This window comes from Pseudothioclava nitratireducens, assembly GCF_029210495.1.
Classification (GTDB): domain Bacteria; phylum Pseudomonadota; class Alphaproteobacteria; order Rhodobacterales; family Rhodobacteraceae; genus Pseudothioclava; species Pseudothioclava nitratireducens.
The window spans coordinates 225306-281807 of sequence record NZ_JARGDK010000005.1; the positions used below are offsets into that span (position 1 = coordinate 225306).

Here is a 56502-nt window from a genome sequence, read left to right on the forward strand (position 1 = left end):
TCGCACCGCCCTTCATTCTCGAAGATGCGCAGATCGGGGAACTCGTGGACAAGCTGTCCATGGCCTTCGCACAGGTGATCGGTTGATGTCGCTGCCCAAGCTGATGGTGGCGCCAAACGGGGCCACCAAAACGAAATCCGATCATCCACGCCTGCCGATCACGCTTGACGAAATCACAGAAACAGCGCGCGCCTGTTTCGCGGCCGGGGCGGATGGGTTGCACCTGCACCTGCGGGATGCGCAGGGGCGGCATTTGCTGGATGCCGGTGCCTATGCCGAGGCGTTAACCCATCTACGTGCGGCAGTGCCCGGTATGGTGCTGCAAATCACCACCGAAGCCGCGGGCATCTACGAACCACCACATCAGCGGCGGGTGGCGCTCGACTCCGGCGCCGCGCTGGTATCGATCGCGCTGCGGGAAATGCTGCGCGACGATGAAACCGTGACGCGCCGCTTCTACGAGGATTGCGCCGCCAAAGGGATCGCGGTGCAGCATATCCTCTATGATCGCACGGATGCAGAGGCTTTGGCGCGAGTGCTTCCCACCTCGATGCTTCGGGGCCCGACCTTGCAACTCTTGTTCGTTCTGGGGCGCTACACGGAGGGGCAAAGCTCTGATCCGTCGATGCTCGATCCGTTTACGGGTTGGCTCGGAACCGCTGGAATAGAGCCTGACTGGATGGTCTGCGCCTTTGGACCCGGCGAGAGCGACGCACTGCTTGCCGCCCACGCGATCGGGGGCAAAATGCGGGTGGGTTTCGAGAACTCCCTCTGGCATGCCGACGGGAGCATCGCGCGCGATAATGCCGAGCAGGTTGCGCGGCTTATCGCGCGTCTCGCCGGGCGGGAATAGGTATCAACACGCATCAAGGCACGTGCTAAGAGCAAGCGAAGCCAACATGCGAGCGCGTTAACGATGTCGGAAACCACCGCCCCGCCCTACCCTACGCTCGGACAAGCCGCGCGCGTCTGGGCGAAGATCGGGCTTCTGAGCTTTGGCGGTCCGGCAGGGCAAATCGCCATGATGCATCGTGTCCTCGTGGAGGAGGAGAGATGGCTCGATGAGACCCGGTTTCTGCATGCGCTGAACTACTGCATGGTCCTTCCCGGCCCGGAGGCCCAGCAGCTTACCGTCTATGTCGGCTGGCTGATGCATCGGACGGCGGGCGGGCTGATCGCAGGCCTTCTGTTCATCGCGCCGGGCGTTGCTGCAATCATGGCCCTGAGTTGGCTCTATGCCATTTGGGGCGATGTTTCACTGGTGCAGGGTTTGTTTTTTGGGTTGAAGGCCGCCGTTCTAGCAATTGTTTTGCAGGCCGTTGGGCGGATCGGCGCGCGTGCCTTGGGCAACCGGGCTATGCGCGGCATCGCGGGGCTCGCGTTTATTGGCATCTTCGTGTTCGACGTTCCTTTTCCGCTGATCGTGGCGACTGCCGGAGCGATAGGTCTGGCCGGTGCCGCGCTGGGCGTGCACGCCCTTGGCGCACGCGCGGTGCCAGCCTCCGTTCAACTCGAGCCGGAGCAGAGACCGACGGTTTTGGGGCATCGCGCCCCGCCTCATACGCAGGTCGATGTCAGTTGGGCCTTACGGATATCAGCAGTTTTTCTTTTCCTTTGGCTGCTCCCCGTCATCGGGCTGTCGACCGTCTTCGGTTCCTCTAATGTGTTCTCGGAAATCGCTCGGTTTTTCAGCGTTATGGCTGTCGTCACGTTTGGCGGGGCCTATGCGGTGCTCGCCTATGTCGCGCAGGAAGCGGTAACGCAGTTCGGCTGGCTTGCACCCGGCGAGATGCTGGACGGTTTGGGTATGGCGGAGACAACACCCGGGCCACTTATCATGGTGACACAGTTCGTCGGTTTTATGGCTGCGCTACGCGAACCCGGCTCCCTACCGCCCGTGCTTGCGGGAACTTTGGGCGGATTGCTGACCACATGGGTGACGTTCGTGCCGTGCTTTCTGTGGATATTCCTCGGCGCGCCTTTCATCGAAAGCTTGCGAAACAACAGATGGCTCAGCGCGGCTCTGAAGTCGATAACTGCTGCCATCGTCGGTGTCATCTCAAATCTTGCGGTCTGGTTCGGGTTGCATGTCCTCTTCGGCACGGTGCGCATGGTCGAACGATCGGGCATCCGGATTGCCCTACCCGAGCTGAATACATTCGACCCTTTGGCTGGCGTACTGGCCCTTGGCTGCGCAGTTGGCCTTGTGTTGCTGAAGTGGCCAGTCCACCGCATGCTTCTCGCCGCTGCGATTGCAGGGGCGACCCTTGCAGGGCTTGGTCTGCGCTGATCTCCTAAATTGAGATTGAGGTCGAGCGATGGTCTTGTTTTCCTCATCATCAACTCCGGCTCGAAGCGGTGCGGGATTTTGCATCGCGACCCCGTCAGCACCACCTCCTCAAAGTCTCAGTGAAAAGGATTGACCGGCTGTCGAGGTCAAAAGTTGCAGAGCTACGGAACCCGCCGTCGTCGCCGATACAGCCGATATCTGAGAACGCAAAAGAAACGTCTTCAGAAGTTTTTCCAAGTTCTCTGGCTCGGCATACGCCGCCGGGTCGGCGAAACCGAAGAGTTGTTCACTCTTGTCCTGATATATTCTCAATTGCTGGTCGATATCCAAGGCGCTCACGCTCGCGGGGAGGCCGAATGCCGTTCGAAATACCGAGTTCAGCGGTTCAGAGCCGATAATCGAGAACCACTTTGTGTTTTCACTCGTATCTTTTTGTACGAGTGCGGGAAGCTCTCGCTCCAGATTCATCGCAAGGCGTAGCGAGCTATCAACCTCACCCACCGCGACCTCGAACTGCCTGCTTTCAAACCGCTCCAGCATCTTGTCGGCGAAATCCGACATCACCGTGCGCGGCGTTTCGTAATCCCCGAAACCGAACGCGATCGTCAACTCCAGATACCTCTTATCCGAGAGCTTATTGGCCAGCGCATCCGTATCCAGCGAACCCTCTTCAAGGACTTTCCGAATAAAGAACTTGTTATTTATGTCATCCTCAAGTCCGAAGGCGCCGAGCGCGACTGAGAGAAGCCGACGGTCCGACACGAGGTCGGCGGCGGACTTAACACCAGGTATCTTCTCCCTGAAATACGCTTCCACGGATTGGATCTCCGCAGAGGCGGTGAATGCCGCCTTCTGCTTTTCCATCGTTCTGGTCAAAAAAGACCAACCGCTATACCCAGAGAAAGGAATGATCGGGGTGAAGCTCATTGAGTTTTGGCGGCGAGCAGCCGTTCCTCCCGTGGCAGAAGCGCGCGTAGCGCCTTAAGGACTTGATAATACTGCTCGTCCAGAACGGCCGTCGTTGCCTGTGTCAGCTGCGCGCGACTATCATGATCGGTGAGCACCTGGCTAAGCTGTTCGATGCCCCGCAAAAGCTGCATTCGCGCATCATTTGCATCCGCATCACCCGAGAGAACAAGTTGTGCGATGTAGCAAACGCGCCGTACCGGCGTGTTGACCTCTTCAGGGTGGATTGCGTCACGCAAGCGGAGAATATTGGCGTTCGGCGTCATGATGGCCAACCGTGATCGCCTGTCGCCATTCTCGATGACCGCGCCGTTAATCAGCACCCGCTCTTTCGGGGCCAGCTTGAGAACGAGGCCCGTCATTTTTGTACCGTCCCCGTCCGCAGGCCCCGCATAATGGAGGTGTTGATATCTATAAGTGCGTCAGCCGTCGCATCGCCATTCAGGACTTTCCGGCTATGCGCTTGGGTGAATTCATTTAAATAGAATATCCGGGCACGAAGTTGCTCCGGAAGTTGGTTCTCAGGCGAGGCGACATCGCTCGCCAATGTCGTCCACAGACGGCGGTTCTCATAGATTGCGGCGGCCAAACTCGCAAAAGTGTGTTTTTCATGTGTGTTGGACATTTGCAGCCGACGCGTGATGCGCGCGAAAAGCTCATATTCCATACCGCGCTGCGTGCGCGTGGGTTGTCCGGGATTAGCATAGGCCGTTTTGGCCAAAGTCGAAGCGTTCACGGGAAATCCTTCCTGTGGCTGAATGCGTCAAGCCGCGGCTTTGCCGCGAATGAAGGGGCGCTGTTGCCAGCGCCCCATTTTGTTAGCGGAACAGCGACAAGATGTTCTGCGGCTGCTGGTTCGCAATCGACAGCGCCTGAATACCGAGCTGTTGCTGAGTCTGGAGCGCCTGGAGGCGCGCCGATGCTTCTTCCATGTCGGCATCGACAAGGGAGCCGATCCCGGCACGCATCGAGTCAGTCAGATTAGAGATAAAATCCGATTGGGTCTGGATACGGCTTTCAGCCGAACCGAACGCAGCGGCGGCATTCGATGCTGTCTGGATCAGTGTCTCGATATTGGTGAGCGCAAGAGCCGAGTCGCCGCCAGCCCCATCATCGACATTGATCGAGCTGAGCAAACCGAGACCACCAGAGCCCGCATTCTCATACTGACCCGAGATCGAGATCGAATCGGTCCCGTTATTGGTGATGCTCAACGTACCGGCGGTACCGGAATTGTAGTCGACAGTAACATTTGCACCCGAGTTCTCGATCGCGGACTTGATCCCAACGGCCACGACATCAGCGGTCGTGGTCGAGGCTACATCTTCTGCGGTCACCGTGTAGGAAATCGAGGTGTCGCCAATCCGCATGTTGATCTTGTCACCGGCAGAGAGGTTGGTATCGACGACCACAACGGTTCCGGCATCATCCGTGCCGCCGTTCGCATCGAGCGAAAACGAGAATGCATCCGCCGTATCGGTTGTCACGCCATCGGTGCCGGTGAATACTGTTTGCGCCGCATAACCACCGATCGAGAGGTTTTGTGCCGCCACGCCGATATGCTCGGCGGTCACCGTGCCATCTGCCGAGCGGTTCAGCGAGGACAGAACGTCAACGGTTGCCGCCGAACTGCCGTCGACAAGGTTGAGGCCGTTGAACTGCGCGGCACCAACCACTGCTTCGATCTGATCGCGCAGCGCCGAAATATCAGTTTGAATCTTCGCCTTGTCGACGTTCGATTCCTGAGCCGCGACAATCTTGCCCTTCATCTCGGTCAGCAGGTTGGTGACCGTTTCCGACGCCTGACGCGCCACTGCGACGGTCGATTCCCCCAGCGCAAGGCTGTCCGAAATCCCCTGGAAGCCTTTGACGTCGGATTCCATGACCTTCGAGATCGCCCAGACCGCGGCATTATCCTTGGCCGAAGCGATCGATTTCCCGGTCGAAATCTGCGCCTGGGTCGAGGCCAGGCCAGAGTTGATGCCTTTGAGCGTTTGCAGAGCGACCATTGCGCTCGTATTGGTGAGAATACTCGACATGTCAGATCCTTGTTTGTGTCGGCGCTTTGCGCCGGGTTTCAGGAGCCACCGTTACGGCGGCGCTTTTGGCGTTCTGACCGATGCGGGTTCCGAGTCCGCGCCATCCTGCTGGATGCGCTCACACCCTTGCATTGAAAGAGCTAATAGAACGCTAAGGCCGGCGTTGAAGCCGGCCAATTTTCGCTACAATTTTCGAGACTTGGTTACGCACGCTTCTCCACAGTGCTCGAACCGGGACCGATCCCACGCGATCGTCCGCGCGTATCGTAGCTGTTGAATCCCGATTGCGCCTTTAGGATGAGGTTCAGCCTTTGTTGGGCTGATCGGACACCTTTCAGCGCCGCGTCCAGAAGCTGCAAATTCTCGCTCGCGGCGCGTTTGGCGTAGCGCAGGCGCTCCGGCTTGGCCCCGGCGATACTTTCGAGCAAGGCCGATTTCCGGGTCGCAAACCCTTCGATCTCCGAAAAATCCCCGGCAAGAATCGCCTCACGCTCCAGCCGCATCAAGTCAATCAGCGCACTCACCGCCACATCCGGATTAGTCATCGCCGCGCCCCTTGACCATGGCCTGGAAAATCGTCTCCGCCAGACCGATTCCGCCAGACCGCGCCAATTCACCCGCGTGTTCCTGACGAAGGAAAGAGGCGAATTGCTCCTCACCGACACCGCCCCCGAATGCGCTGCGCGCCTCTCCGAAACCAGCATGTTTGAGCATCTCTGCCAGAAATGTCGCTTCAAGCTCGACCGCGGTTTCCCGCATCGCATCCTCCGGCCCGCGTCTGGATGCGACGATCGATGTCTGGGGCGGCGCAATGCCATGAGACGTCATTGTCATCTTGATCTCTCGAATTGGCGCGATTTTTTCGACTATGGGCAGAAACCGGTAAAGAAGCGGTAACCTCCATCTGAGATTTTGAGCGAGTCTCGGACAGAAAGTCGTGAATCATGTCGTTGCCCCCGTTGCTCGATCTCAATCGCTCTGCACATCCCGGCCCCGTCGCTGCGGAGGCGTCTCTGGTGCCCTCGTCAAGCGCGTTTGAGAGCGATGTCTTCAAGCTTGCGTTCGAAGGTGCGGACCCGATCTCCAGCATCCCGCGAAAGACCCCGGGTCTGGGGTGCGGCGGATCACAAGCAGGCTTGTCATGGTCCATCGCTTTGCCGATGCTGGCTGAGTCCGATGTATCGCAGACGGCGCCCAACCACGGTCTGGCAACGCTCAAGGAGTTGAACGCGGAAACAGCTGTTGTGCAATCCCAGCGCCCGGTCCCGGAAGAATCGGACCCGATAGCGGGTCACGCCGCCGCCATCGAAGCCGTCGAGACCGGCACTGTCCCCCCGACGCCACAGCTCCTTCCCTTTGCGGCGCCGTCGCTGCCCGTCCCGGTTCCGCCAGCGCTTTCTAACGGCGCAGATCCAATCAATGCGGCAGCGCCTCCGGCGGCGGAAGGTCCAATTCCTCCCGTCGACCCCCTGCAAGATACCCTGCCGTTAACTGCGTCAACTGACATCCTGCCGGAGCCCCGCGCGGAGCGCGTTTCCACCGCTCTTGGAGCCCGCGTCGCGACAACGGATAGCGCCGTGTCCCCCGCTGCGGCCACTCCACCTCTTGGGCGGAGCGAGGCTACGGCGCCACTTGAGGCATCGACACCAAACACCACACCTGATCCTCCAAGGATGTATCCCATCACTGAGGGAGACAAAGGCATGGCGAGCACCGACATGGTCGCGCCACGCCAACACAACGGCCCCGATCTTCGACCAATTCCGGTCCAGCACGAGGGGTCCAAAACAGTCGGCGCCGCTCTTGGTGTCGCGCAGAATGCTCAGCCGGTGGGCCCACCGACGCCGCCAGCAGGCAGCCGCGAACAACCCGCCGACGCCAAGCCCCCGCAGGAGCCGAGCTTTGTGCAGGCAACGCCATCATTCAAGACACTCTCCGAAGGCTCTGCTGCGGCCTATGACGCCTCAATTCGCCCACCGGCAATGGCGCCCGGTTCCGATATCCATGAAAGCGACGTCGCGACGGCTGCGGCGGCGACGCAATCACACGAAGCACACCGGACCCAAAAAGATGGGCGGGGGGAGGCGCCGACCGATGCTTTGGCCCCCGGCACACCAATGCAGACCACCAAAGAGTCAGGTCCGGCAATGAGCGTCACATATGCCGCCGGGGCTCCGCAGTCTGCGCTAACGGCAAGCCAGGTGTCAGCCTCGGATCATGTTACTGAAACAGCGAAGGCCGTCGGCCCCGATCCAGAGCGTTTTGACCGCAGCGATATAAACTTCAACACTGCTCGATCGCCGCATGAGACGCGCACTATCGCCCCCGAAGGTGGCCAGAGCAGCGCCACTGTCTTGCAACTCGAGCCCGAGGCCGCAAGCCTTCGGGCCGATGCGCCGGACCCTGTTGCAACAGACCCGCTGATCCCAGAGATTCGCACCGTGCGCGAGAGCGCTGGGCCGACGGCAACGGGATCGGCCAACGGCCTGTCTACTGCGGCAGCCGCAAGCGCGATTTCGAGTCAGATCGCCCAAGCGGTCACGCAAACCCGCGACGGCTTTGTTGAAGTGGCCCTATCCCCCGAAGAACTCGGCAAGGTGCGGATGACACTGCAAAGCCACGAGGCCGGAATCGCGGTGGCGGTGCAGGCGGAACGGCCCGAGACGCTCGATCTGATGCGGCGACATATCGAGTTGCTGGAGCGAGACTTCCGGGATCTGGGTTATGCGACCATCTCGTTCAGCTTCTCGAGCGACCAGCGGAACGGGGCCGATCGCACACCCACCACGCCCGAGCAAGGTGGTGCGGAACCGGCCCCTCGGACCGACACCCTTGATACGGTGCCCCTGAGCACCCCGGCGCCGCGCGATCTGATTCCCGGCGGCCTTGATCTCAGATTGTGAGGAGACCCTCGAATGACAACCGTCACTTCCGCGACGACCCCGACCCAAAACACCGCGACCTCTTCGGCTGCAAGCAATAACGGGATGCTCAGTTCCGATTTTCAAACCTTCCTGACGATGCTCACCGTGCAAATGCAGAATCAGGACCCTTTGAACCCGATTGAAAGCTCGGATTATGCCGTTCAGCTTGCGACCTTTTCGGGGGTGGAACAGCAGGTGCAAACCAATACCCTTCTGCAATCGCTTGCCTCGCAAATGGGGGTGATGGGCATGTCGCAACTCGCAGGGTGGGTCGGGATGGAGGCGCGCGCCGCGGCACCCGCCTACTTTGATGGCGATCCGGTGACCTTGGCCCCCAACCCCATTCTCGGTGCCGATCAGGTCATTCTTGTCGCACATGACGAAGCCGGAAACGAAGTCCTGCGCCAACCGATTGAGGTGAGTTCCGAGCAAATTCAATGGGATGGAACCAATCAGAACGGCACGCTGCTTCCCCATGGCCTCTACACGTTCGAGCTGGAAAACTACAATAGCGGGTCCTTGCTCGAAACCGTGGATGTCGAGGTATACGGCCATATCGTCGAGGCGCAGGGCACCTCTGCGGGCACCGTGCTTGTGCTGGGCGGCGGCGTCACGATCGGCACCGGCGATGTGACTGCGCTGCGCGAAGGGGATTGATCAGAGCAGCAGACCGACAACCAAACCACTTGCCCCGATGACGAGCGCGCCGAGGATCATCGGGAACGTCACCGCACGCCGCTGCTCCTCTGTTTCCTCGTCGTTTTGCGCCTGCCCCTCGAGTGCGGATTTCACGAGCTGTGGAAGGCGTGGGCCGAAATGGCTCAGCACCATAAGCGTGCGCCCCAGATCACGGATCGCGGCCTTCGGGCCGAGGTTCTCACGGATGTATTTCTCGACGACGGGCTTGGCGACATCCCAAATATTCATCGACGGGTTGAGCGACCGCGCCACCCCTTCGACCACGACCATGGTCCGTTGCAGCAAGATCAGCTCGGTCCGGGTTTCCATCCCGAAGCGTTCCGTCACTTCGAATAGATAGGACAGCAGCCGCGCCATAGAGATCTGGCTCGCATCCATGCCAAAAATCGGCTCACCCACCGCACGCAAGGCGAGTGCGAATTCGTTCACATCCCGGTCTGCCGGAACGTAGCCCGCCTCGAAATGGACCTCGGCGACGCGGCGATAATCGCGGCGGATAAAGCCCATCAGAATCTCGGCATAGACACGACGGGTATATTCGTCGATCTGCCCCATGATCCCAAAGTCATAAGCGATGATGTCGCCATTCTCGGCAACCTTGAGATTGCCCTGATGCATATCGGCATGGAAGTAACCGTCGCGCAGAGCATGGTTCAGGAAGAGTTGCAGAACGCGTTCCGACAAGGCGACGAGATCATGCCCGGCAGCCCGAAGCGTTTCCGGCTCACCAAGCGGGAGACCCTCCGCCCAGCCAAGCGTCATCACCCGGCGACCGGAATACTGCCAGATGGGCAGCGGCACGGTGAACCCAGCGTCATCCTTGGTATTTGCGTCGAATTGCGAAGCGGCGGAGGCTTCAAGCCGAAGGTCGAGCTCTCCCATCACAACGCCTTCGAAATGCCGGACCACATCGCTGGGGCGCAAGCGGCGCGATGCAGGCGAAAGCGTCTCGATCATGCTGGCCGCGAAGTGAAACGCGTCGAGGTCCTTGCGGAACGCTTTCTCGATGCCCGGTCGCAGCACTTTCACCGCGACACGCTCCCCAGTCGAGACCAACCGCGCCGAGTGCACCTGCGCGATCGACGCGGCGGCAACCGGTTCGGAGAAGCTGCTGTAGATCGAGTCCAGCGGCGCGCCAAGTTCGGTTTCGACGCTCTGCCTGGCAAGCGCCATCGAGAACGGCGGCAACTTGTCCTGAAGCACGCGCAGCTGATCGGCCAGCTCGACCCCCACCACATCGGGTCGGGTCGAGAGCACTTGGCCAAACTTGATATAGGCCGGGCCGAGCGCGGTGATCGCGCGGGTCACCGGCGGCAGGTTCGGGTCACCCTTGTAGCCGAGCCATTTGAACGGCCAGCCCATGATGCGCGCGACCGCGCGCAACCGCGGCGGCACATCCATCGCCTCAAGCGCGACCTTCATCGCGCCGGTCCGCTCAAAGGTTGCCCCGGTGCGGATCAGCCGCCAGATATTGTGAGGTCCGCGCATCTCAGATTTTCCAGCCCGAATGCAGCGCCGCAATCCCCATCGAGAGGTTGCGATATTTAACGTTCTCGAAGCCCGCCTCGCGGATCATCGAGGCAAAGATTTCCTGATTGGGGAACTTGCGGATCGACTCGACCAGATACTGATAGCTGTCGCGGTCATTTGCGACGATCTGGCCCATCACCGGAATCACGTTGAACGAATAGGCGTCATAGACCGCCTGCATCATATCGTTCGGGATCTGGCTGAATTCGAGCACCATCAGGCGACCGCCCGGACGCAGCACGCGATAAGCCTCGGAGAGCGCGTCGGGGATGCGCGTCACGTTCCGGATACCGAACGAGATCGTATAGACGTCGAAGGTGTTGTCCGCGAAGGGCAGGGCCATCGCATCGCCCACCACCCAGTCGAGGCGATCGGCCATATCCTCGGCCTCGGCGCGCTTGCGTCCCTCGACCAACATCGATTCCGTCATATCGCAGACGGTCGCATGCGCACCGGGCGCACGACCCAGGAAGCGGAAGGACACATCCCCCGTGCCGCCCGCCACGTCGAGCAGTTTCTGACCCGGGCGCGGCGCGAGCCAATCCATCATCGCATCCTTCCAGACGCGGTGAATGCCCATGCTCATCAGGTCGTTCATGATGTCGTATTTCGACGCCACCCGCGAGAAGACGCCATGCACCATGCCCGCCTTTTCATCCTCGGCGACCGTCTTGAAGCCGAAATGGGTCGTCTTGTTGTGATCTGCACTCATCTGTGTCACGGGGCCTTGCCGATCCGGAAATGTCACCCTTCTTATAGGGGGCTGAGCCGCCAAGACAATGCGACAGGAGAGATGATGCCCGAATTGCCCGAGGTCGAGACCGTGCGCCGGGGGCTATTGCCCGCGATGGAGGGTGCGCGGATCGAGCAGGCGGTGCTGAATCGTCCCGATCTGCGGTGGCCGCTGCCCGAACGGATGGCCGAACGGCTGGAGGGGGCGACGGTCGAGCGGCTGCGGCGGCGCTCGAAATATATCCTCGCCGATCTCGACACGGGCGAAAGCCTCTTGATCCATCTGGGCATGTCTGGGCGGATGCTGGTTTCCGGGGTTATGCTTGGGGGGTTTCACCTCGATCACCCCGCCCCGCAAAAGCACGATCATGTGGTCCTGCATATGAGTGGCGGGGGGCGTGTGACCTTCAATGACGCGCGGCGTTTTGGGGCGATGGATCTGGTGCGCACGGACCGAGAAGCCGCGCATTGGCTTCTCGCGGGGCTTGGCCCAGAGCCCTTGGGCAACATGTTCGACGAATCCTATCTCATCGAGAAGCTGCGCGGGCGCGCCACACCGATCAAGGCAGCGCTTCTGGATCAGCGGATCATCGCGGGGCTGGGCAATATCTACGTCTCCGAGGTGCTGTTTCGCGCCGGGATCGACCCGCGCCGTCAAGCAGGCCGCATCTCCGCCAAGCGGGTCGCGGCGCTGGTGCCCGTCATCCGCACCGTTCTTCTCGAGGCGATCGAGGCCGGTGGTTCAAGCCTGCGCGACCACCGTCAAGCGGATGGCGAGCTTGGCTATTTTCAGCACGCTTTCCGGGTTTACGACCGCGAAGACGAGCCTTGCGTGACCTGCGGCACAGCGATCCGCCGGATCGTCCAATCGGGCCGCTCAAGCTTTTTCTGTCCATCTTGCCAGAAGTAGACGCGGCGTTTCGCTCCGACAGATGACTTGATAATCGCGTCCGTCCTGTTAGGAGTCGCCTTCGACAAAAGGAAAGGCAAAGCCACATGGCCTACCAGACCCTGATCGTAGAGATCGAAGACTACGTTGCCCTGATCCGCCTCAACCGCCCCGACGCCCTGAACGCGCTGAATTCGCAGCTACTCGGCGAGTTGGGCGACGCGCTGAAAGCGGCGGATGAAAACGAAAAGGTTCGCTGCATCGTCATCACCGGCTCCGAAAAAGCCTTCGCCGCAGGTGCCGATATCAAGGAAATGTCGGAGAAAACCTTCGTCGAGATGTTCTGGTCCGATTTCTTCGGCCAAGAGCAGGACGCGATCACCCGCACCCGCAAGCCGGTCATCGCGGCCGTAGCGGGCTATGCGCTGGGCGGCGGCTGCGAACTGGCGATGATGTGCGACTTCATCATCTGCGCCGACAACGCGAAATTCGGTCAGCCCGAGATCAACCTCGGCGTGGTTGCCGGGATCGGCGGCACGCAGCGCCTCACCCGGTTCGTCGGCAAGTCGAAGTCGATGGATATGCACCTGACCGGCCGTTTCATGGACGCTGCCGAAGCCGAACGTTCGGGCCTGGTGAGCCGCGTCGTTCCGGTCGCCAAGCTGATCCCCGAGGCGACTGCCGCCGCGCGTAAGATCGCCGAAAAATCCTCGTTGACCGCGATGGTCGTCAAAGAGGCGGTAAACCGCTCTTACGAGACGACGCTGCGCGAGGGCATCCTGTTCGAGCGCCGCATCTTCCACGCGCTGTTCTCGACCGAGGATCAGAAAGAGGGCATGTCGGCCTTCCTCGAAAAGCGCGAGCCGCAGTTCCGCGACAAATAACCCGCAAAAGCACGGGGCACAGGGCGAAAGGGCCTTTTCAAACAGGCGCTTTTGCCCTAAGGACCCCCGATACATGCGCGTGGAGCCCGCTCAGGCTAGAATCATCCGGTTCTTTGGGACGTCCGGGTTCTGTTGCGCTTTCGAATTTTGACAGACCCGGAAAGTGGGAAACAGACCATGGCCAACACGCCCCAATCCAAGAAACGCGCCCGTCAGAACGAGCGTCGCTTCGACATCAACAAAGCCCGCCGTTCGCGCATCCGTACCTTCATCCGCAAAGTCGAAGAAGCAATCGCTTCGGGCGACTCGGCTTCGGCTGTTGCTGCTCTGCGCGCAGCTCAACCCGAAATCGCACGGGGTGTGACCAAAGGTGTCATCCACAAGAATACCGCTTCGCGGAAGATCTCGCGCCTCGCCGCGCGCGTGAAGGCGCTCTCGGCCTGATAAGGTCTTGATCGTTCAGAATTTTAAAGGGCGCCGATTTTGGCGCCCTTTTGTTTTTCTATATATTTCAAATGCTTAATTGGATGTGTTGCGGGATTACCCAGCCATTTGAGATTCGGAAAAGAGAATCCTTCGTCAAGAGTGAAGTTCAGTTGCGCAAGGCTGGGCCGCCTTGCTAGCGTCCCCTTGCGATTCACGTCGCCTAGGGGGACATGACGCAACTTTCTGCGGTCGGAACGGGCGTAAAGTCTGCCACGACAAGCAAAAATAGCCGGCACTCTCGCCGCAGGAAGTGCGAATCCGATTCGAGGGGGGGAACCTCCAGCTTCGGCAGGTGATGCCATATCCGGTTTTTTCCGGTCGGTTCGTCATGTCCTATCGCGATGCTTTTCACGCGGGCTGCCCGCGCGATGCGTCCCCTTGGCCGGGATTGTGACTGAAGGTGTGTGTTTGGGACTGCGAAAATGACTGAAGAGACCTGGGGGCGGGCGCGAAATGAATTACTCAAGACTGTTGGCAAGAATAACTTCACGACCTGGATTGAACCGCTCCGCATAGTCGATCTGTGTGACGGCATTGCCGCATTCGAAGCGCCCACGAAATTCACGCGTGACTGGGTGTCCCGGAACTTTTCCGAGCCGATGCTGCATGAGCTGCGCAAAGCCGGTGCGCTTGTCGAACGTATCGAAATCCGAGTGGCAGAGCTTCGCGCCATTCCGGCGGCAGAACTCGGCAAGCCCAAAGTGCGCAAGCCGGTCCGTACCCATGACGAGGCCGATCTTCCCGGCGCGCCGCTCGATGCGCGCTTCACCTTCGACAGTTTCGTGGTCGGCAAGCCCAACGAGTTGGCCCATGCCGCGGCCCGCCGTGTCGCGGAAGGCGGGCCCGTCACCTTCAACCCGTTGTTCCTTTACGGTGGTGTGGGGCTCGGCAAAACGCACCTGATGCACGCCATCGCCCATGAGCTTCAGACCCGCAGACCTGATCTGCGCGTGCTTTACCTCTCGGCGGAGCAATTCATGTATCGCTTCGTGCAAGCCCTGCGCGAACGCCAGATCATGGACTTCAAAGAGCTGTTCCGCTCGGTGGACGTTCTCATGGTTGACGATGTGCAATTCATCGCCGGCAAGGACAGCACGCAAGAAGAGTTCTTCCACACGTTCAATGCCTTGGTCGACCAGGGCAAACAGATCGTGATTTCGGCGGATCGCGCGCCGGGCGAGATCAAAGACCTCGAAGAACGGATCAAGTCGCGCCTGCAATGCGGCCTCGTCGTGGACCTGCATCCGACCGATTACGAGCTTCGCCTCGGCATCCTTCAGACCAAGACCGAAGCGTATCGCGTGCAGTATCCGGGCCTGCAATTGGCCGATGGGGTGCTTGAATTCCTCGCGCATCGCATCTCGACCAACGTGCGCGTTCTCGAAGGTGCCCTGACCCGGCTCTTTGCCTTTGCCTCTCTGGTCGGGCGGGAAATCACGCTGGACCTCGCGCAGGAATGTCTGGTCGATATCCTGCGGGCCTCGGATCGCAAGGTCACGATCGAAGAAATCCAACGCAAGGTCGCCGAGCATTACAACATCCGCCTGTCGGATCTGGTCGGCCCGAAACGCGTGCGCACGATCGCGCGGCCGCGACAAATCGCCATGTATCTCGCCAAGCACCTCACCACCCGGAGCCTGCCCGAGATCGGGCGGCGTTTTGGCGGACGCGATCACACGACGATCATGCACGGCATTCGCAAAGTCGAGGAACTGCGTGGCGCGGATGTGCAACTTGCCGAGGATATCGACCTGTTGCGGCGGCTTCTTGAGGCCTGAGCCTTGACGACCCGGCCAAAGCGGCCGAATGTCCGAAAAAACTTGAGCCTGAGCGGGGGCGTGTTACGTTCCCGCTCCGGTCTGCCGTGAGGGATGGAAATGAAGATCAGCATCGAACGCGCCGCACTTCTCAAAGCCGTTGCGCAAGCTCAATCGGTCGTGGAGCGTCGCAACACGATCCCGATCCTCGCCAATGTGCTGATCGAGGCCGAGGGGGACACGGTTCAGTTCCGCGCAACCGACCTTGATATCGAGGTTGTCGACAAAGCGCCGGCGCAGGTCGAACGCGCGGGTGCCACGACCGTTTCGGCAGTGATGCTCCACGAGATCGTGCGCAAACTGCCCGATGGTTCTCTGGTGCAGCTTTCGGACGATCCGGCAGCGGGGCGTCTCTCGGTTCAGGCCGGGCGCTCGAGCTTCAATCTCGCGACGCTGCCGAAAGAAGATTTCCCGATCATGGCCACGTCGGAATATACGGCGAATTTCGCGGCGAAGGCGGGCGTGCTCAAGCGGCTGTTCGACAAGTCGAAATTTGCGATCTCGACGGAAGAAACACGCTACTATCTGAACGGTGTCTACATGCATGTGGCCACCGGCGAAGATGGCCCCGCGCTGCGCTGCGTGGCGACCGACGGTCATCGTCTGGCCCGCATCGACGCGCCCCTTCCCGAGGGCGCTCAAGGCATGCCTGGCGTGATCGTCCCCCGCAAAACGGTGAACGAGCTGCGCAAGCTGCTGGACGACGATGACGCAGAGATCGCGGTGTCCGTCTCGGAAACCAAGGTGCGCTTTGCAACCCCGGTCATCACGCTGACCTCGAAGGTGATCGACGGCACTTTCCCCGATTACACGCGCGTCATTCCGATGGGCAACACCCGTCGGCTTGAGGTCGATGCGAGCGAGTTCGCCAAGGCTGTTGACCGTGTGGCGACCGTCTCGTCCGAGCGCTCGCGCGCGGTCAAGCTGTCGCTCGATACCGACAAGCTGGTGCTCTCGGTCAATGCCCCCGATGCCGGTGCCGCAGAGGAAGAACTCGTCGTGGCATATGGCGATGAGCGTCTGGAAATTGGTTTTAACGCCAAGTATTTGCTGGAAATCGCCAGCCAGGTGGATCGCGAAAACGCGGTGTTCATGTTCAACTCCTCGGGTGATCCGACTTTGATGCGCGAGGGGAACGATACCTCGGCGGTCTATGTCGTGATGCCGATGCGGGTGTGACCCGATCCCTGATGTCGCAATGAGGTCGAGATGCTGACGGAACTGACCCTGTTGCAGTTCCGCTCGCATCGTCGTGCCGAACTGCATCTCGACGGGCGTCCCGTTGCTATTTTCGGGCCGAACGGCGCAGGTAAAACCAACATCCTCGAAGCGGTTTCGATGCTCTCGCCCGGTCGCGGCTTGCGCCGGGCCAGCGCCGAAGAGCTGATGCGCCGGGACGAGGCGGTCGGTTGGAAGATCACCGCGCAGCTTGGCAATGGTCAGGAGGTGGAAACATCGGCCCGGCCCGGTCAGGGGCGCGAGGTTCTGATCGACGGAAAAACGGTCGCGCAGGTTGCGCTTGGCCGCCTGCTCCGCGTTGTCTGGCTGGTGCCCGCGATGGACCGGTTGTGGATCGAGGGGGCCGAGGGGCGGCGGCGCTTTCTCGACCGGCTGACGCTGTCCTTCGTGCCAACCCATGCAGACGCGGTCCTCACCTATGAAAAGGCGATGCGCGAGCGAAACCGGCTGCTCAAGGACATGGTCCGGGATGCGGCATGGTATCACGCGCTCGAACAGCGGATGGCCGAGGCTGGCGCGGAAATCCGTGCGAACCGTGGGCTGGCTCTCTCACGGCTCAGGGCAGCGCAAACCGATAGCGAAACCGCCTTCCCAGCGGCCGAGTTGACGATCGTTTCCGAAGGGCCGGACAGTTTGGCAGAGGCTCTGGCCGAAGGACGCTCGCGTGACATGGCCGCTGGCCGCACGCTTCAGGGCCCGCATCGCGCCGATCTCGAAGCGATTTATGCGGTCAAGACCCAGCCCGCCGCGCAATGCTCGACCGGGGAACAGAAAGCGCTGTTGATTTCCCTCATCCTCGCCAATGCCCGCGCGTTGAAACAGGAAACCGGCGCGGCGCCTATCGTATTGCTGGACGAGGTCGCAGCCCATCTCGATGCGGACCGGCGCGCCGCACTCTATGACGAGATCTGCGCCTTGGGTGTTCAGGCCTTCATGACCGGGACCGATGGCAATCTGTTCGACAGTCTGGGGTCGCGCGCGCAATACTGGACAGTGTCTGAGAAAGCGGGCACCTCCGTTTTGCATCAGGAGAGTTAGATGACCTATCCGGTTCAACGCGTGACGCTCATTACGCTGGGTGTGGACGACCTTGCATTGGCGCGAGACTTCTACGAGGCGCTTGGCTGGGTGGCTGCCCACGCTCAGGAGGGCGTCGTGTTCTATCAGATGAATGGCACGGTCCTTGGCCTCTTTGGCCGCGATGATCTGGCCATGGATCAAGGACGACCCGGCGCCGCTCTTGGCACCGGCGCGATGACCCTCGCGCAGAATTTCGATACCGAAGCCGATGTGGATGCAGCCTATGCCGCTGCCTTGGCTGCCGGCGCAAAGCCACTCAAGGCCCCGGAAAAGGTGTTCTGGGGCGGATATTCGGGCTATTTCGCAGACCCCGACGGGCATATCTGGGAGCTTGCGATGAACCCGTTCTGGCCGCTTTCAGAGGATGGTTCTTTGACCCTGCCCACTCCGGCGTAAAACCACCAAATCTTGTGTCCAAGGCGTGACATTCCTGCGCCAAACCCCTATAAATTCGCAACGAATTGAAGGACGGGCAGGCATGACCGAAGAAACCAAGAAAAACGGCGGCTACGGCGCAGAATCTATCAAGGTTCTCAAGGGTTTGGAAGCTGTTCGCAAGCGCCCGGGGATGTATATCGGCGACACCGATGACGGCTCGGGCCTGCACCATATGGTCTATGAGGTCGTCGACAACGGCATCGACGAGGCTTTGGCGGGCCATGCGGACTATGTGCATGTGAAAATTCACACCGATAGCTCGGTTTCGGTGCGTGACAACGGGCGCGGGATTCCGGTCGATATGCACCCCGAAGAAGGGGTCTCGGCAGCCGAGGTCATCATGACCCAGCTCCACGCGGGCGGGAAGTTCAACAACACTGACGAAGGCGGCAACGCCTACAAGGTCTCGGGCGGTCTACACGGGGTGGGCGTTTCGGTGGTGAATGCGCTCTCCGACTGGCTTGAGCTGCGGGTCTGGCGGGACGACAAGGAATACTACGCCAAGTTCGAACATGGCGAATGTGTCGAGCATGTGCGCGTGGTCGGTGATGCACCTGGTCAGAAGGGCACCGAGGTCCGCTTCATGGCCTCGTCCAAGACCAATGACCCCGAGGGTACGTTCTCGAACCTCGAATACAGCTTCAAGACACTTGAAACCCGGCTCCGTGAACTTGCATTTCTCAACTCCGGCGTCCGTATCCTCATCGAAGACGCCCGCCCGGCGGAACCGCTCAAGACTGAACTGTTCTATGAAGGCGGCGTGAAGGAGTTCGTGAAATATCTCGATCGCTCCAAGACCCCTGTCATGGAACAGCCGATTTACATGCTGGGCGAAGTGCGCGGCATCGGCGTCGAGATCGCGATGTGGTGGAACGACAGCTACCATGAAACGGTGCTGCCTTTCACCAACAACATTCCTCAGCGCGATGGTGGCACGCATTTGGCCGGCCTGCGCGGGGCACTGACCCGGACGATCACGAAATACGCCCAGGACAGCGGCATTGCAAAACGCGAAAAGGTGGATTTCACCGGTGACGATGCGCGTGAGGGCTTGACCTGCGTGCTGTCCGTGAAGGTGCCGGACCCGAAATTCTCGTCGCAAACCAAAGACAAGTTGGTCTCGTCCGAGGTCCGGCCTGCGGTCGAAAACCTGGTGAACGAGAAGCTCGGCGAATGGTTTGAGGAACATCCCGCCGAAGCGAAACAGATCGTCGGAAAGATCGTCGAGGCGGCACTGGCCCGCGAGGCCGCACGCAAGGCGCGCGAGTTGACCCGGCGCAAGACCGCGATGGATGTGGCCTCGCTGCCCGGCAAGCTGGCGGATTGCCAAGAGAAAGATCCGTCTCTCTCCGAACTGTTCCTGGTCGAGGGTGACTCGGCGGGCGGCTCGGCCAAGCAGGGCCGAGAGCGGAAGTATCAGGCCGTTCTGCCGCTGCGCGGCAAGATCCTCAACGTTGAACGCGCACGTTTCGACCGGATGCTGAGCTCCGATCAGATTGGAACGCTGATTACTGCGCTTGGCACCGGGATCGGCCGCGACGAGTTCAACATCGGCAAGGCGCGCTATCACAAGATCATCATCATGACCGATGCGGACGTCGACGGCGCGCATATCCGAACGCTTTTGCTGACCTTCTTCTTCCGTCAGATGCCGGAACTGATTGAGGCCGGGTTCCTCTACATTGCCGAACCACCGCTCTACAAAGTGGCGCGGGGCAAGTCTGAGGTTTACCTGAAGGATCAGGCGGCGCTCGAGGATTATCTGATCCAGCAAGGTGTCGAGGGCGCTTCCATGCGGCTCTCGAACGGCGAAGAAGTCTTCGGGCAAGATCTCGCGCGGCTTGTCGAAGAAGCGCGCGTCGTGCGTCGTATCTTGCAAGCCTTCCCGACGCATTATCCGCAACGCATCATCGAGCAAGCGACAATTGCCGGCGCTCTTGTCCCCGGTCGCGTCGATGCAGATGCGCAAGGGGTTGCAGATGCCGTGGCCAAGCGGCTCGATCTCGTTGCGCTTGAATATGAGCGCGGCTGGAGCGGTCGCCCGACGCAGGACCATGGCTTGCGGTTCACGCGTAACCTGCGGGGTGTCGAAGAGGCGCGTACGCTTGATGGACAAGTGTTGCGGTCCGGCGAAGCGCGGCGTTTGGCCCAGCATACCGAAAGTCTTCAGGACGCCTATGGCCAGCCGGCCCGGCTTATCCGCAAGGACCGCGAAGTTCTTATTCACGGCCCGATCGAGCTGTTGAATGCCATTCTGAGTGAGGGCGAGAAGGGGCTTTCCCTACAGCGCTACAAGGGCCTCGGAGAGATGAACCCCGAGCAGCTTTGGGAAACGACACTCGACCCATCCGCACGCACATTGTTGCAGGTCCGCATTGAGGATGTCGCGGAAGCCGACGATATCTTTACCAAGCTGATGGGCGATGTCGTCGAGCCCCGTCGAGAGTTCATTCAGCAAAACGCGCTGAGCGTCGAGAACCTCGACTTTTGATGTGAGGGTCGGACAAAAATCGGAGGGCACCGTCATCAGCGGTGCCCTTTTTCATGGTCACATATAGCTGCGCACCAAGGCGTCCGAAATCAACACCCAGCCATCCGCCACCACAAAGAAGGCGAGCTTGAATGGCAATGCAACGATGGCCGGCGGTACCATCATCATCCCCATCGACATCAGCACTGCCGACACCACCAGGTCGATGATCAGAAAGGGCAGAAAGACCAGAAATCCGATCTCGAACGCGCGTGTAATCTCGGAGAGCAGGAAGGAGGGCACGAGCGTCGACAAGGGCGCCTGCGCCATCTCACCGGTAAAAGCTGGTTCCGGTCGCATATCCAGCAAGGAAACGAATGTCTCGGGCGATGTCCGCCCCGCCATGAAAACGCGGAACGGCTCAATCCCCCGCTCGAATGCCTCCATGAGGGCCATCTGACCATTCATCAGTGGCTCAATCGCAGTCCGCCAGCTTTCTGTGAACACTGGCTCCATCACGAACCATGTCAGGAACAACGCGAGGCTGACGATAAGCATATTGGGCGGCGATTGCTGAAGCCCCATCCCCTGCCGCAGGATCGAGAGAACAGTCACGATGAAGGGAAAGCAGGTCACCATGATGGCCAGACCCGGCGCAAGGCTGATCAGCGTGATCCCCGCAATCAAGAGCAGCGAGCGGCCGGCAAGGCTTTCGCCTTCGCCAAAATTCAGGGTGATTTCCTGCGCCGCAGCCGGGGCCGCAAAAAAAATAAGTGCAAGGATCAGAAGACCGCGCATGGTCATAGCCCATCCCGCAGGTCGGCAACCTCGGTCAATCGAACCGCAAGCTGCCCGGTCGCATCCCCCTCCAACTCCGTAAGTTCGCCCCGAGCGATCAACTTGTCCCCGACATAAAGTTCCACAGGGTCGTCCACGCGCCGGTCGAGAGGCAGCACGGCGTCCCGCTTGAGGCGCAACAGCTCCCGGACAAGCGGACGTGCGCGTCCAACGGAAATCGTGATCTCGATCGGGACTTGGGTGAACGGGTTACCTGCATGGCCGTCGTTCGGCTCATTGGTTTCCATCTTGGGCTCCGATGCTGTTTGAGAAATAGGTATTCACGGCTGCTTCGATCCGCGCGATGACGCCATCAAGATCAATCTGCACCTCTTGATGTTCCAGCCGGAGGTAAACCTGGCCTTCCGGCAGTGTCGGCTCACCGCTGAACACGAAGGGCAGGGACGTCTGGGCCGACAAAATCTCTTTGACCTGACCGAGAACTGCGGGGTTCGCAACGATACAAATCGGCGCTGAGACACGGTCTTCGGCGACCTCCTGAAGCTGTTCCAGAACGATCCTCGGCAAACTGTCGCGGGCAATCGCGGGCAGGACCTTCGTGGTCATTTCAACAAGCAGTGGTCGCAGCGATTCAAGCAGATGCGTGCGCGCCTCCTCATAAGTGACGGAAAGCGCCAAGAGGTTTTTACCCAGATCAAGGTGCAGGCGTGTGGTTTCGGAATTCTGCGCGGCGATGGCATCGTCCCAACCCGCCGTGTAGCCTTTTTCAAAAGCAACGAGCTTGGTTTCCTCAAGCGCCTCCGGGTCGAGAACGACCTGGTCGAGCGTGTCGCCCTCTGTCTCGAACGACTCGAGTTTCAGTCGGCCACTCATGACAGCGTCTCCTCTTTCTCGTCCATCCAGCTGCGCAGAATCTCAACCGTCTCGGACTGACGTTCCTCGATGAGTCGCTTGATACGGGCCACCGGATCGTCGGAGATCGCGTCATCGAAAGCATTCCCCATGGCCATAGGCATCTGGAGATCGTCGAGCGCAAAATCCGACACAAGCTGCATGTCCTTATCGGGGTAGTCTGAATCTGCGATTTCTCCGGTAAGAGCCTGCGTATCCGGCTCTGGTGGAGGCAGTTCGGCCATGTTGCGGATGTTCCGCTGCATCAGGATCGGACGCATGACGAACAACCCCAGCACAAGCGCAACGATCGCCAGCACCGCGAGCTGGACAAGCTGCATCACATCAAGCCCTGACGGGCTGAACAGACCCGCCTCGACCATGTCGCCCGGGGCGGTGATCGGCTCGAACTCCATGGACCGGAGCGTGATCGTATCGCCACGCGCTTCGTCGAAGCCGACAGCAGATGCCACGAGCGCCCGCAATGCCTCCAATTCATCGTCCGAACGCGGGGTCCAGACGGCATTTCCTTCAGCGTCCACACTGTGCTCACCATCGACGAGCACCGCGACCGAGAGACGCTTGATCGCACCGGGGGTCCGCAGCACCTCTCGCGTGGTTTCAGAAACCTCGTAATTGGTCCGCTCCCGCACTTCGCTCGAACGGCTCTGCGATTTGCCTGAGTTGCCCGCATCACCTTCGGGAAGATTTGAGGCTACGCTCACACCGCCCGGCTTGGTGTCATCGGCGCTCTTGCTGCGTTCCTCGGTGTCGGTCGAGATCGCCACACGCCCCTCCGGGTCGATCAGCCGCTCGGTGATGGCCTCTCGTTCGGTGACGGTTTCAAGCGCGACCTCAACGACCGCATTTCCGTAGCCAACGCGCGCTTCGAGCAGGCGCTCCACGCTCTGCTTGAGCACCGCGGCGCGATCCTGCCCATCCAGAGCCGTCTGCGCCTCATCTCCGATCGCGACGAGGCCACTTTGGCTGTCGATAATCGAAACATCCTCGGGCCGCATCCCGGCCACCGCCGAGGCAACCATGAATTTCAAAGCCTTCGCTTGTGGCGGGGTCAGTCCCCCGTTCACGGTCGAGACCGTAACCGACGCTGTCGGTGCCATCCCACGCCGGAAGGATTGATGCGTCGGGTTGGAAATATGGACACGTGCCGAGCGAATCGCTGGATTAGAGACGATGGTGCGAGCCAGCTCCCCCTCTTTGGCACGCCAATAGGCTGCGTCGAACATTTGCGCGGTTGTCCCAAAACCCGACATGCTGTCGAGCAGTTCGTAACCGCTGCCACCGGTAGCCGGCAGACCCTCCGCCGCAAGCGTCATGCGCAACTCGTCGCGACGCGCCGCATCGACATAGATCGAGTCGCCCCGCACCTCATACATGAGGCCGCGCTGCTCCAACGCCGCGATCACCTCTCCCGACTCAGGACCGTCAAGGCCGGCATAGAGCAGGGCCATGGAAGGTTTCGATGCGATGGCAGACATCGCCAGAACCATGGCAAACATGGCGATTGTCGCCCCGATGACGATCACGCGGCGGCGATTGTCCAAGGTCTGCCAGAGATCAGAGAGTTGTTTCAACCTGCACCTCCATTCGACGGACGTTCTGTCCGCCAGTGAGGCCATCTTTCTCAGATTGCCCTTAACAATCGGTTAGTGGGTTTGGGGCTATTGAGGGATGAACGAAGAAATCGGTAGCCACATGTCTGACAAGAACGAACCCGAGGGCGAAGCCCCCAAAAAGCGCTCCAAACTGCCGCTTATCATCGGTCTAGTGCTGATGATTGCGCTTGGGGGCGGCGGCTTTTACGCGGTCTATTCCGGTCTCATTCTAGGCGGCGAACCGACCCCGGAGCACGTTGCAGATGATACGCCCGTGCCAGAGGCTCTACCTGACATCGCATTCGTGCCGCTGGACCCGATGGTGATTTCACTCGGCGGTGCCGTGACGCGCCATTTGCGCTTCTCGGCGCAGCTAGAGGTTGCCGAAGCCTACAAGGCGGAGGTGGAGCTGTTGAAACCGCGCGTCATGGATGTCTTGAACGGCTACCTGCGCGCAGTCGAGGTCACGGATCTCGAAAATCCCAGCGCTCTCTTCAAGCTGCGTGCGCAGATGCTGCGGCGCGTTCAGATCGTGACCGGCGAAGGCCGCGTGCGCGACCTGCTGATTATCGAATTCGTCCTGAACTAGGAGCATCCGATGCAAATGATCTCCGACATCCTGCTCGTGACCGCTGCACTCTCGGCGGCAGTCTACTGCTTTGTCCTCTCCCGGAGACTGAAACGTTTCAACCAGCTCGAATCGGGAATGGGCGGCGCCATCGCCGTCCTCTCCGCGCAGGTTGATGACATGACCAAGGCCTTGACCCGTGCTCAGGCGACGGCATCAGCATCGGCGGATCAATTGAGGGAAATGACCGAGCGCGCGGAAAAAGGAGCGCAGCGTCTTGAGGTGATGCTGGCATCTCTGCACGATCTGCCCGATGGCGAGACGGAGTCTCGCCGGCATCGTGTCGTGCGTCGGCGGGATCGCTATCGTGACATGGAGGCCGCGGAATGAAACGGTCACCCAAGCCCCCCGCGCCCCCGCCCAAGCCGCCCAGGCCGTTGCGATTCCGGCGCAAAGCGCTCCCGCTGATCGCGCTGCTTTTCGTGGTCTCCGCAGGCCTGCGCCTTGGTGAGACCGACTGGCTTGCCTTTGCGACCACGGCTACAGAATCGGTAGGTCAGAAGCCCGCTGAATGTCCCGACGATGCGGGTCTCACGGCTCTGCTTCAAGAGCTTGATGCACGTGAGAAACGGATCGCACAGCGTGAATTGACTCAGGCGGAGCGCGCAAAAGCCCTCGAAGTAGCTCAGAAAAAGATAGAAGAGCGAATTGCAGCGCTCAAGGCTGCCGAAGAGAAGCTGTCGCAAACCCTTACGATCGCCGATACCGGAGCCGAAGAAGATGTGGCCCGGCTGGTCACCCTTTATGAAAACATGAAGCCCAAAGAGGCTGCGCCACTTTTCGAGGAAATGGCACCGGAATTCTCGGCTGGATTCATCGCCCGTATGCGGCCCGACACCGCAGCCGCGCTGATGGCCGCGCTTGATCCGAAAACCGCCTACAGCATCAGTGTGCTTCTGGCCGGACGCAATGCCGGGACACCGAAGCCGTGACGACATCAGCGTTTGTTAAGTGATTTCTGCCACGCTCGTGCCCGTTAAGGAGAGAACCTCATGATTGGTATCATCGGCATCGTCATCATCTTCGTGATGGTTTTTGGCGGATATGTCGCTGCGGGCGGCAAGATGGGAATCATTCTCAAATCGCTCCCATTCGAAATGATCATGATTGGTGGGGCCGCTGTCGGGGCCTTTGTGCTCTCGAACGATATGGCGTCGATCAAGCACACGCTGAAAGACGTCGGGAAGGTGTTCAAAGGGCCGAAGTGGAAGCCGGACGATTACCGCGATCTCTTGTGCATGCTGTTCGAATTGATCCGCCTCGCGAGGCAGAACCCCGTCGCAATCGAGGAACATATCGAAGACCCGGAGAATTCTTCGATCTTTGGAAAATATCCAAAGATTCTTCATGATCACGAAGCGGTCGAGATGATCTGCGACACAATGCGCTCGGCATCAATGAACTATGACGATCCGCATCAGGTCGAAGAGGTGCTCGAAAAACAGCTCGAGGCGAACTACCACCACGCAATGCATTCGAGCCATGCGATGCAGTCGGTCGCAGATGCCATGCCGGCGCTAGGGATTGTCGCGGCGGTTCTTGGGGTGATCAAGACCATGGGCTCGATCGACCAACCCCCGGAAATTCTTGGCAAGATGATCGGCGGTGCGCTCGTTGGAACGTTCCTCGGGGTGTTTCTGGCCTATGGCTTCATCGCCCCCTTCGCGGCCCGGATGAAGTCCGTAATCGATGAGGACAGTCATTTTTATAAACTCATCCGCGAGGTACTCGTCGCAAACCTGCACAATCACGCCACGAATATCTGCATTGAGGTTGGTCGCCAGAATACCCCCCATCATATTCGTCCAAGCTTCTCTGACCTTGAAGATGCGCTGAAATCCGTAAAGTCGGAGGCGGCATGAAATCCCCGCTTCTCGCGATTTTCGTCTGTTTCTTATTCGCGTCTAAGGTTTGGGCGCAGGAGATCGTAGTCCGATCGGGCGAGCACGCAGATTTTTCGCGACTGGTGGTCGATTTTCCGTCAAGCATCGGCTGGAGCATTGAGGTCGAAGACCGTAATGTTCTGATTACACCATCAAAAAGCTCGGTTCGATACGGGCTGGAAAGCGTTTTTCATTACATACCCCGCGATCGCATTGTCCGGCTCCAAGGCTCCGACACAACCGGTGCGCTCAGCATCGAAATGGCGTCTGACGTCAAAGCGGAGTGGTTCGCGCTTTCCAGCGGGGCCGCTGTAATTGATTTTCGTTTTATACCCGCGGATGCGGTTGAATCGGCCCATCCGACGCGCATCCCCTCGACCGTATTCCCCTCCATCCAGACGGATTACTTTCCACTGTTTTGGGAAAATGCCCTTGAGACCCAAGAGACCGTGAATGCCCCCGCGCCGGATACACTGCCAGTGGGCAATACCTATGAGGGTGGTTTCGAAATGCCCGATCCTCGGATCCAACAGATGGAAGCGGAACTGCTCGCGCAATTGAGCCGTGCTGCGGCCCAAGGACTCGTGGAGGTCGATGCCAGCCCTCGACAAAACAAGATCTCTGAATCGAACACCCCGAAACAGACTGGATCAGCGGTGCCAGACGAGGGCGCATCGGCGACCGATGCAGCGCTTGCCGTCACCAGCCAGACTTCTATCGATCGTGCTACGGGAACCCGCGGAGCGCAGGATACCGCACATTCGGTCGGGTTACGATGCCCGCCGGCGGAAGCATTCGATGTGACGTCATGGGCAGACAGTGCGCCACCAGCGACACTCATCGGGCAGGCCCGCCGCGCCCTCATGCAGGAATTTGACCGCCTTGACCGGGAGCAGACACTCACTCTTGCCCGAATTTATGCCGCGCTCGGCTTTGGTGCTGAGGCGCGCAACCTCCTGCGTGCTTCTGATTTCGATGACGCCGATACGTGGTCGATCATGCTCGTCTCGGCGGTCACGGATGGTTTTGCGCCAGATGGTGCCCTTTCAATCGATTTTCTCGTCGGCTGCGACGGTCCCGTGGCCCTTTGGGCATTTTTGGCCGGCAATGTGGAGAGGCAGACACCAATCAAATGGGGCGCAATTCAGCGTGCCTACTCCGCACTACCCGCGCACTTGCGCGGTCTGCTTGGGCCGAGCCTGGTGGAAAAACTCATGCAACATGAGCGTTTCGATATCGCACATTCCATCAGGGACTCGCTTGCAAGGATTGGATCGGGGGTCGAGGCAAGTCTGTCTCTGGTAGATGCTCATGTTGGGGAAATACGTTCCAGCGATGGTCAGATCGTTGAGGGTCTTGAAGCCGCGATCGCCGAGGATGGTGCGGCATCCATTCCCGCCCTGCTCATACTTATCGAAGATCGGCTGACAAATGGAGAGGCCGTCCCGGCGCGGCTCACTGAGAATGCTGGCGCAATCAGTTTCGAACTTGGCACAACGACAGAGGGGTTGCGGCTCTTGCGGGGGCATGTGCTCGGGCTCGGTTCTGTCGGGAGCTTTGATCAGGGGTTCGAGGCGCTGGACCGATGGCCGCACACCGCCGAACCAGAGCTGCGCAACACAACCCTGGAACACATATTCGAATTCATCCTGCGAATTCCCTACGACACGTTATTCTTACAAGCGTATTTCCGGCATCGTGACCACCTTGAGAACGGGGATATTTCGGATGAAACACGGCTTGCCCTGGGTCAAAGGCTGATCACCCAGGGGCTTTCAGAGGCGGCCCGCAATATCATCAACCCCGAATCCTATCAGACCGACGAAGCGCGCGCTCTTTTGGCTCGGGCCGCGCTAGCCGAGGGCGACGCCTCCTCGGCGCTTTCTCATCTGCGCGGGTTAGAGGATGAGTCGTCACTCGCGATGAAGGCCGAGGCCTATCAGATGCTTGGTCTCTTCGGTGATGCCACCGATATTCACCTACAACGCAATGAAGTCAGCCTCGCCGGGAGCGCCGCATGGCTTAACGGGGATTGGGGCACAGTCGGGGAAGTCGGCTCGGATACCGCCAAGAACTTCGTTCGCGCCTTCGATCTGATTGGCCCGGACGAACGATTGCAGGATGCAGAGCCGATCACAGCCGCCAATCTGATCCCGAAATCCTATGATCTTGTGCAACAGAGCAGAGCAGAGCGCGAAGCGCTTGATGCGCTTCTCTTGGACCTCGATGCGGAGCCTCAGGAGAGCTTTACAAGTGCCGAAAGATAGCGACCGTAGTCGTTCTTTCCGAACATCTCGGAACGCTTCAACAACTCGGAAGATGATATCCAGCCCTGCGCAAAAGCGATCTCATCCGGGCTTCCGGTCTGCATCCCTTGACGGCGCTCCAACGTGCGGACGAAGTTCCCGGCATCCAGCAAGCTTCCATGGGTGCCGGTATCGAGCCACGCATATCCACGGCCCATTTGCTGCACACGCAGCGCCCCTTCTTTGAGGTAATCCTCAAGAAGCGATGTGATCTCAAGCTCGTTTCTGGCCGAGGGCTTCACGCGGCGCGCACGTGCCGGCGCAGAACCGTCGAGAAAATACAGGCCCGTTACGGCATAGTTCGAGGGGGGATGCTCCGGCTTTTCGATGATGGCGCGGACATTGCCCGAAGCATCGAAATCGACAACGCCGTAACGCTCGGGATCGGCGACGCGATAGCCGAACACGGTTCCACCCGCGTTGCTTTTGCTCGTCTCAACCAACAGTTCAGACAGGCCGTGCCCGAAGAAAATATTGTCACCAAGAACCATCGCGCTGGGGGCGCCATCGAGAAACGCCTCGGCGAGGATATATGCCTGCGCCAAACCATCGGGGCTTGGCTGTTCAATATATGTCAGCGAGATGCCCCATTGGCTGCCATCACCGAGCGTACGCTTGAACTGTTCTTGATCCTGCGGCGTGGTGATGATCGCAATCTCTCTGATCCCCGCGAGCATCAGAACGCTCAGCGGATAATAGATCATCGGCTTGTCATAAATCGGCAAGAGCTGTTTCGAGACGCCCAAGGTAATCGGATAGAGACGCGTCCCCGACCCGCCTGCCAAGACAATGCCTTTACGCTCACTCATACTGACGGCTCCGACTCGCTGCTTGAGCGCTGGATACATTCTGAGGCCGGAATGCTCAATCCTTGTGATGGAAAAGCGCGCGGGCGCGACAGATTGGCCAATGTCATGAAGAATGGGAATATCGGGAAAATTGGTCGGAGCGAGAGGATTCGAACCTCCGACCCCCTGCTCCCGAAGCAGGTGCGCTACCAGGCTGCGCTACGCTCCGACCGTGTGGGCGGGGATTATCCAACCCGCGCCGCATTTGCAAGGGGGATTCGCCGTTTTCTAACGGTTTCCCCGCACGGTCCGATCAAGGGTCCGTTGCAGCAAGGACGATCGCGGCGTGGTCACCGTTTCCGTCCGCCCGCGGGTCTCGAGAACGGGCTGGTTTGAGGAGACATTCGGGCGCGCCTCGCGGAATACGATGTAAAGGCCGGACAGGATGACGATCGTCGCTCCGACCATCGTCGGTGCATCAACGGCCTCGTCAAAAAACATGTAGCCGAAGAATACCGCCCAGACGATCTGTGAGTATTGCATCGGGGCCACGATAACCGCCTCCGCCTTGCGATAAGCCAGAATGCTGAGAAACGCGCCGACCAACCCAAAAATCGCGACCACGAGAAGCAGACCCAGATCAGCGAGTTGCAACGGAACCCAGACCAGCGGGACGACAGCGCCCATCGCGATGAAATTGCCCAGAAGCGGCGAGAGCAGCAACACGACAGAGCGTTCTTCCTGCCCGATCTTGCGCACGATGATCGAGGCAAGCGAGCCACAGAAGGCCGCAGTGAGCGCCGCAAGATGGCCCATCTGAAGGGTCGCCACACCGGGGCGCACCACGATCAAAACGCCGCACAGGCCGATGATGACCGCCGCCCAGCGGTGAAACCCCACCCTCTCGCCCAGAACCGGGATCGCGAGAACCGTGATCAAAAGCGGCATTGCGAACAAGATCGGATAGACCTGTGCCAAGGGCAGGCTGGAAAAAGCATAGAAGGCACAGACCCCGGTGATCACCGTGCAGATGGCGCGCAGCACGACCCACCACGGATGGATCGGGCGCAAGCTACCTTCGCGTTTGTCATTCAGCAGAATGACGGAGATCACCGGAAAGCTGAGCAGGGCTGCGAAAAACACGATCTGGACGGCGGAATAGGTCTCGCCCAGCACTTTGACGACCGCGTCATGGGTCGCGTAGATCGCGAATGCCAAGAGCGCGAGAACCGCGCCCTGCCCGTTCGATTTCGTCGCGTGATCGCTCATGGCGGCGCCTCCTGTTACCGCTCACATAGACGCGACAGGGCGAGCGAGGCAAGGCTGCAATGAAAAACGGCGCGAGGAAATCCCGCGCCGCTAGAAAGATTTTCAGACCGGATCAGAGGCTGGCGTCGAGCGCGGCGATGATTGCGTCGCCCATACCAGAGGTCGAAACCGGGGTGCCGCCTTCGGGGCCCATCAGGTCCGCGGTGCGCACGCCATCAGCCAGAACCTTCTCGATCGCCTGCTCGAGACGGGTTGCCTCATCGCCCTGATCGAAGCTGTAGCGCAGCGCCATGGCGAAGCTGAGGATGCAGGCGATCGGGTTGGCTTTGCCCTGACCCGCGATGTCGGGCGCCGAACCGTGAACGGGCTCGTAGAGAGCCTTCGGGCGACCGTTCTCCATCGGCGCGCCGAGCGAGGCCGAGGGCAGCATGCCAAGCGAGCCGGTCAGCATCGCCGCGCAATCCGAAAGGATGTCGCCAAACAGGTTGTCGGTCACGATCACGTCGAACTGCTTCGGCCAACGCACAAGCTGCATCGCGCCGTTGTCGGCATACATGTGCGACAGCTCGACATCGGGGTATTCCTCGTCGTGCACGCGCTGGACGACTTCGCGCCACAGGATGCCCGATTCCATCACGTTGGCCTTCTCCATCGAGCAGACCTTGTTGCGGCGGCGCTTGGCCAGCTCAAACGCAGAACGCGCCACACGCTCCACTTCGCTTTCAGTGTAGCGCTGCGTATTGATGCCCACGCGCTCGCCGTTTTCCTCGAAGATGCCGCGCGGCTCTCCGAAATAGACGCCCGAGGTCAGTTCGCGCACGATCATGATGTCGAGACCGGCGACCACATCTTTTTTCAGCGACGAGAAATCGGCCAGCGCATCAAAGCATTGCGCCGGGCGCAGGTTCGAGAACAGGTCCATTTCCTTTCGCAGGCGCAGCAGGCCGCGCTCGGGCTTTACCGAGAAGTCGAGCACGTCGTATTTCGGGCCACCCACGGCGCCGAGAAGAACCGCATCGGCCGCCTGCGCCTTGGCCATGGTTTCATCCGCGAGCGGGACGCCGTGCACGTCATAGGCCGCGCCACCCACCAGATCCTCGGACACGTCAAAGGTCAGCCCGCGCTTATCCCCGAACCACGAGATGATCTTTTTCACCTCGCCCATAACTTCGGGGCCGATACCGTCGCCGGGCAGGATGAGGATGGAAGGGTTCGACATGGCGTATCTCCAACGGAAAAAGGGTTGAAAGGGGCCTATCCAATGCCGCTGATCGGGTCAAGCACCGCCTTTTGACGCTGCGCAAGCCAAGCGTATCGGCAAGGGCTCGCCGACGGGTCGGCAGGGTTTTGCGACTCTGACGGTTGCGCTGCGATGGAGGACTCGCGCTTTGCGGGAATCCGTTTCTAATGGGGCAAAAGAAACGGAGGCAGTATGTCAAACAGGGTCCTTATCCTCGGGATGGGCGGCACATTCGGCACAGCGGCGGCGCGGGCATTCCGCGCGGCGGGCTGGCATGTGGATCGCTATCACCGCGGCACAGACATGGCGATCGCGGCGCGCGGCACGCGCTGGATCGTTAACGCCATGAGTCCGCCCAACTATCACGATTGGGCCGGCCAGATTCCCGAAATCACCACGCAGGTGCTGGCCGCCGCCAAGACGAGCGGCGCCTCTGTGATGGTGCCGGGAAACGTTTATGTCTACGGGCGCGAGCCGGGGCCTTGGGGGGCGGATACGCCGCACCACCCCTGCACGCGCAAGGGTCGCATCCGGGCAGAGATGGAGGGCCGCTACCGCGACGCTGCCGAAAGCGACGAGCGCTCCATCGTTTTCCTACGGGCGGGCGATTTCATTCAACCCGACGCGCCGCAGACCCTGTTGAATCGGGTCGTGTTGAGGGATCTCAAAAAGGGCCGGATCACCGCGATGGGCAAGCCCGATGCCGCGCATGTCTGGGCCGACCTCGAGGATCTGACCCAGATCGCGGTATCGCTGGCCAGCTCGGCGGATCAGGTGCCCGGCTTCCTCGATATCGGGTTTCCGGGAACGAATTTCTCGCCGCGGGACCTGGCCGAAGAAATCGGGCGGCAGTTGGTCCGGGAGATCCAGATCAAGCCCTTCCCGTGGTGGATGCTGCGCCTAGCCTCCCCGGTGTGGGAGCTTGGGCGCGAACTGACGGAGATGCGCTATCTCTATGATATGTCACACAGCATCGACGGCGCGCGTTTCGCAGAGCTATTCCCCGATTTCACCCCCAAGACGCTTGATCGTGTGGTGTTCGAGCACCTTTACTTGCGCGGGATGCGCGTCCCCGATGGCAATTCGACATCGACCCAGACGAGGCGATGGGCCGAGGCGCGCTCGACTGTCTCTGCCATGGGGTCGTCCGGCGTGGGCCAGAATACACCCGAGGCCATCACCGCCAGATCGCGCGAGGGAAGCACGTAATCGACCCGCAGATTGCCCGGCCCGTCATCGCTCCAATCCGCCGTGTCGAGCGTTGGATCGCCGCGATGGGCTGCATTTATGCCCTCTTGCGCGGCGGTCAGCGCACCTTCGCTGCGCGGTTGAGGATCAAGGAACACCGGATGATCGAGCAGGGTCAAAAGTGCATCGGGGCGACCCTCGCTGTCGATCGGGTCCAGATTGGCGTCGCCCAGAATGACGATCGGCGCCTCGGGCGGATGCTGACCGAGCCGCCCTTCGAGATAGTGGAGCCAAAGGGCCGCTTCGTCGTGATTGCGCCGTCCGTTCCGATCCTCTGGCCCGTCGAAAACCGGCGGCGTCGCGGTCCATGCCCAAAGATGCAGCGGCGACTCCTCGGGCAGGACCAGGCGGATATCCCAATGCGCGGTCGTGGAAAGCCGCTGCACCGCGCGCACATCTGGCGAGAGGCCCGCGCCGTCAATCAGTGAACCGGGGAGGTCGGCCCAAAGCATCGGTGTGAAGTCGACGATATAGTCGGCGCGGATAGGCAGACGCGACAAGAGCGCCATGCCGCCCTGCCCCATAAAGCGCCCATAGCCCTGCGCGTCCCGCGCCTCGCCGCTGCGCCCGTTCCCGTCCAGATCCAGACCAGTCGCCAACCCGGTATTCGGTTGCCCCGCGAAGCGATGCGGATAGTCCGCCCCGGCCTCATTCAGTCGCGCGATGAAGGCGTCGAGCGCGCGGCCTTCATAGTCCCAATCGAAACTGGTGAGCAGCAGGATATCGGGATTGATCGTCGCGATCACATCCACCGCCGCCGCAATCTGTGGGTCTTTGCCGCGCTGGATGTCCTGGAGGAGCAGGCCCGGGCCCTTGCGGCTCAGGTCGGGGTTCCATGTCGCGATACGCAGGGTCTCGGCCGTTGCTGGCCCAGCAAGGGTCAGCGCCGCTACGATCAGGCCGGAATATAGTCCGACACGTGGCTGTGACGCCGCTTCGCCTCGATCATGCTGGCGATGCGTCCCATCGCGATCCCGCGCATGAAGAGGCTCGCCGGAAGGAATGCCCATGCCGTCACCGTCCAGATCATCGTATGCGGGCTCTCAAGCGTCACCGGCGTGAAGGCCGAGGAGATCGCCTTGATGACCGCCGGTATAAGGAACGGCAAAAGGAAGCCGAGCACAATATTGAACCGCGCATCGCGGCGCAGACGATCAACCACGTCGCCGCCCGCTGTCGGGTCGAAGGTCGGAAGATTGACCCAGACGTTGAACCCGCCCTGCGCATTCGGCCAGCCGAGCGTGCGCAGGATGATCACGAAGTAGCCCAGCGTGATCAGCGAGATCAGATAAGAGATACCGGCCGCCGTGCGCACCGTCGCAATATGTGCGGCGCTCGCATCGGCTGGCAGCATCAACACCAGCAGGCGCACCGGCGAGTAAGGCAGGTCGATCGACTCGGCGACCGCACCGCCCAATACCTGCACGAACCGCGTCAGCGTCGTCGCCTCATACCGTGCGAGGATCAGAACCGAGAGCAGCGTGATCGTCGCCAACAGCGACACATAGCGGATACGGTTGAATGGCGGGGCGTCGCGGAACTCGACGAGACCGGGATAGATGGAGGCGTATTCGAAAAACGTCAGTGCCGCCGCAAAGATGGCAACCAGCGCAACGATCTGTGTCGTATCGGCGCTCACGCCGGGCAGCATGATCGACGGTATGGCGATCACCAATACCATCAGAATAGCGCGCACCAACGCTCCTGCGAGACGTGAAACCACTGAACTGCCCTTCGATGCGGTCGGGCGCGATGCGTTGCCGCGCCCTTGTCCCAATTTGTTCCCACCAAGTGTGGCGGGTCGCCTCATCCTTTCAACAATCCTGCCCATCTGTCCCACCCGTGGCAATGTCTTGCCTTCATTAACAATCCGTTTCCGTCGTTTTCGGGGTCGAACTGGTGCGCTGGTGCATCAATTTTGCAGCAAAAATGTGGCCGCCCCGAAGGGCGGCCTATATCTGGTGGCTCAGTAAACTAACGCCACAATTGACCCAAGGTCAGGTTTTCGCCCCAATCACACCCAGGGGCGTGCTTGGGCGGCCTGCTGCTCGAAACTGTCGATTGCGGCCTCTTTCGCAAGGGTCAGACCGATATCGTCGAGCCCTTCGAGCAGGCAGTGTTTCTTGAACGGATCGACCTCGAAAGTGATGGTCGCGCCCTCCGACGTGGTGATCTGCTGATTTTCCAGATCAACGGTCATCCGCGCGTTCGCACCCTTCTCGGCATCCTTCATCAGAATGTCTACCTGCTCCTGCGGGAGCACGATCGGCAGCATCCCGTTCTTGAAACAGTTGTTGAAGAAGATGTCCGCGAACGAGGTCGAGACGACAACCTTGATCCCGAAATCGGCCAGCGCCCAAGGCGCGTGCTCACGCGAGGAGCCGCAGCCGAAGTTGTCGCCCGCGATCAGGATCTGGGCGTCACGGTATTGCGGCTTGTTGAGCACGAAATCCGGGATCTCGTTGCCCTGACGGTCGTAGCGCATCTCGTCGAAGAGGTTCACACCGAGGCCCGAACGCTTGATCGTCTTGAGGAAGACCTTCGGAATGATCATGTCGGTGTCGATATTGACGAGCGGCATGGGCGCGGCAATGCCGGTGAGTTTTTCGAACTTTTCCATTGTCGCGGCTCCTCAGGCAGTCTCGGTTTCGGTCATCAGCTCACGCACATCGGTCAGGTGACCGGTGAGTGCGGCAGCGGCGGCCATCGCGGGCGACACGAGGTGCGTGCGGCCCTTGTAGCCCTGACGGCCTTCGAAGTTACGGTTCGAGGTCGAGGCGCAACGCTCACCCTCGGACAGCTGGTCGGGGTTCATCGCAAGACACATCGAGCAGCCCGCGAGGCGCCATTCGAAACCGGCCTCTTTGAAGATATCGGCCAGACCTTCTTCCTCGGCCTGCGCACGGACGAGGCCCGAGCCGGGAACGACCATGGCGCGCATACCGTCCTTGATCTTCTTGCCTTTGAGGATCGCGGCCGCGGCGCGCAGGTCCTCGATCCGACCGTTCGTGCACGACCCGATAAAGACGGTGTCGATCTGAATGTCGGTCAGTTTCTGGCCGGGCTTGAGGCCCATATATTCGATCGACCGGCGCGCGGCCTCGATCTTGCCGCCCTTGAAGTCCTCGGGAGCCGGTACAACGCCCGAAATCGGCAGCACGTCCTCGGGCGAGGTGCCCCAGGTCACGACCGGCTCGATCTCTTCGCCTTTCAGGGTGACAACCTTGTCGAAATGCGCGCCCTCATCGGTGTAGAGGGTTTTCCACCACGCCAGAGCGGCCTCGAACTGTGCGCCTTTGGGGGCGTGCGGACGGCCTTTGACATATTCGAAGGTCTTCTCGTCCGGCGCGATGAGACCGGCGCGTGCGCCGCCTTCGATCGCCATGTTGCAGACGGTCATGCGGCCTTCCATCGACAGATCGCGGATCGCTTCACCGCAATATTCGATGACGTAGCCGGTGCCGCCGGCAGTGCCGGTTGCGCCGATCACGGCCAGCGTAATGTCCTTGGCGGTGACGCCCGCACGCAGCTTGCCGGTGATCTCCACCTTCATGTTCTTCGACTTCTTCTGGATCAGCGTCTGGGTCGCCAGAACGTGCTCCACCTCAGAGGTGCCGATGCCGTGGGCCAGCGCACCAAAGGCGCCGTGGGTCGCGGTGTGGCTATCACCGCAAACGACGGTCATGCCCGGCAGGGTCCAGCCCTGTTCGGGGCCGACGATATGCACGATGCCCTGACGGATGTCGGAAACCGGGTAGTAGTTGATGCCGAAATCCTTGGCGTTCTTGTCGAGGGCCTCGACCTGAATGCGGGATTCCTCGTTCGCGATCACGCCCGAGACGCGGTCGAGCGTGGTGGGCACGTTATGGTCCGGCACGGCGATGGTTTTTTCCGGCGCGCGCACCTTGCGACCCGCCATGCGCAGACCTTCAAAGGCTTGGGGCGAGGTCACTTCGTGCACGAGGTGACGGTCGATATACAGCAGGCAGGTGCCGTCTTCGTCCTGGGAAACGACATGGGCGTCCCAGATCTTGTCATAGAGGGTCTTCGGAGCAGACATGGCTCTCACTTTCATGGATAGCTAAGCGAATTTCGGGTGACATGGGTCGGCGCGCGCAAAGGCGCCGCTCGGCGCAACGTCAAAGTCGTGCGAGAACGGAGCGGCTTTCGCCGTAGAAGCGCTCGCGCAGGCGGGCGCGGTCATCCATGTCGATAACGCGTGTCATGCCGCGCTAAATAAGGCCGAAAACTGAGTCTTGCAATCGAAGAAACCGATTTTGCGCTTGGGATAGAGTTGTGCAAAGCTGGTCCAAGGAGGCCCGATGGAGCAGTTAGACCCCGGCATCGTCCAGACGCTGAACGAAATCTGGACGCAGATCATGATCCATATGCGCTCGATGGCCCTGCCCTCGCGGCTTTGGCAGTTCGGGATCATAGCGGTGTGTTTCGCGCTGGCGCATCTCGGGCGGCTCTGGATCGCGCCAAAAATCGACGCCTGGGCGCGCGGGCGCGATTTAAGCACTGCGCAGATGAGGCGGGTGATCCTGGTCCGCAAGCGGGTGCGCGGGATCATCTTCGTGATCCTTGCATGGGCCTCTGTCTTCGCGCTCGCACAGATCAAGACCTTCTATTCGTGGCGCTTTCTCGTCGTCCTGGCGGCGACGCTGGTGACGGCGTGGCTTGTGGTCGGGCTGATCACGCGGCTGATCCGCAACGCCCTGCTCCGCAAGATCGTGACATGGGGCGCATGGATCTATGTGACACTCTATTATCTCGGCGTCACCGAACAGGCCGCCGCGGTTTTGGACAATGCCGCGATAGAGTTGGGCGGCTTCCGGCTCAGCCTCCTCGCCATCCTCAAGGCGCTGGTGCTCACGGCGCTTCTGTTCACGCTGGCGCGGATGATCTCGGGCCGTGCGGCGGGCAAAATCCGCACGAATGACGAAATCTCCCCCTCGATGCGGGTGCTCGTCATCAAGGTCATGCAGATCACGCTCTACGGGACGGCCTTCTTCATCGGCCTGAAATCGGTGGGCTTCGACCTGACCGGACTCGCGGTCCTGTCTGGTGCGATTGGCGTGGGGCTTGGCTTTGGTCTGCAAAAGGTGGTGTCCAACCTTGTCTCGGGCGTCATCATCCTGCTCGACAAGTCGATCAAGCCCGGCGACGTGATTTCGCTGGGCGATACGTTCGGCTGGATCAACTCGCTGGGCGCACGCTATGTGAGTGTCGTCACCCGCGACGGCAAGGAATACCTGATCCCGAACGAGGACCTGATCACCGGACAGGTGGTCAACTGGTCCCATTCCGATGAGTTCGTGCGGATCGACCTGTTCTTTGGCACCTCTTATGGCGACGACCCGCATGTGGTGCGCAAGCTTGCCGTTGAGGCCGCGCTGAGCGTGGGCCGCGTGCTCAAGAACCGACCCGCCGTCTGCCATATCGTGGGCTTCGGGGATAGCTCGGTCGATTACATCCTGCGCTTCTGGATCACCGACCCGGTCGAAGGGCTCACCAATGTCCGCGGCGCGGTCTATCTGGCGCTTTGGGATGCGTTTCACGAGCACGGTATCTCGATTCCCTTCCCACAACGCGAGATGCGGGTCTTGCCGGGGTCGGAACTGGCAGTTAAGGAGCCCGAGACAAAATCCGCGCCCGATCGTTGAGATTCAGCCGATCGGGTGTTACTTTCGTATTATGCCCAGCGCCGGGGTGCAGTCGGCGCGCAACCCTTGGAGGACTATGTCCTGTCTCGTAATCCTGCCGCAAAGCCGGCAACCTCGGAGGCTCCCATGAGCGGCACCGCCCTGGAGCCCACCAGCGACCAGATTCTGGCGCAAGTGATTTCCTCGCTCGAAGATGACAAGGCCGAAGACATCGTCACGATCGACCTGCGCGGTCGCTCGTCGATTGCCGATTACATGGTGATTTGCTCGGGCCGGTCCTCGCGTCAGGTCGGCGCCATCGCCGAAAAGCTGACTGAGCGCCTCAAGGAAAAATACGGGCGTCTGTGCAAGATCGAAGGCAAGGATCAGGGCGACTGGGTTCTGATCGACAGTGCCGATGTGATCGTCCACGTCTTCCGCCCCGAAGTGCGCGAGTTCTATCAGCTCGAAAAGATGTGGATGCCCTCGGGCGGCACGATCTGAGGCATGAAGGTCACGATCGCGGCTGTCGGGCGCCTGCGCAAGAGCCCCGAATTAAGCCTGATCTCCGATTATCTCGACCGTTTCAACAAGGCCGGGCGGTCCATGGGGCTGGGCCCGGCGCAAATCGTTGAGGTCGAGGACAAGAAGAACCTCGGCATGGCCGCAGAGGCCGAGCTTCTGGCCCGTGCGATCCCCGACGGCGCGGTGCTGATCACGCTCGACGAACGCGGCGAAGTGATCTCGAGCCCCGACTTCGCCAAGCGGATCGAACGCTGGCGCGACGAGGCCCGCGACATCTGTTTCGTGATCGGCGGCGCGGACGGAATCGACCCGGCGCTGCGCGCGCGCGCCGATGCCTCGATCAGCTTTGGCAAGATGGTCTGGCCGCATATGCTGGTCCGCGTGATGCTGGCCGAACAGATCTACCGCGCGGGGCAAATCCTTGCGGGCACGCCCTATCACCGGGTCTGACCCCCGAACCCCATCAATCGCGCAAGATTGCGTGCGAAGCGCGGTGCCGCAGTTGCCGTAAGCGGCCCGGGCGCGTAAGACGTGGGCGAGATTTCTCTGGAGGCCGCGATGACCCATCCGAAACCCGTTGTTCTGTGCATTCTCGATGGCTGGGGCGAGCGTGAGGAGCGCGAGGGCAATGCGCCCCTGCTGGCCAACACGCCGAATATCGACCGGGTATGGGCCGAGTGCCCGAAGGCGCGGCTGATCACGCACGGGCCGGATGTCGGGCTGCCCTCCGGGCAGATGGGCAACTCCGAGGTCGGGCATACAAATATCGGCGCAGGTCGTGTGGTAGCGATGGACCTTGGGGCGATCGACCTCTCGATCGAGGACGGGTCGTTCTTCACCAATGAAGCCATTCAGGGCTTTATCGCGACGATGAAAGCCTCGGGCGGGACCGCGCATCTGATGGGTGTGGTTTCGGATGGCGGGGTGCATGGGCATATCGAACATGTGCTCGCCGCCTGCAAGGCGATGGCGGATGCGGGTGTGCCGACCGTTCTCCATGCAATTACCGACGGGCGCGACGTGCCCCCCGACAGTGCCAAGGGCTTTGTGGCCGATCTCGTCGCGCGGCTGCCCGAAGGCGTGCGCGTCGGCACGGTGATCGGGCGCTATTGGGCCATGGATCGCGACAACCGCTGGGAGCGCGTGGGCCGTGCCTATGCGGCAATGGTCCGGGCCGAGGGCGAACATGCGGCCGATCCGGTGGCTGCTGTCGCGGCGTCGTATGACAAGGGCGAGATGGATGAGTTCATCGCGCCGACCGTGATCGACGGCTACACGGGCGCCAGCGATGGCGACGGGTTCTTCTGCCTCAACTTCCGCGCCGACCGCGCGCGGGAAATCCTGCGTGCGCTGGCCGAGCCGGGCTTCGCGGATTTTGAAACGGGCCGCCGCCCCGATTGGTCGGCGCTTCTGGGCATGGTCGAGTATTCCACGGGGCACAACGCCTATATGCAGACCGCCTTCCCCAAGCGCGACATCAGGAACACGCTGGGCGAATGGGTGGCCAAGCACGGCCTCTCGCAGTTCCGCCTTGCCGAGACCGAGAAATATCCGCACGTCACCTTCTTCCTGAATGGCGGCAAAGAGCAGCCCGAAGAGCGCGAGGATCGGTTCATGCCGAAATCCCCGAAAGTGGCGACCTATGACCTTCAGCCCGAGATGAGCGCGCCCGAGGTGACCGATCAGTTCGTGGCCGCAATCGAGCATGGCTACGACCTGATCGTGGTGAACTATGCCAACCCCGACATGGTCGGCCATACCGGCAGCCTGCCCGCCGCGATTGCCGCCTGCGAAGAGATCGACCGCGATCTGGGCCGCGTGCTTGAGGCGCTGAAAAAGGTCGGTGGCGCGATGATTCTCACCGCCGATCACGGCAACTGCGAGACCATGATCGACCCGGAAACCGGGGGACCGCACACGGCACATACGACGAACCTCGTGCCGGTCGGGCTGATCGGCGGACCGGAGGGCGTGCGCCTGCGCGAAGGGCGTCTGGCCGATATCGCGCCGACGCTTCTGGACCTGATGAATCTTGAGAAACCGCCGGAAATGACCGGCGAAACGCTGATCGTTCGCTGAGGCACGATGGTGCTGCGCAGCGCGTTTCTTGCTTGGATGATCTCTGCCGGGGTGGCGCTGGCCAGCCCCGCCGCCGAGACCGCGCTACAGGCGGCCGACGATCTGCGCGCGGCAATCGGGGCACTCGATGCGGCCCGGACCAAGGCCGACCGCGTTGCCGCTCTGACCGAGACGATTACGGCCTATGAGGCTGGGCTTGGCGCGCTGCGCGATGGGCTGCGTCGTGCGGCGATCCGCGAGCGCGAAATCCGGGCGGGCTTTGACGCAAAACGCGAGGAAATCGGGCGGCTCTTGGGCGTTATGAGCACCATGGAGCGCTCAGAAGGGCCGCTGCTCCTGTTGCATCCGGCGGGGCCCGAAGGGTCGGCGCGGTCGGGGATGATCCTCTCTTCGGTCACGCCCGCACTTCAGGCCGAGGCCGAGAAGATGCGCGCCGATCTCGAAGAGATCGAAACGCTGCGCGACTTGCAGGGCGCAGCTGCCCAGACGCTGGCCGAGGGGCTGGCCTCGGTACAGGCCGCACGCACGGCGCTCAGCCAAGCGGTTGCCGAGCGCGCCGCGCTTCCGGGGCGCTATCTGGAAGAACCTGAGGACCTGCGCCGTCTCGTCGAAAGTGCCGACACGCTGGAGGGCTTTGCAACGGGCCTAGCCGATCTCGACACCGATATCGGCGCGCCGATGGAGGATTTCGAAGGCGCCAAAGGCACGTTACCGCTTCCGGTTCTGGGATCGATGCTGCGCCGCGCGGGCGAGGCCGATGCCGCCGGTATCCGTCGCCCCGGCATGATCCTCGCCACCGCGCCCGCCGCGCTGGTCACAACGCCCTGGCCTGCGACGGTGCGTTATCGTGGCCCGCTGCTCGACTACGGAAATGTGATGATCCTTGAGCCCTCTGACGGCTATCTTCTGGTGTTGGCGGGGCTCGGCGCGGTCTATGGTGAAACCGGAGACGTTCTGGCGGCAGGCGATGCGGTCGGCCTCATGGGAGGGGTCGAGCCCGGCGCAAATGAATTCGGGGCGGAATTCGTCCAAGAGGCGCAGATTGGCGGTGGCGCCCGCCGAACGGAGACGCTTTACTTGGAACTGAGACAGGATGGTAAGCCGGTGGACCCGGCTGCGTGGTTCGCGCAGACACGGTAACAGCGCCAGACAAGAGGCTAAGGTTAGCGAATGAAAAAGTTCATGATGGCCGCGATGGGTGGCACGATTGCAGGGGCACTGATCTCGGCGCAGGTCGCGGCACCCCTTCTGGCGCAAGAGGCGATGCAGTCCCCGCCGGTCTATGAGCAACTCGATCTGTTTGGCGATATTTTCGAGCGCATCCGCGCCGAATATGTCGAAGAGGTCAACGAGAAGGAGCTGATCGAAGCCGCGATCAACGGCATGCTCAGCTCGCTCGACCCCCATTCGAGCTACCTGCCCCCCGACGATTATGACGATATGCGCGTGCAGACCCGTGGCTCTTTCGGCGGGCTTGGGATCGAAGTGACGCAGGAAGACGGCTTCGTCAAAGTGGTCTCGCCGATGGATGACACGCCCGCAGCGGCGGCGGGCATCGAGGCGGGCGACTTCATCACCCATGTGGATGGCGAGTCGGTCATGGGCCTCACGCTGAACGAGGCGGTCGACCTGATGCGCGGGCCGGTGGGTTCTGAAATCATCATCACGGTGGTCCGCGAGGGTGAGGCAGAGCCCTTCGACGTTTCGATCATCCGCGACACGATCAAGCTCACGGCTGTGCGTGGCCGGACCGAAGGGAATACGGTCGTGCTGCGCATCACGACCTTCAACGACCAAACCTATCCGAACCTTGAATCGAGCCTGAAGAAACAGGTTGAGGAATTGGGTGGGATCGACAAGGTGAACGGCTTCATCCTCGATCTGCGCAACAACCCCGGCGGTCTTCTGGATCAGGCGATCAAGGTCTCCGACGCGTTCCTCGACAAAGGCGAGATCGTCTCGACCCGCGGGCGCCGCCCCGAGGAAAGCGAACGCTTCAACGCAACGCTGGGCGATCTGGCAGATGGCAAGCCGATCGTGATCCTGATCAACGGCGGCTCGGCATCGGCATCGGAAATCGTGACCGGTGCGTTGCAAGACCACCGCCGCGCAATCGTCGTCGGCACCCAGAGCTTCGGCAAAGGCTCCGTGCAGACGGTCATGCCGATCCGGGGCGAGGGCGCGATGCGCCTCACCACGGCGCGCTATTACACGCCGTCGGGCCGTTCGATCCAGGCGCTGGGCATTGCCCCCGACATTATCGTCGAGCAGCCGGCCCGCGCCCCCGAGACCGAAGAGGGCGAGGACGAGCCGGCACACCGCACGACCGAGGCTGATCTGCGTGGCTCGCTCAACAACGACTCGATGACCGAGGACGAGTTGCGTCAGGCCGAGGAAGAGCGCGCCCGCGCCGAGGCAACCGCCAAGCTTCGCCTTGAGGACTACCAACTCGCCTATGCGATCGACATCCTCAAAGGCCTCTCGGCGATCTCCGCCGATCACATCGAAGAGCTGCAAAAAGCGGCGGCCCAATAAGATGACTGGGGGGCCGCGGCCCCCCTTTTCACATGAGGCAAGAATGACCCGCGACGAAATCGAAGCCCTGCCCTACCGCCCCTGTGTGGGCGTCGTGCTGATGAATCAAGATGGCCGCGTCTTTGCAGCCCAGCGCATCGACAACCCCACCCCCGCCTGGCAAATGCCGCAAGGCGGGATCGACTCCGACGAAAAGCCCCGCAAGGCGGCTCTGCGTGAATTGTGGGAAGAGACCGGGATCACCGAAGACCTCGTCGAGTTCGTCGCAAAGACCAAAGACTGGGTGACCTACGACCTGCCCGACGAGATGGTCGGCCAAATCTGGGGTGGGCGCTATCGCGGACAGAAACAGAAGTGGTTCCTCTACCGCTATCTGGGCAGCGATGCGCAGGTGAATATCGAGACCGAGCACCCGGAATTCTCGGTCTGGGCATGGATGGACCATGCCGAGGTAATCGAGAAAATCGTGCCCTTCAAACGCTCCGTCTACGAGGCGGTTTTCGACGCCTTCGCAGAGCATTTGCGGTGAAATAGGGTCTGTTTTGGCGGTCAGGCCGCTGCCTGACCCACCCGAACCATGGTCTTTCCATACCAGTAACTGCCCCGCCGCTTGGCCTTGGCCTGATACTTTCTCAGGAACGGGATATTGGTCAGCTCCGGCGCCGCCATGGCCAGCAGGTCATCATTCGCCCGATCCGATATCCGATATTGCAGCGGGAAAGAGATCGCCCGCTCGATCAGATAGCGGTCGTTGAAGGGCGAGATATAGAAATGGTGGGTCAGCCCATACATCTTGCCGCCCTGCGACGACGCCAGATAAAGCTCGTTGAAGATCATGTCATAGGGCTGCGACTTGAGCGGGCCGAGCGACTCATACCACGCCATGTATTCGGGCATCCATTTATCGGCGAGCTCTTCGGAATAGCCATCACCCCCGGTAATCAGCATCCGCTTGATACCATGACGGGGATCATGCGTGGCCGGATTGCGCGCGCCGTTCTTCCAGTGGCTCGCCTGCATAAGATCCATGACATTCCCGCGAATGTGCCACATATGCGCGGGCTGCTTGAGGTAAAGCCCGGTGATCACCTCATTCACGGGCGCGCCGGTAAAGCCGTTCGCAATCATGTAGTCGCGTGTGATCTGACGGCGGCGATAGCGGCTGAAAAGCTCGGATTTATCGTAATCTTCGGCGTCATAGACACGGTACTCGATGCCCATGCGTTCGGCGACCAGCGAACCGACCGCACAGTCGAGACGGCTGTTATAGCTGTGTCCGAAGGCGAAGAACTCTCCAACTTTGTCGAGATGATCGCGCGCGCAGGCCACGAGGTTGCGAGAGTCGCGCCCGGCTGAGATCGGCATCACGGTCGGGCGCACCGACGCGATGTCACCGATCGTGCGCGCCAGACGATCGCGGATTTCCTCAAGCGCGCCGGAGGCGTCTGCCTCGGGAATGTCAAAGACCTGATCGGCCTTCGGCCAGTGCCGCACATGGCTGAAATCCGACAGGTCGAGATAGTGGTTCGGCAGCAGCCGTTTGACTGCCGCATCCGAGGTGTGCTGAAGCGAGTAGTTGCCCTTGCCCTCAAGGATCAGGTCGTTGTCGAACATCGGGTTCGGTTCGCGCTCGCGGTCCAGCGCAAGCAGCACGCTCGATGCCACCGCACGCGTCTTGGGGTCATAAACCACGCCCAGCGCCGACACCGGATCGATATAGATCCGCGAGCCGGCCTTGCCCGAGAGAATGACAACGTAGCGCCCTGCGAGCGCCTCGATAAGCGGCTCCACATCGCCAAAGAAGCCCTTAGTGTCGGAGCTCGCCCCGAGTTCCAGCGCGGTGTCGATGAGCCCGCCCTCGGGATGGATCGCGCCGCCCAGAACATAGCCGCAATTCTGCCGCTTGGAATCGAGCACGGGCGTTACCGGCAGTGCCGCCCCATGCAACAGCGTCCAGGCATCATCGAGGTGTTTGGCCTGAAAGCCGGGCGCGGTCAGGGCCGGGTTCTCGGTCAGGATGAACTGGTAACGGAAAAGCGTCTCAAAATCGCGATCCTCTGCTGCGCAGAGTTTCTCGGCGGCGGTCTGCCCGACAATCATTATGAATATCCTGCTCTGGATCGTTGCGATGATTATGAAGTAAGGGCGGATTTTCTCAACCGCCAAATACGGTTGCCGCCCAAGGCGCGGGGTGCAATGTTGGGCGCATCCCCTGCCGCGAACGAGGCCGTGATGAGTAAAGATCGTAAGTCGGACAACCCCTATCGTCACATTGCCCCGCGCGGCTTCTGGCGAAGCGCGGTGTCAGAGCCGGGCCTGTTCGGCCTTTCGGAGCTTTGGACATCCTGCTGGCAGCTACCGGCCGACGCGATGTTCGCGACCTTTGGCTCCTGCTTCGCACAGCATATCAGCCGCGCTCTGATCTCGCGCAAGATGAACTGGCTCAACGCCGAGCCTGCCCCCGGTCGCACCCCGCCCGAACTGGCGCAGAAGTATAATTACGGGGTGTTTTCGGCCCGCACCGGCAATATCTACACCGCCGCGCAGCTTCTGATCTGGGCGCGGCTGGCGAGCGGACAGATCGGCCCCGAGAGCGTCGAATACTGGACCGATGACGAAGGGCTGGTGCACGACCTGCTGCGCCCCAAGATCGAGCCGACCGGCTTTGCCTCGGACAAGGAGGCGATGGCCTCCGTTGCCTCGACCGCGCGGGCCTTTGCGCGCTGCATCACCGAGACGGATGTGTTCGTCTTTACGCTTGGCCTGACCGAAGGCTGGATCAATCGCAAGACCGGGCAGAGTTATTCGATCTGTCCGGGCACCGGGGTCGGCACGTTCGACCCCGAAGCGCATGTGTTCCACAATTACACCTACCCCGAGATCATGCGCGATCTGCAAGCCGCGCTCGATATCATGTGGGACATGAACCCTGATCTGCGCATTCTGCTGACGGTTTCGCCCGTGCCTCTGGTGGCGACGGCGAGTGGCGATCATGTGCTGGTCGCCACGCAATACTCCAAATCCGTGCTCCGCGCGGTCGCGGGCGATATGGCGCGGCAGCACGGCGCGGTCGACTATTTCCCCTCCTACGAGATCATTGCGGCGCCGCCCACCCGCGCGGCCTTCTTCGAGCCAAATATGCGCGGCATTGCCCGAGACGGGGTGGACCTTGTGATGCGACACTTCTTTGCTGGGCTGGATTTGTCCGGGGCCGCGCGCGGACGTGACAATAGCACCGAAGCCCGCCAGCAAGCCGAGGAGGAGATGGCCCGAGAGGACCTCGTCTGCGAAGAGATGATTCTGGAGAAGTTCAATGCCAGCTAAGCCCGAGCTTCTGATCCTTGGGGACAGCCACTCAATCGCGCTCAAGGCGGGCGCCGACATGCTGGGTATCCGCGCCGAGGCGCTGCATTTCTCCGGTTCACGCTGGCATGAGGTGAAGTTCACCTATGGCGCGAACGGGTTTGAGCCCCGCGGGACCAAGGCGGGCGTCAACCAGATGCGGGCGCTGCGCGAGCGCTTGGGCGTCGAGGATGTGTTTGGGATGGGCGTGCCGGTGATCTCGACCATGGCCTTCCACTTGGGACGCCTTGTGCCCCCGTTCGGCTGGGAAGGTCACCAGATTCAAGACGAAGACGCGCCGTTTATCGACACCGGCCTCGTCGCAAGCCGCGCCTTTGCTCTCGACTATGTCCAGCATTACCGCCTGCGTCATATCCGGGTCGCCAAGCGCCTTGCGCGGAGCACCGATCTGACCATCGTCGCGCCACCGCCCGCCTTCGATCGGCCGAACTATGACAGCATGCGCGCGATCATCTCGGGGCTGCTGACGCAGGCCGGGGTGACTGTCTATGACCCGCGCGAGGATTTGGCGGACACGGATGGGATGTTCACGCCCGACATGCTTGAGGCGGATGGCGTGCATGCCACCGCCGAGACCGGGGCCAAGATCATCGAAGCGATGCGCAAGCGCGGGTTGCTCAGGCTCTGATCAGAAGTCGAGGCCAAGATCGAGCGTGCGCGCCGAATGGGTGAGCGCGCCCGACGAAATGTAGTCCACCCCGGTCGCGGCCACTTCCGCGATCCGCTCAAGCGTCATGTTCCCCGAGGCTTCCAGCACGACGCGCCCCGCATTCAGCGCGACCGCCGCCCGAAGCGTCCCGGTGTCCATATTATCGAGCAAGATCACATCGGCCCCGCCGACCTTCAGCGCCTCTTCCATCTGGCGCAGGGTGTCGACCTCCAGCTCGATCCGCATCATATGGCTGCGCGCGGCTTTGGCCGCTTCGAGCACCTGACGCACGCCACCCGCCGCCGCGATATGGTTGTCCTTGATGAGGATCGCGTCCGAAAGACCGTAGCGGTGGTTCGATCCGCCACCGTGCTGCACCGCCAGTTTCTCGACCGCTCGCAGACCCGGCGTGGTCTTGCGGGTGCAGGTGATCTTGCATTTCGTGCCCTTGGTTTTCGACACGAATCCTGCGGTTTTCGTCGCAATTCCCGACAAGCGCCCTGCGAAATTCAGCGCCACGCGCTCGCCCATCAGGATCGACGCTGCCTCACCTTCGATCTGCATCAGGGTCTCGCCCTTCTTGCAGGGCGAGCCATCGGAAACGACGGTGTGCACCTTGAGCGCCGGATCAACGAGACGAAAGGCCATCGCCGCAATCTGCATCCCCGAGACCACACCATCTTCGCGCGCGTTAAGTTTGGCAGTGTAGCGCGTGCCCGGCTTGATCACGGCACGTGTCGTCACATCGCCCATGGGAGAAAGATCTTCGGTCAGGGCGGCCCGGACCAGCGGTTCAAGGATGAAATCGGGAAGCGTTGCAGACATCTTAGTCCTCCAGGGCGCGAGCGCGGATCACGCGGGCCTCTTCGAGCGTGATATGAGTTCGCTCGGCCATATCAGGGTCTGTTTCAGGGAAATCAGAGCGGAAATGTCCACCCCGGCTCTCTTCGCGGGCAAGTGCGGCCGCAGCAATCAGGGTCGCGGTCGCGGTCATGTTCTGCATCGCCTGTTCGGGGTTTACGGCCTCGATGTCGGCAATAATACGCAGCGCACGTTTGAGGCCCGCGGCATCCCGAACGACGCCGACACCATCGGTCATTGCTTGGCGCAGTTTCTGGACCGCCGCCTCATTTACACGCTCTGCGCCATCGGGAAAGCTCAGCGGCACCTCGGGAGCGTCCACGACCGGACCAAGCATCGCACCGATCCCGAGAGAGCAAATCCGGGCATAGACCAGCGCCTCCAAAAGGCCGTTCGAGGCCAACCGGTTCGCACCATGCAGGCCTGTGGACGACGCCTCTCCGCAGACCCACAGATGGCCAAGCGAGGCGCGGCCATGCGAGTCTGTCTCGATCCCGCCCATGTGGTAATGCGCGGCGGCAGAGACCGGGATCGGCTGCAAAACAGGGTCTATTCCAGCACGTTTGCACGCATCGGCCACCGCCGGGAAGCGGTGGAGGACCTCTTCGCCCAGCGCGGCGCGGGTGTCGAGCTGGGGATTCCGGCCTGCCTGGCGTTCGAGATAAACGGCGCGCGCGACGATATCGCGGGGGGCGAGCTCGGCGTCCGGGTGAACCGGCAACATGAAGCGCTCGCCCGCGTCGTTGATCAGCACGGCGCCCTCGCCACGCAGGGCCTCGGTGGCAAGCGGCGCCGGGTCTTCGCCCGCGACGATCGCGGTCGGGTGGAATTGCACGAACTCGGGATCCGCGATGCGCGCCCCTGCCCGCGCGGCCATCCCGATCACCTGACCCCGGATACGCGGCGGGTTCGTCGTGACCGCAAAGAGCCCGCCCGAGCCGCCACCCGCCAGCAGGATCGCCGGCGCACGCACCAGCGTCCGGCCCGAAGGCTCGCCTGCCTTTTCCAGCCAAACCCCGGTCACCGTGCCGTCCTGCACTTCGAGCCCCGAGGCCAGAACGCCCTGCGCCACCTGAACCGAGGGCGTCTCGCGCACCGCGCCGATCAGGGCCTGCATGATCTCGCGCCCGGCCTGATCGCCCTTGACGCGCACGACGCGCGCCATGGAATGTGCCGCCTCGCGCGACATCACGTAGCTACCGGACGCATCGCGATCGAAAGGCGTGCCCAGATCGGTGAGGTCGAGAATATGCTGCGCGGCCTCGGCGGTGACCATGCGCGCGATCTCGGGATCAACCGTGCCAGCCCCCGCAACCATCGTATCCTTGGCGTGGCTCTCGGGCGTATCGCCCTTGGACATCGCCGCCGCGACACCGCCCTGCGCCCAGGCCGAAGAGGCACCTTCACCCAGATGCTCGGGGGAGATTACCAGCACCGGGCGCGGCGCAAGTTTTAGCGCCGCGTACAGCGCGCCCAGCCCCGCGCCCACAATAATGACACGCTGGGTTTCGATGATGCTCACAGCCCGAGTTTCCGCGACAGGTCGATCATGCGCTCAACCGCGACACGGGCCTTCTTGGCGACGATCGGATCGACGATCACCTCCTCGGTACCGGTGTGCAGCGACCAGAGGATCTTTTCGAGCGTGATTTTCTTCATGTAGGGGCACATGTTGCACGGGCCGGTGAACTCGACCTCGGGCAGCGCGTCCGAGATGTTCGACGCCATCGAGCATTCGGTGACCAACATCGCCTTGGCCGGTTTGTGGTCGGTCACGTATTTGATGATCCCCGAGGTCGAGCCCGAGAAGTCGCAGGCATCGACAACATCGGGCGGACATTCAGGGTGCGCGATGATGGTAGTGTCGGGATGGATCGCCCGGAAGTCTTCGATATCGCGCGCGGTGTATTGCTCGTGCACGATGCACGACCCTTCCCACCAGACGACCTTTTTCTGCGGCACGTCGCGCGCGACGTTCTGCGCAAGATACTGGTCAGGCGTCATGATGACGGTATCGCTCTCCATCGCGGCGACGATCTGCGCGGCGTTGGACGAGGTGCAGCAGATATCCGAGGCGGCTTTGACCTCGGCGGTGGTGTTGACGTAGCTGACCACCGGCGCGCCGGGATATTTCGCGCGCATCTGGGCAATACCCTCGGCGGTGATCGACTCCGCCAGCGAGCACCCCGCCTTCATGTCGGGGATCAGCACGGTTTTCGACGGGTTCAGGATCTTCGAGGTCTCGGCCATGAAGTGAACACCGCATTGCACGATTGTGCCGGCTTCGACCTTGGTCGCCTCGATCGCAAGCTGAAGACTGTCGCCCACCACATCGGACACGCCGTGGTAGATCTCGGGCGTCATGTAGTTATGGGCGAGAATGACCGCGTCTTTCTCACGCTTGAGCTGATTGATCGCGCGGATATAGGGCGCGTAGCGGGCGAAATCGGGCAGTGGCACCACCCGGTCCATCCGCGCGTGGATCTCGCGCATCTCCTCGGCCAGCGTCATCGAGGGCGCAAGATCATATGTCTCGGCCAGCGTGGCGCGCATCGTGGTCAGGTCCAGCATGGGTATCCTCCCCCTACGGCATGAACGAGCCTTGCATGTAAGGGGTTGGGGCGCTGGAATAAATGGGAAAATTGATCGCAAAGGGCCAGAATGAGGGAAAACGCGGCGCCTGTGGCGAAAAACTCGTGTCGCGAGGGTGAATTCAAACGACAGATTGTTTCGTGGACGTCCGTCGCGGGATCACTTATCACTCAATCATCCTATGGTTGAATTGGGGCGCTCAGAATGACGCAGAACGTGGCGGATCGGATCACACCGGTTATCCTGTGTGGCGGATCAGGCACCCGGCTTTGGCCCCTGTCGCGGCAATCCTACCCCAAGCAATTCACGCCTCTGATCGGGTCGCAAAGCCTGTTTCAATACTGTGCGCAGCGGCTTTCGGGCCCGCAATTCACCCCGCCCGTGATCGTGACGGCCTCGGATTTCCGGTTCATCGCCACCGAGCAATTGATGGAGGCCGGTGTCGATCCGGGCCCCATCCTGATTGAGCCCGAGGGGCGGAACACCGCGCCGGCGATCCTTGCGGCGGCGCTGCATGTCGCGGCCACCGATCCCGATGCCGTGCTTCTCGTCGCGCCCTCCGATCACCTGATCGAAGATGTTCTGGGCTTTAACGAAGCGATCGCCGAAGGGCTGCGGGTGGTGCGCGAGGAAGGCCGGATCGTGACTTTCGGCATCGCCCCCGAGCGCCCCGAGACGGGGTATGGCTATCTCGAACTGGCCACGGCGCATGATGGATCGGGCGTGGCAATCCCGTTGCGGCGCTTCATCGAGAAACCTGATCTGGCCTGCGCCGAGGAAATGGCCGCGAGCGAGCGATACTTGTGGAATTCGGGTATCTTCCTGTTCGCCGCACGCGATATTCTGGCGGCCTTCAAGGTGCACGCACCGACCTTGGTCGACCCGGTGCAAGCGGCGCTTGCCACTGCGCAACACGATCTGGGATTCCTGCGGTTGAATCCTGCGATTTGGGCTGGAATAGAGCCTGTTTCGATTGATTACGCGATCATGGAAAAAGCCGAGGCGCTGTCGGTGGTGCCTTATGGCGGGGGCTGGTCCGATCTGGGCGACTGGCAGGCGGTGATGCATGCCCATGAGCCCGACGGGCAGGGCGTGGTGTGCATGGGCGATGCGATCCCCATCGACTGCACCGACAGCCTCTTGCGGGCAGAGGGTGAGGGGATGGCGGTGGTTGGGATCGGGCTCGACCGGATCATGGTCGTGGCGATGCCGGATGCGGTGCTGGTGGCTGACCTCGACCGGGCGCAGGACGCCAAACTTGCCGTGCGGGCGCTTGGGGCGCGCGGTCTCCGGCAATCGGTTCAATTTCCGCGCGATCATCGCCCCTGGGGTCACTTTGAGACTCTCGCGCTTTCAGAGCGGTTTCAGGTCAAGCGGATCGTGGTCAAACCGGGCGGCACGCTGTCACTGCAAAGCCATATGCACCGCTCCGAGCATTGGGTCGTTGTAAGCGGCACCGCAAAGGTCATGCTGAACGGAGAGGATCGGCTCGTGCCCGAGAATGAATCGATCTACATCCCGCTGGGCGCCTCGCACCGTCTCGAAAATCCCGGCAAGGTTCCGATGATCCTCATCGAAGTGCAGACCGGCGCCTATCTTGGCGAAGACGACATCATCCGGCATGAGGACTTTTACGACCGGCGCAAGCACCGCGCGGGCTAGTCGCCCCGTCTCCTTGCTGATAGATCGGCGAAAGTTGCAGTTTCAAAGAGGTGCCCGCGTGCAGATCGAACAAACCTCCCTTCCCGGCGTCGTCATCCTGACCCCCGCGCGCTTCGGCGATCACCGCGGCTTTTTCAGCGAAAGCTGGAACAGGCAGCGGATGCAGGAGGCGGGCATCGACATCGACTTCGTGCAGGACAACCACTCCCTTTCGGCACAGGTCGGCACGGTGCGCGGTCTCCATTTCCAGTCGCCCCCCCACGCGCAAGCCAAGCTGGTGCGTTGCGGCAAAGGGCGTCTGTTCGATGTAGCGGTGGATGTGCGCAAAGGCTCGCCGAGCTATGGCAAGTGGTTCGGGATCGAGTTGAGCTTTGAGAACGGCAAGCAGCTTTTGATCCCGGCCGGCTTCCTGCACGGTTTCGTCACGCGGGAACCGGATACCGAGATCATTTATAAATGCTCTGACTATTACGCGCCTGAATGCGATGGCGCCGTGCGCTTCGATGACCCCGATATCGGGATCGACTGGGCGATGGGCGATGTGGCGCCGGTGCTGTCCGAGAAGGATGCCAAGGCGCAGTTGCTGAGGGATTTCGACAGCCCGTTCACCTTTGACGGCTGACATGGCCTGATGCGCCAGAGCAGGGTTACGGAGCCCGCCATGCAGAAAAACGCCCCGCACCGGATCGCATATGTGCATATAGGTCCGCACAAATGCGGCACCACTGCCATTCAAAGCCACCTCAAATCCATCCGCGAAGCCCTACTGGCGCAGGGCTATCTGTATCCGACCAGCCACGACGATCATGCGCGGTTATTGCCGGTGTTGTTCTGGGACAGCGCGTATGCGCCTCGGCTGGGCCGCGTCGAATGGATCGAGACGCCAGCCGGTTTCAAGAACTACCGCCAGGGGCTGATGGATAGGCTCGTGCATGAGATCGAAAGCTGTGCGGCCCCCAACCTCGTGCTCTGCGCCGAAACCCTCTCCGAGTTCACCGAAACCGAAGCCAGCCGGATGACTGCGTTTCTACGGCAGCACTATGACGAAGTGCGCGTGATCGCCTATCTGCGTGAGCCGTTGGCCTGGGTGGACAGTATGGCTCAGCAAGCTCTGAAATGGCATGGCGAAACGCTGGATGAGCTCTTCGACGCACCGCGCCTGCCGCATTACAAGCACCGGCTCTGCGCGTTTCAGAACGCCGTGGAACCGTCTCAATTTGAGGTCCGCCCCTATGAAGGAGGGGCCGCTTTCGATGTTGTGGCCGATTTCCTGCGCACGATCGGGATCGACCCTTCGGATGTCGGCGCTCCGCAGTCCCGGGCGAATGAGTCCAAAAGCTGGCGCTCTGCGATCTTGCTTTCAAGCGCCAATCGTCTGGCGCCCATTTTCGTCAATTACAGCTTTAACCCGACCCGCGCCTATCGTTTTGCCGAAGCGGTCAACCTGCCGGGCGAGAAATTTGTCCTGCCAAAAGAGACGATTTCGGCCATTTCCTCCAAGCTGGAGGAAGAACGGGAGTGGGTCGCCTCGCGCTTCGGGATCAGCTTTGCGCGCCCCGCCGATACCAGACCCGGCCGCGCCGAGTGGGACCGGGGCGAACGTCCCGCGCTCGAAGACCATGGCGCGATACTGAGCGGGCTTTATCGAAGCCGTCAGAATGAAGGCGCCCTCAGGAACCTGCTGGCCTTGCGGCAAGATGGCGCCATGACGGATGAAATGCGCGCCCAACGCCTGCGGACCGGCTGGGCCACGGCCACGGACCCTTGGGTTCTGCATGAACTGATCCAAGAGATGCGCGCGATCAACCATCCAGACCTTGCCCGCGCCCGAGCGCGCAGGGCTCTGCTCATGATGATCGAAAAGCCTTCGCCGGGCGATCCTCCGCTTGTTTACGGCAATCCGATGGATCGCCCCGATCTGCTGCAGGATGACTGAATTTCCCCGTGACCAGCCTTGAAGACGGTTACATTTTCAATGTCATTCCTGTAGGTGCTCAGCTTGTTTAGAGAGTGAACGGTAAGGCCAGAAGAATGAAACTCCTCGTCACCGGCGGTGCCGGATTCATCGGTTCAGCAGTGGTGCGCCTTGCGATTGGGCGCGGGCATGCCGTCGTTAATCTCGATGCGCTGACCTATGCGGCCTGCCTTGAGAACGTCGCCTCCGTGGCGGAGAGCCCGAACTATGTGTTTGAAAGGGCAGACATCCGCGATCGTGCCGCGCTGGATCGCGTTTTTGCCGAGCATCGTCCCGACGCGGTCATGCACCTCGCCGCCGAGAGCCATGTGGACCGCTCCATCGACGGGCCGGGCGATTTCATCGAGACCAACATCACCGGCACCTACAACATGCTCGAGGCCGCCCGTGCCTATTGGACGCGCGAGGGCAAACCCGAGGGGTTCCGCTTTCATCATATCTCGACCGATGAGGTGTTTGGCTCATTGCCCGCCGATCCGGCGATCAAGTTCACTGAGGAAACGCCCTACGACCCGCGCTCGCCCTATTCGGCCTCCAAGGCCTCGTCGGATCATCTGGTCCGCGCGTGGCACGAAACCTATGGCCTGCCGGTGGTGATGACCAACTGCTCGAATAATTACGGGCCGTTCCATTTCCCCGAAAAGCTGATCCCCGTGGTGATCCTGAACGCGCTCGCGGGCAAGCCGCTGCCGATCTACGGCAAGGGCGAGAACATCCGCGACTGGCTTTACGTCGAGGACCACGCCGATGCGCTGCTGCTGGTGGTGGAGAAGGGCGCGCTGGGGCGGAGCTACAATATCGGCGGCGAGAACGAGCGCACCAATCTCGATCTGGTCAAGACGCTCTGCGCGATCCTTGACGAGAAACGCCCGCGCTCTGAGGGAAGCTATGCCGACCTGATTACCTTTGTCACCGACCGCCCCGGCCACGATGCGCGCTATGCCATCGACCCAAGCCGCATTCGCACGGAACTCGGCTGGCGCCCGAGCGTGACCGTCGAAGAGGGGCTGGAGCGCACGGTGCAATGGTATCTCGACAATGAGGCGTGGTGGCGGCCGCTTCTCGATCGGCAGGGCGTTGGCGTCCGTCTGGGCAAGGGGGCGTGATGACGGTTCTGGTATTCGGCAAAACCGGGCAGGTCGCCACCGAGTTACAGGCGCAGGCCGACGTTCTGGCTTTGGGCCGGGCCGAAGTGGATCTGACCGATCCCGCAGCCTGCGCTGCCGCGATCGCCACGCATCGCCCGCGCGTCGTGATCAACGCGGCGGCCTATACGGCCGTGGACCGTGCCGAAGAGGATGAAGCGACCGCCGCGCTTGTCAACGGCGCGGCACCCGGCGCAATGGCGCGTGCCTGTGCGGAGCTTGGTATCCCGCTCGTGCATATCTCGACCGATTACGTCTTTGATGGTGCGGGCGAGGCCGCATTCGCCCCGGATCATCCGACCGGACCGCTTGGGGCCTATG

Annotated in this window: 55 protein-coding genes and 1 tRNA gene (2 of these 56 running past the window's edge); 32 read left to right on the top strand and 24 right to left on the bottom strand. The window is 61.2% G+C overall.

What is annotated here, in order from left to right; all coding sequences use genetic code 11:
* From P0X85_RS08180 to chrA, 3 genes are all read left to right on the top strand, one after another.
* Positions 1-86 carry the 3' portion of an aspartate aminotransferase family protein gene (locus tag P0X85_RS08180; protein WP_275811374.1) on the top strand. Its footprint begins 1237 nt before the window's first position, so 86 of the gene's 1323 nt are visible here — the last part of the coding sequence; its start codon lies beyond the left edge, outside the window; its stop codon occupies positions 84-86.
* A complete protein-coding gene (locus tag P0X85_RS08185; RefSeq protein WP_338030520.1) occupies positions 86-853 on the top strand; it encodes a beta-keto acid cleavage family enzyme in 768 nt (255 codons plus the stop codon). The genes P0X85_RS08180 and P0X85_RS08185 overlap by 1 nt, the downstream gene beginning before the upstream one ends.
* A 63-nt stretch (positions 854-916) precedes the next feature.
* Positions 917-2290, top strand: a complete 1374-nt coding sequence (gene chrA / locus P0X85_RS08190; RefSeq protein WP_275811378.1) for a chromate efflux transporter — start codon at positions 917-919, stop codon at positions 2288-2290.
* A gap of 108 nt (positions 2291-2398) precedes the next feature.
* Here chrA and P0X85_RS08195 read toward each other — a convergent pair whose 3' ends face one another.
* The 6 genes from P0X85_RS08195 to P0X85_RS08220 form a co-directional block, all read right to left on the bottom strand.
* Positions 2399-3154: a DUF1217 domain-containing protein gene (locus P0X85_RS08195; protein WP_275811380.1), complete on the bottom strand. Its 756-nt coding sequence runs from the start codon at positions 3152-3154 to the stop codon at positions 2399-2401.
* Between the two features lie 59 nt (positions 3155-3213).
* Complete coding sequence (flbT, locus tag P0X85_RS08200) at positions 3214-3618, bottom strand: flagellar biosynthesis repressor FlbT (RefSeq protein ID WP_275811382.1); 405 nt, start codon at positions 3616-3618, stop codon at positions 3214-3216.
* Entirely contained in the window at positions 3615-3992 is a 378-nt protein-coding gene (gene flaF, locus P0X85_RS08205) for a flagellar biosynthesis regulator FlaF (RefSeq protein WP_275811384.1), read from the bottom strand. The genes flbT and flaF overlap by 4 nt, the downstream gene beginning before the upstream one ends.
* An 82-nt stretch (positions 3993-4074) precedes the next feature.
* Entirely contained in the window at positions 4075-5295 is a 1221-nt protein-coding gene (locus P0X85_RS08210) for a flagellin (protein ID WP_275811386.1), read from the bottom strand.
* A 203-nt stretch (positions 5296-5498) separates the two neighbouring features.
* Positions 5499-5840 (bottom strand): hypothetical protein, encoded by a 342-nt coding sequence (locus P0X85_RS08215; protein WP_275811388.1) that lies wholly within the window; start codon positions 5838-5840, stop codon positions 5499-5501.
* Positions 5833-6054, bottom strand: a complete 222-nt coding sequence (locus tag P0X85_RS08220) for a rod-binding protein (RefSeq protein ID WP_338030521.1) — start codon at positions 6052-6054, stop codon at positions 5833-5835. The genes P0X85_RS08215 and P0X85_RS08220 overlap by 8 nt, the downstream gene beginning before the upstream one ends.
* A 944-nt stretch (positions 6055-6998) precedes the next feature.
* Here P0X85_RS08220 and fliK point away from each other — a divergent pair.
* Both fliK and P0X85_RS08230 read left to right on the top strand, forming a co-directional pair.
* The gene (gene fliK / locus P0X85_RS08225) at positions 6999-8198 is read left to right on the top strand and encodes a flagellar hook-length control protein FliK (protein ID WP_275811390.1); all 1200 of its coding nucleotides are present in this window, start codon (positions 6999-7001) and stop codon (positions 8196-8198) included.
* Positions 8199-8210: 12 nt separating this feature from the next.
* Complete coding sequence (locus P0X85_RS08230; RefSeq protein ID WP_275811392.1) at positions 8211-8876, top strand: flagellar hook capping FlgD N-terminal domain-containing protein; 666 nt, start codon at positions 8211-8213, stop codon at positions 8874-8876.
* On the opposite strand, the gene ubiB is transcribed toward P0X85_RS08230, so the two are convergent.
* On the bottom strand, positions 8877-10406 hold the full coding sequence (gene ubiB, locus P0X85_RS08235; protein ID WP_275811394.1) for a 2-polyprenylphenol 6-hydroxylase: 1530 nt from the start codon (positions 10404-10406) through the stop codon (positions 8877-8879).
* A gap of 1 nt (position 10407) precedes the next feature.
* A complete protein-coding gene (gene ubiE, locus P0X85_RS08240) occupies positions 10408-11160 on the bottom strand; it encodes a bifunctional demethylmenaquinone methyltransferase/2-methoxy-6-polyprenyl-1,4-benzoquinol methylase UbiE (RefSeq protein WP_275811396.1) in 753 nt (250 codons plus the stop codon).
* A gap of 84 nt (positions 11161-11244) precedes the next feature.
* Here ubiE and mutM point away from each other — a divergent pair, with 84 nt between their 5' ends.
* The 8 genes from mutM (at position 11245) to gyrB (ending at position 20504) form a co-directional block, all read left to right on the top strand.
* A complete protein-coding gene (gene mutM / locus P0X85_RS08245; RefSeq protein ID WP_275811398.1) occupies positions 11245-12090 on the top strand; it encodes a bifunctional DNA-formamidopyrimidine glycosylase/DNA-(apurinic or apyrimidinic site) lyase in 846 nt (281 codons plus the stop codon).
* Between the two features lie 86 nt (positions 12091-12176).
* Positions 12177-12953 (top strand): enoyl-CoA hydratase, encoded by a 777-nt coding sequence (locus P0X85_RS08250; RefSeq protein WP_275811400.1) that lies wholly within the window; start codon positions 12177-12179, stop codon positions 12951-12953.
* 177 nt (positions 12954-13130) lie between these two features.
* Positions 13131-13397 (top strand): 30S ribosomal protein S20, encoded by a 267-nt coding sequence (rpsT, locus tag P0X85_RS08255; protein WP_275811402.1) that lies wholly within the window; start codon positions 13131-13133, stop codon positions 13395-13397.
* Positions 13398-13861: 464 nt separating this feature from the next.
* Positions 13862-15217, top strand: coding sequence for a chromosomal replication initiator protein DnaA (dnaA, locus tag P0X85_RS08260; protein WP_275811404.1), 1356 nt, complete (start codon positions 13862-13864; stop codon positions 15215-15217).
* 99 nt (positions 15218-15316) lie between these two features.
* The gene (dnaN, locus tag P0X85_RS08265; protein WP_275811406.1) at positions 15317-16435 is read left to right on the top strand and encodes a DNA polymerase III subunit beta; all 1119 of its coding nucleotides are present in this window, start codon (positions 15317-15319) and stop codon (positions 16433-16435) included.
* 30 nt (positions 16436-16465) lie between these two features.
* A complete protein-coding gene (gene recF, locus P0X85_RS08270) occupies positions 16466-17533 on the top strand; it encodes a DNA replication/repair protein RecF (protein WP_275811408.1) in 1068 nt (355 codons plus the stop codon).
* Positions 17534-17971: a VOC family protein gene (locus P0X85_RS08275; protein WP_275811410.1), complete on the top strand. Its 438-nt coding sequence runs from the start codon at positions 17534-17536 to the stop codon at positions 17969-17971.
* An 82-nt stretch (positions 17972-18053) separates the two neighbouring features.
* Positions 18054-20504: a DNA topoisomerase (ATP-hydrolyzing) subunit B gene (gene gyrB / locus P0X85_RS08280; protein ID WP_275811411.1), complete on the top strand. Its 2451-nt coding sequence runs from the start codon at positions 18054-18056 to the stop codon at positions 20502-20504.
* Positions 20505-20561: 57 nt separating this feature from the next.
* Here the strand turns inward: gyrB and fliP are convergent, their stop codons facing one another.
* The 4 genes from fliP to fliF are packed head-to-tail and all read right to left on the bottom strand — an operon-like array spanning position 20562 to position 23812.
* The gene (gene fliP / locus P0X85_RS08285) at positions 20562-21281 is read right to left on the bottom strand and encodes a flagellar type III secretion system pore protein FliP (RefSeq protein ID WP_275811504.1); all 720 of its coding nucleotides are present in this window, start codon (positions 21279-21281) and stop codon (positions 20562-20564) included.
* 2 nt (positions 21282-21283) lie between these two features.
* Positions 21284-21568: a FliM/FliN family flagellar motor switch protein gene (locus P0X85_RS08290; RefSeq protein ID WP_275811414.1), complete on the bottom strand. Its 285-nt coding sequence runs from the start codon at positions 21566-21568 to the stop codon at positions 21284-21286.
* Positions 21555-22154 (bottom strand): FliH/SctL family protein, encoded by a 600-nt coding sequence (locus tag P0X85_RS08295; RefSeq protein ID WP_275811416.1) that lies wholly within the window; start codon positions 22152-22154, stop codon positions 21555-21557. Before P0X85_RS08295 ends, P0X85_RS08290 begins: the two co-directional genes overlap by 14 nt.
* Positions 22151-23812 carry a flagellar basal-body MS-ring/collar protein FliF gene (gene fliF / locus P0X85_RS08300; RefSeq protein WP_420851807.1) on the bottom strand — a complete coding sequence of 554 codons (1662 nt, stop codon included), beginning with the start codon at positions 23810-23812 and terminating at the stop codon, positions 22151-22153. The genes P0X85_RS08295 and fliF overlap by 4 nt, the downstream gene beginning before the upstream one ends.
* 76 nt (positions 23813-23888) lie before the next feature.
* On the opposite strand from fliF, the gene P0X85_RS08305 reads away from it, so the two are divergent.
* From P0X85_RS08305 to P0X85_RS08325, 5 genes are read left to right on the top strand one after another with little or no spacing between them, the layout of a single operon-like run.
* On the top strand, positions 23889-24377 hold the full coding sequence (locus P0X85_RS08305; protein ID WP_275811420.1) for a flagellar basal body-associated FliL family protein: 489 nt from the start codon (positions 23889-23891) through the stop codon (positions 24375-24377).
* A gap of 9 nt (positions 24378-24386) precedes the next feature.
* Complete coding sequence (locus P0X85_RS08310; protein WP_275811422.1) at positions 24387-24746, top strand: hypothetical protein; 360 nt, start codon at positions 24387-24389, stop codon at positions 24744-24746.
* Positions 24743-25348, top strand: a complete 606-nt coding sequence (locus P0X85_RS08315; RefSeq protein ID WP_275811424.1) for a MotE family protein — start codon at positions 24743-24745, stop codon at positions 25346-25348. Before P0X85_RS08310 ends, P0X85_RS08315 begins: the two co-directional genes overlap by 4 nt.
* A gap of 60 nt (positions 25349-25408) precedes the next feature.
* Positions 25409-26278: a flagellar motor stator protein MotA gene (motA, locus tag P0X85_RS08320; RefSeq protein ID WP_275811426.1), complete on the top strand. Its 870-nt coding sequence runs from the start codon at positions 25409-25411 to the stop codon at positions 26276-26278.
* Positions 26275-28566 carry a hypothetical protein gene (locus P0X85_RS08325; protein WP_275811428.1) on the top strand — a complete coding sequence of 764 codons (2292 nt, stop codon included), beginning with the start codon at positions 26275-26277 and terminating at the stop codon, positions 28564-28566. Before motA ends, P0X85_RS08325 begins: the two co-directional genes overlap by 4 nt.
* Here P0X85_RS08325 and rfbA read toward each other — a convergent pair.
* The 8 genes from rfbA to leuC all read right to left on the bottom strand — a co-directional run bounded on the left by rfbA (position 28536) and on the right by leuC (position 37210).
* On the bottom strand, positions 28536-29453 hold the full coding sequence (gene rfbA / locus P0X85_RS08330) for a glucose-1-phosphate thymidylyltransferase RfbA (RefSeq protein WP_338030522.1): 918 nt from the start codon (positions 29451-29453) through the stop codon (positions 28536-28538). The genes P0X85_RS08325 and rfbA overlap by 31 nt on opposite strands.
* Positions 29454-29545: 92 nt before the next feature.
* A tRNA-Pro gene (locus tag P0X85_RS08335) sits at positions 29546-29622 on the bottom strand.
* A 59-nt stretch (positions 29623-29681) separates the two neighbouring features.
* Positions 29682-30662 carry a DMT family transporter gene (locus P0X85_RS08340; RefSeq protein WP_275811430.1) on the bottom strand — a complete coding sequence of 327 codons (981 nt, stop codon included), beginning with the start codon at positions 30660-30662 and terminating at the stop codon, positions 29682-29684.
* Between the two features lie 112 nt (positions 30663-30774).
* Positions 30775-31881: a 3-isopropylmalate dehydrogenase gene (gene leuB, locus P0X85_RS08345; protein ID WP_275811433.1), complete on the bottom strand. Its 1107-nt coding sequence runs from the start codon at positions 31879-31881 to the stop codon at positions 30775-30777.
* Positions 31882-32951: 1070 nt separating this feature from the next.
* Complete coding sequence (locus P0X85_RS08350; RefSeq protein WP_275811435.1) at positions 32952-34160, bottom strand: endonuclease/exonuclease/phosphatase family protein; 1209 nt, start codon at positions 34158-34160, stop codon at positions 32952-32954.
* Positions 34046-34873 carry a hypothetical protein gene (locus P0X85_RS08355; RefSeq protein ID WP_275811437.1) on the bottom strand — a complete coding sequence of 276 codons (828 nt, stop codon included), beginning with the start codon at positions 34871-34873 and terminating at the stop codon, positions 34046-34048. Before P0X85_RS08355 ends, P0X85_RS08350 begins: the two co-directional genes overlap by 115 nt.
* 291 nt (positions 34874-35164) lie before the next feature.
* Positions 35165-35770, bottom strand: coding sequence for a 3-isopropylmalate dehydratase small subunit (gene leuD / locus P0X85_RS08360; RefSeq protein ID WP_275811439.1), 606 nt, complete (start codon positions 35768-35770; stop codon positions 35165-35167).
* Positions 35771-35782: 12 nt separating this feature from the next.
* Positions 35783-37210 carry a 3-isopropylmalate dehydratase large subunit gene (gene leuC, locus P0X85_RS08365; protein ID WP_275811441.1) on the bottom strand — a complete coding sequence of 476 codons (1428 nt, stop codon included), beginning with the start codon at positions 37208-37210 and terminating at the stop codon, positions 35783-35785.
* Positions 37211-37472: 262 nt separating this feature from the next.
* On the opposite strand from leuC, the gene P0X85_RS08370 reads away from it, so the two are divergent.
* The 7 genes from P0X85_RS08370 to P0X85_RS08400 all read left to right on the top strand — a co-directional run bounded on the left by P0X85_RS08370 (position 37473) and on the right by P0X85_RS08400 (position 44463).
* Positions 37473-38816, top strand: a complete 1344-nt coding sequence (locus P0X85_RS08370) for a mechanosensitive ion channel family protein (protein ID WP_275811443.1) — start codon at positions 37473-37475, stop codon at positions 38814-38816.
* Between the two features lie 126 nt (positions 38817-38942).
* Positions 38943-39299 carry a ribosome silencing factor gene (gene rsfS / locus P0X85_RS08375; protein ID WP_275811445.1) on the top strand — a complete coding sequence of 119 codons (357 nt, stop codon included), beginning with the start codon at positions 38943-38945 and terminating at the stop codon, positions 39297-39299.
* Positions 39300-39302: 3 nt separating this feature from the next.
* Positions 39303-39770, top strand: coding sequence for a 23S rRNA (pseudouridine(1915)-N(3))-methyltransferase RlmH (rlmH, locus tag P0X85_RS08380; RefSeq protein WP_275811447.1), 468 nt, complete (start codon positions 39303-39305; stop codon positions 39768-39770).
* A 108-nt stretch (positions 39771-39878) separates the two neighbouring features.
* Entirely contained in the window at positions 39879-41399 is a 1521-nt protein-coding gene (gene gpmI / locus P0X85_RS08385) for a 2,3-bisphosphoglycerate-independent phosphoglycerate mutase (protein WP_275811449.1), read from the top strand.
* A gap of 9 nt (positions 41400-41408) precedes the next feature.
* On the top strand, positions 41409-42539 hold the full coding sequence (locus tag P0X85_RS08390) for a murein hydrolase activator EnvC family protein (protein WP_420851811.1): 1131 nt from the start codon (positions 41409-41411) through the stop codon (positions 42537-42539).
* A 30-nt stretch (positions 42540-42569) separates the two neighbouring features.
* The gene (locus P0X85_RS08395) at positions 42570-43934 is read left to right on the top strand and encodes a S41 family peptidase (RefSeq protein ID WP_275811451.1); all 1365 of its coding nucleotides are present in this window, start codon (positions 42570-42572) and stop codon (positions 43932-43934) included.
* 43 nt (positions 43935-43977) lie between these two features.
* Positions 43978-44463 carry an RNA pyrophosphohydrolase gene (locus P0X85_RS08400; protein WP_275811453.1) on the top strand — a complete coding sequence of 162 codons (486 nt, stop codon included), beginning with the start codon at positions 43978-43980 and terminating at the stop codon, positions 44461-44463.
* A 20-nt stretch (positions 44464-44483) separates the two neighbouring features.
* On the opposite strand, the gene P0X85_RS08405 is transcribed toward P0X85_RS08400, so the two are convergent.
* Positions 44484-46034 (bottom strand): hypothetical protein, encoded by a 1551-nt coding sequence (locus P0X85_RS08405; protein WP_275811456.1) that lies wholly within the window; start codon positions 46032-46034, stop codon positions 44484-44486.
* A 132-nt stretch (positions 46035-46166) separates the two neighbouring features.
* On the opposite strand from P0X85_RS08405, the gene P0X85_RS08410 reads away from it, so the two are divergent.
* The gene (locus P0X85_RS08410; protein WP_275811458.1) at positions 46167-47258 is read left to right on the top strand and encodes a GSCFA domain-containing protein; all 1092 of its coding nucleotides are present in this window, start codon (positions 46167-46169) and stop codon (positions 47256-47258) included.
* On the top strand, positions 47248-47925 hold the full coding sequence (locus P0X85_RS08415) for a hypothetical protein (RefSeq protein WP_275811460.1): 678 nt from the start codon (positions 47248-47250) through the stop codon (positions 47923-47925). The genes P0X85_RS08410 and P0X85_RS08415 overlap by 11 nt, the downstream gene beginning before the upstream one ends.
* On the opposite strand, the gene nadC is transcribed toward P0X85_RS08415, so the two are convergent.
* The 3 genes from nadC to nadA are packed head-to-tail and all read right to left on the bottom strand — an operon-like array spanning position 47926 to position 51378.
* Positions 47926-48771, bottom strand: a complete 846-nt coding sequence (gene nadC, locus P0X85_RS08420) for a carboxylating nicotinate-nucleotide diphosphorylase (RefSeq protein WP_275811462.1) — start codon at positions 48769-48771, stop codon at positions 47926-47928. It lies immediately after the preceding gene.
* A 1-nt stretch (position 48772) separates the two neighbouring features.
* A complete protein-coding gene (locus tag P0X85_RS08425) occupies positions 48773-50329 on the bottom strand; it encodes an L-aspartate oxidase (protein WP_420851808.1) in 1557 nt (518 codons plus the stop codon).
* Positions 50326-51378 (bottom strand): quinolinate synthase NadA, encoded by a 1053-nt coding sequence (nadA, locus tag P0X85_RS08430; protein ID WP_275811464.1) that lies wholly within the window; start codon positions 51376-51378, stop codon positions 50326-50328. Before nadA ends, P0X85_RS08425 begins: the two co-directional genes overlap by 4 nt.
* Positions 51379-51603: 225 nt before the next feature.
* Here nadA and P0X85_RS08435 point away from each other — a divergent pair, with 225 nt between their 5' ends.
* The 5 genes from P0X85_RS08435 to rfbD form a co-directional block, all read left to right on the top strand.
* Positions 51604-53061, top strand: coding sequence for a mannose-1-phosphate guanylyltransferase/mannose-6-phosphate isomerase (locus P0X85_RS08435; protein ID WP_275811466.1), 1458 nt, complete (start codon positions 51604-51606; stop codon positions 53059-53061).
* A 58-nt stretch (positions 53062-53119) separates the two neighbouring features.
* Positions 53120-53683, top strand: coding sequence for a dTDP-4-dehydrorhamnose 3,5-epimerase (gene rfbC / locus P0X85_RS08440; RefSeq protein WP_275811468.1), 564 nt, complete (start codon positions 53120-53122; stop codon positions 53681-53683).
* 39 nt (positions 53684-53722) lie between these two features.
* Positions 53723-54997 carry a hypothetical protein gene (locus tag P0X85_RS08445; protein ID WP_275811470.1) on the top strand — a complete coding sequence of 425 codons (1275 nt, stop codon included), beginning with the start codon at positions 53723-53725 and terminating at the stop codon, positions 54995-54997.
* Positions 54998-55092: 95 nt separating this feature from the next.
* Complete coding sequence (gene rfbB, locus P0X85_RS08450; RefSeq protein WP_275811472.1) at positions 55093-56142, top strand: dTDP-glucose 4,6-dehydratase; 1050 nt, start codon at positions 55093-55095, stop codon at positions 56140-56142.
* A protein-coding gene (rfbD, locus tag P0X85_RS08455; RefSeq protein ID WP_275811474.1) for a dTDP-4-dehydrorhamnose reductase crosses the window boundary here: on the top strand, positions 56142-56502 show its 5' end (the start). It continues 491 nt past the right edge of the window; 361 of the gene's 852 nt are visible here — the first part of the coding sequence; it begins with the start codon at positions 56142-56144; the stop codon falls past the right edge of the window. Before rfbB ends, rfbD begins: the two co-directional genes overlap by 1 nt.

Excerpts from the sequence above, each read along its gene's own strand:
- P0X85_RS08185 (WP_338030520.1), top strand. The coding sequence starts at position 86 with ATGTCGCTGCCCAAGCTGATGGTGGCGCCAAACGGGGCCACCAAAACG.
- chrA (WP_275811378.1), top strand. The coding sequence starts at position 917 with ATGTCGGAAACCACCGCCCCGCCCTACCCTACGCTCGGACAAGCCGCG.
- P0X85_RS08195 (WP_275811380.1), bottom strand. The coding sequence starts at position 3,154 with ATGGAAAAGCAGAAGGCGGCATTCACCGCCTCTGCGGAGATCCAATCC.
- flbT (WP_275811382.1), bottom strand. The coding sequence starts at position 3,618 with ATGACGGGCCTCGTTCTCAAGCTGGCCCCGAAAGAGCGGGTGCTGATT.
- P0X85_RS08210 (WP_275811386.1), bottom strand. The coding sequence starts at position 5,295 with ATGTCGAGTATTCTCACCAATACGAGCGCAATGGTCGCTCTGCAAACG.
- P0X85_RS08215 (WP_275811388.1), bottom strand. The coding sequence starts at position 5,840 with ATGACTAATCCGGATGTGGCGGTGAGTGCGCTGATTGACTTGATGCGG.
- P0X85_RS08220 (WP_338030521.1), bottom strand. The coding sequence starts at position 6,054 with ATGCGGGAAACCGCGGTCGAGCTTGAAGCGACATTTCTGGCAGAGATG.
- fliK (WP_275811390.1), top strand. The coding sequence starts at position 6,999 with ATGGCGAGCACCGACATGGTCGCGCCACGCCAACACAACGGCCCCGAT.
- P0X85_RS08230 (WP_275811392.1), top strand. The coding sequence starts at position 8,211 with ATGACAACCGTCACTTCCGCGACGACCCCGACCCAAAACACCGCGACC.
- ubiB (WP_275811394.1), bottom strand. The coding sequence starts at position 10,406 with ATGCGCGGACCTCACAATATCTGGCGGCTGATCCGCACCGGGGCAACC.
- ubiE (WP_275811396.1), bottom strand. The coding sequence starts at position 11,160 with ATGAGTGCAGATCACAACAAGACGACCCATTTCGGCTTCAAGACGGTC.
- mutM (WP_275811398.1), top strand. The coding sequence starts at position 11,245 with ATGCCCGAATTGCCCGAGGTCGAGACCGTGCGCCGGGGGCTATTGCCC.
- P0X85_RS08250 (WP_275811400.1), top strand. The coding sequence starts at position 12,177 with ATGGCCTACCAGACCCTGATCGTAGAGATCGAAGACTACGTTGCCCTG.
- rpsT (WP_275811402.1), top strand. The coding sequence starts at position 13,131 with ATGGCCAACACGCCCCAATCCAAGAAACGCGCCCGTCAGAACGAGCGT.
- dnaA (WP_275811404.1), top strand. The coding sequence starts at position 13,862 with ATGACTGAAGAGACCTGGGGGCGGGCGCGAAATGAATTACTCAAGACT.
- dnaN (WP_275811406.1), top strand. The coding sequence starts at position 15,317 with ATGAAGATCAGCATCGAACGCGCCGCACTTCTCAAAGCCGTTGCGCAA.
- recF (WP_275811408.1), top strand. The coding sequence starts at position 16,466 with ATGCTGACGGAACTGACCCTGTTGCAGTTCCGCTCGCATCGTCGTGCC.
- P0X85_RS08275 (WP_275811410.1), top strand. The coding sequence starts at position 17,534 with ATGACCTATCCGGTTCAACGCGTGACGCTCATTACGCTGGGTGTGGAC.
- gyrB (WP_275811411.1), top strand. The coding sequence starts at position 18,054 with ATGACCGAAGAAACCAAGAAAAACGGCGGCTACGGCGCAGAATCTATC.
- fliP (WP_275811504.1), bottom strand. The coding sequence starts at position 21,281 with ATGCGCGGTCTTCTGATCCTTGCACTTATTTTTTTTGCGGCCCCGGCT.
- P0X85_RS08290 (WP_275811414.1), bottom strand. The coding sequence starts at position 21,568 with ATGGAAACCAATGAGCCGAACGACGGCCATGCAGGTAACCCGTTCACC.
- P0X85_RS08295 (WP_275811416.1), bottom strand. The coding sequence starts at position 22,154 with ATGAGTGGCCGACTGAAACTCGAGTCGTTCGAGACAGAGGGCGACACG.
- fliF (WP_420851807.1), bottom strand. The coding sequence starts at position 23,812 with ATGGCCTCACTGGCGGACAGAACGTCCGTCGAATGGAGGTGCAGGTTG.
- P0X85_RS08305 (WP_275811420.1), top strand. The coding sequence starts at position 23,889 with ATGTCTGACAAGAACGAACCCGAGGGCGAAGCCCCCAAAAAGCGCTCC.
- P0X85_RS08310 (WP_275811422.1), top strand. The coding sequence starts at position 24,387 with ATGCAAATGATCTCCGACATCCTGCTCGTGACCGCTGCACTCTCGGCG.
- P0X85_RS08315 (WP_275811424.1), top strand. The coding sequence starts at position 24,743 with ATGAAACGGTCACCCAAGCCCCCCGCGCCCCCGCCCAAGCCGCCCAGG.
- motA (WP_275811426.1), top strand. The coding sequence starts at position 25,409 with ATGATTGGTATCATCGGCATCGTCATCATCTTCGTGATGGTTTTTGGC.
- P0X85_RS08325 (WP_275811428.1), top strand. The coding sequence starts at position 26,275 with ATGAAATCCCCGCTTCTCGCGATTTTCGTCTGTTTCTTATTCGCGTCT.
- rfbA (WP_338030522.1), bottom strand. The coding sequence starts at position 29,453 with ATGTATCCAGCGCTCAAGCAGCGAGTCGGAGCCGTCAGTATGAGTGAG.
- P0X85_RS08340 (WP_275811430.1), bottom strand. The coding sequence starts at position 30,662 with ATGAGCGATCACGCGACGAAATCGAACGGGCAGGGCGCGGTTCTCGCG.
- leuB (WP_275811433.1), bottom strand. The coding sequence starts at position 31,881 with ATGTCGAACCCTTCCATCCTCATCCTGCCCGGCGACGGTATCGGCCCC.
- P0X85_RS08350 (WP_275811435.1), bottom strand. The coding sequence starts at position 34,160 with ATGGGCATTCCTTCCGGCGAGCCTCTTCATGCGCGGGATCGCGATGGG.
- leuD (WP_275811439.1), bottom strand. The coding sequence starts at position 35,770 with ATGGAAAAGTTCGAAAAACTCACCGGCATTGCCGCGCCCATGCCGCTC.
- leuC (WP_275811441.1), bottom strand. The coding sequence starts at position 37,210 with ATGTCTGCTCCGAAGACCCTCTATGACAAGATCTGGGACGCCCATGTC.
- P0X85_RS08370 (WP_275811443.1), top strand. The coding sequence starts at position 37,473 with ATGGAGCAGTTAGACCCCGGCATCGTCCAGACGCTGAACGAAATCTGG.
- rsfS (WP_275811445.1), top strand. The coding sequence starts at position 38,943 with ATGAGCGGCACCGCCCTGGAGCCCACCAGCGACCAGATTCTGGCGCAA.
- rlmH (WP_275811447.1), top strand. The coding sequence starts at position 39,303 with ATGAAGGTCACGATCGCGGCTGTCGGGCGCCTGCGCAAGAGCCCCGAA.
- gpmI (WP_275811449.1), top strand. The coding sequence starts at position 39,879 with ATGACCCATCCGAAACCCGTTGTTCTGTGCATTCTCGATGGCTGGGGC.
- P0X85_RS08395 (WP_275811451.1), top strand. The coding sequence starts at position 42,570 with ATGAAAAAGTTCATGATGGCCGCGATGGGTGGCACGATTGCAGGGGCA.
- P0X85_RS08400 (WP_275811453.1), top strand. The coding sequence starts at position 43,978 with ATGACCCGCGACGAAATCGAAGCCCTGCCCTACCGCCCCTGTGTGGGC.
- P0X85_RS08405 (WP_275811456.1), bottom strand. The coding sequence starts at position 46,034 with ATGATTGTCGGGCAGACCGCCGCCGAGAAACTCTGCGCAGCAGAGGAT.
- P0X85_RS08410 (WP_275811458.1), top strand. The coding sequence starts at position 46,167 with ATGAGTAAAGATCGTAAGTCGGACAACCCCTATCGTCACATTGCCCCG.
- P0X85_RS08415 (WP_275811460.1), top strand. The coding sequence starts at position 47,248 with ATGCCAGCTAAGCCCGAGCTTCTGATCCTTGGGGACAGCCACTCAATC.
- nadC (WP_275811462.1), bottom strand. The coding sequence starts at position 48,771 with ATGTCTGCAACGCTTCCCGATTTCATCCTTGAACCGCTGGTCCGGGCC.
- nadA (WP_275811464.1), bottom strand. The coding sequence starts at position 51,378 with ATGCTGGACCTGACCACGATGCGCGCCACGCTGGCCGAGACATATGAT.
- P0X85_RS08435 (WP_275811466.1), top strand. The coding sequence starts at position 51,604 with ATGACGCAGAACGTGGCGGATCGGATCACACCGGTTATCCTGTGTGGC.
- P0X85_RS08445 (WP_275811470.1), top strand. The coding sequence starts at position 53,723 with ATGCAGAAAAACGCCCCGCACCGGATCGCATATGTGCATATAGGTCCG.
- rfbB (WP_275811472.1), top strand. The coding sequence starts at position 55,093 with ATGAAACTCCTCGTCACCGGCGGTGCCGGATTCATCGGTTCAGCAGTG.